Here is a 57,671-nt window from a genome sequence, read left to right as displayed (position 1 = left end):
CAGCGGTTGGCGTCGGCATTCCGCTCGGGCTGTTCATGGGGCAGATCCGAATTGTCGAGCGCAGCCTCGATCCGATCCTGCAACTGTTTCGGCAGACATCCGCACTCGCGCTCTATCCGGTCTTCATATTGTTGCTCGGCCTTGGCGAGGCCTCGAAAATCTTCGTGATCTTCTGGGCAACGCTGTTTCCGACACTTCTTGCCACCATCGGAGGTGTCAAACAGGTGGACCCGAAGCTGGTGGAAATGGCGCGTGTCTACGGTGCCAAGCCGCTTACCGTGTTTCGCCGCGTCGTCCTGCCGGCTGCCCTGCCGCAGATCTTCGTTGGGTTGCGGCTGAGTGCCACCACCGCACTTCTGCTTCTCATCGCTGCGGAAATGATCGGCGCCAATTCCGGTGTCGGATTTCAGGTGATGAATGCGCAGTACAATTTCCAGATCCCGCTGATGTTCGCGGCGATTCTGCTGCTCGCCCTCCTGGGACTGTCGGCCAACTTCATCCTCGAGGCATTACAGGCCCGGCTCTGCCGCTGGGCCAACCCCAAGGACTGAAGGCCGAAACGCGCCACCATTTTCCATCCCATCCGATCTATGGAGTTCACATGCAGATTTCGCGCCGTTCTTTCGGCATCGCCGCAGTCGCAGCCGGTATCCTTCTGGCAGTCCCGGCAGGCGTTGCCATCGCTGCCGAGACCGATCAGGTCACCATCCGCTACCTCGCAAGCCAGGGCGGTCTTTCTGCCCATGAATTTGCCGATGCGCTCGGCTATTTCAAGGACACCGGCCTGACGCTCAAGGATGTCGGCTATGCCCCGGGTGGTCCGGCCTCTCTCTTCGCGCTGGCGTCGGGCAATGTCGAAGTCGGAGGTGCCGCGACTGCGGCAGTGCTGAACTCGATCGCCGGCGGCAACGATTTCGTCGCCGCCTATCCCTCGAACGGCATCGACAAGGTAACCGAGAGCATCTTTTATTCGCTTGATGGCAGCCCGATCAAATCGATCAAGGATCTGGCCGGCAAGACGATTGCCGTCAACACGCTTGGCGCTCATCTCGACTACACGGTGCGCGAGGCGCTCCATTCCGTCGGCCTGCCGGAAAATGCTGCCAAGCTCGTCGTCGTTCCCGGTCCGCAGCTCGAACAGGTTCTGCGTTCCAAGCAGGTCGATGTCTCCGCCTTCGGCTACTGGCAGAAGACCTATGAGGGCGTTGCGCTGAAAAACGGTGGTCTTCAGAAGATCTTCGGCGACACGGATGTGCTCGGCGAAATCGCCGGCGGCTTTACGGTGCTGCGCCGCGATTGGATCAAACAACACCCGCAAGCGGCCAAGATCTTCGTTGAAAAGTCGCAGGCCGCGCTCGAATACGCGCGTCTTCATCCTCAGGAAACGAAGGCGGTGATCGCCAAGGTTCTCGCCTCGCGCGGCGAGAATGCGGATATTGCGCAATATTTCACCGGTTTTGGCGTGCGTGAAGGTGGCAAGGCAGTGCCCCGCGACCTGCAATTCTGGATCGACATCCTCGCTCGCGGCGGCGTTCTGAAACCGGGACAGCTCAAGGCGGAAGACATTCTCTACGACCCGGCGAATTTCGCCGTCGCAGGCAACTGAGGAGCGGGTCGATGGCTGTCGCTGAACTAAGCTTGCGCGGAGAGGTGGCGATCAAGAACCTCTCCAAATCCTACTCGATCAACGGCCGCCATCTCAATGTGCTACAGGGGGTCAGCAACCACATTCGCGCCGGCGAAAGCCTGGCGATCGTGGGTGCTTCGGGTTCCGGCAAGACGACCCTGCTCAGGGTTCTCGCCGGGCTCGAGAATGCGGACAGGGGCGATGTTTTGATCGACGGTCAGCCCGTCTACGGCGTCGGCGCGGATCGCGCGGTGATCTTCCAGGAGCCGAGGCTTCTGCCCTGGCTCACGGTGCTCGACAACGTCGCCTTCCCGCTCGAAAATCACGGTCTGAAGAAGGCCGAGGCGAGGGCGCGCGCACGCCATTATGTCCAACTCGTGGGCCTCGGCGATTTTAATGACGCCCTTCCGTCGCAGCTTTCGGGCGGCATGGCCCAGCGTGTCGGCATCGCCAGGGCGCTTGCGGTGAAACCGGAAATCCTGCTGCTCGACGAGCCGTTCGGCGCGCTCGACGCCATGACCAAGATCACCATGCAGGAAGAACTCGCTCGCATCTGGCGGGAGGAGAAGGTGACGATGATCCTCGTCACCCATGATCTCGAGGAGGCGGTCTATCTGGCTGACCGGGTCCTCATCCTCTCCAAGGAGAAGGGCGGGCGCACCCGCGAGATCGACATCGACCTTCCGCGGCCGCGCAATCGCAGCGAGGCGCGCTTCGTCAAATTTCGCGAACAATTGTTGAACGCGTTCGGGCTGCACTGAAGTCTGGCCAGGCGTGGCGGCCGAATAGGTGCCCGTTCCGGCTCCATGTGCCATTAAAGGGGTTTGAGTAGATAGCCCGATGCGCCATACCCTTTACCGGGCTTGCATCTGGCGCTCGGTCCCGGCCTTCAGAGACGCCAACACTTGTTCGGGCGTCCGCCCCTTCGACGGGTCTGCCGTCAACTCGGTGGCAGCCGCCACGACTTCCGTGCGCAACCAAGTCTCAAGAGCCTTGTCGCGCGCCTGCAAGGCGCGCAGGCCGTCGCGGATAACCTCGCTCTCGCTGGCATATTCGCCTGACGAAACCTTGCTCTTGACCATCTGCGCCATTTCGGTCGGCAATGTGACGCTGAACTGTTGCGTACTCCGCATGGAGGAATCCCTTCATCAATCGCGCTCAATAGGATTTAACACTATCGCATATAGGTCCGATCCGGAAACCGTTCACCCTCTCCTTCGATAAGTGCGCTTATGGCCCGCTCGATCGTCTCCGCAAGGTTGATCTCGTGCCGATCAGCATAGGCCTAAATCGCTTCGATCGTATCGGCCCGCGGCCTGGTCGCGAACTGCTCCGTACGGCCGTGTTGTACGGATCATCCGTGTCCTGATATTCATCGTTGTTTTTCAATCCCCGGATCCGGATTTCGACGATGCCGCATAAGTTCAATGCTGACCGGCGTCAAAAGAGGCCTGGCAAAGATCCACCGACTACAACCAACGCAGCAGGGTGGAGACGCAGATGGGCCGATGGAAGGCTGTCATAGGGTCGCAACTCAAGGCGAGGAGCTTCGACAATCAGAAGATTGAAGCCAAGATCGGCGTCCGCGTTCTCAACCGGATGATGGAACTCGGCCGCCCTGAATCCAAGCACGTTGCAGAAACATGCCGTGGGTAGGGTGTGGCCTCGGACTGCAACTGAAGGCAAAAGCGGTGCCGGGCACCGCCCGGCACCGCTTCTGGCGTGAGTTTCACTTCGTTCGAATGCTCTAATTGTGCTCTGGGCGTATCAGGCGCCGATCGCGTCCTCGCCAAAACGGTTCGAACCCGTGGTGCCCTTTAAAAGCAGGACCTCCACCAAATACCAGACGCTACCAATCAGGGGGACGAACTGGATTAAGAAGAACCAGCCAGACTTGTTACGGTCATGTAGTCGCTTGACGGCGACGGCAAGACCCGACCAAACGCTGAAGATGACATAGGCAAGGCCAAGCGCGATATAGGGAATGGCTGCGGCCCCTTCAGCGTGGTAAGTGCCATCCTCGCTGATGGAGCCGGGAATCACAGACCAAAGAAGCGCGAAAACAAGGCCAACAACGGCGGCGACGATAATGTGAATAAGTACCGCGAGCCACATCTTCTTGCGGTTGATGCGGCCCTGGAATGAAAAAAGAAGTCTTTTCATGATGTCACTCGATTGCAATGGTTTCAAACTACTGACAGTTGCTCGGCAATTGTCAACAAACTGATAACATCGCTTCTCGAAGCAGAAAACACTTCTGTTTTGAGTTTAGACAAACAAGATTTGTCAAATTTCTTTTAGATAAGCGCAGAATAGAAGACGCCGGCGCTGCTCAAATTTACATCATTTATACCATTATTTAGAATATTATATTGTTCATAAAACACAAAATACTGATAAATCCGCGGGAGGTCGGCCGGGCTGTCGAGTTTCACGACGCTCTAACCCGGATTTTCATTTGAGAGTGATCCGTTCAGTCACAGGGAACCAATTGATGAACCTGCTGTATCGATATCGAAGCAGAGTAACGACGAAATGCAAAGTTGGGGTGAAATCTCAACGCAAATGGACACTGCTGCTTCTCTACGCATTTCCGGCGGCTCTGTTGATGGCATGGATGCCCCCCCGCCGGCATCGCAATGTGCCAAATGTGGGGCGCTGAAGACATCACAGAAAGAGAGAGCATCCATGTCGGAAGTTTCCATCATTGGAATTGACTTGGCAACGCGCGCCTTCCTAGAAACCACCTTTCATGCAGCAATCACCTCACCGTCCGGTGCTCCCCCGATTACCCTATGTTTTCTGCTCATTGCTACTCAAAGCCCTTACACTATTTAAATGACATGCGTCGGTCCGGCGCGGTAAACTCTAGCTCCGGGCAATGCCGGACGAGCACTATGACCTGACTTCCCTCCGCCGGTCCCGGTGGAGGGATTTTTGTCGTTGTGGCGCAAAGCCGGTCGGTCGATGACCACGTCGCTCTCAATGGTGCAGGTCGATCGGCGCCTTGTGGAACACGTCGTCCGAGGGCGGAATAGCTTGGCGCTCGATCATGCGGTGCACATATGGCGGGTCGTTGCCGCCATGGAGCGCCCGCAGGCGATCGGTATTTTCCGCATCCGCCTGGGTGCGCCGCTGGTTGTGGCGGATATATTCCACCCAGGTCGGCGTGTGGTAGGTTTCCGTCCAGATGCCGGGATTTTCCAGATCGCGCAGCAGCGCCCAATTTCTGGCGCCATCGCGGATACGGATTCGCCGCCGCTCGGCCATCAGCGTCAGGAATTCCGGCAGATGCTGGTCGCTGATCTGATAATCGACAAGGATGACGATAGGACCGCTGCGTGGCGTGATGTCCAGGCCGAGGGCAGGTTCGATGAAGCGGTTCAAGGGATCAAGGTTTAACGAGGCAAAGGCCGGCATCGAGAAACGCAGGCCGACAACAATGCCGACGAGCATGACCACAGCCGAGCCGTAGAGCGCATTCGAGACACCGAAGCGATCCGCCGCAACACCCCAGAGCCAACTGCCGCCGGCAATGCCGCCAAAGGTCACGGTCTGATAAAGCGACAAAGCGCGGCCCACGACCCAGCGCGGTGTCGAGAGCTGGACGATCGTATTGAAGAGCGAGAGTGCGAGCACCCAGCAGGCCCCGGAAACGAACAGGCCGGCGCAGGTGAGGGCCATAGAGGGACTCAAGGCGGTCAACACCATGCTGCCCGCAAACCCGGCGAAGGAATAGCGGATGATCGTCTCGCTGCTCAGCGCTTCTCGAAGCATAGCGTTCAGCGCACCACCCGCGATCGCTCCGATGCCGAAGGACCCCAGCATGAAACCGTAGGTCAGCGGTCCCCCCGAAACGAGACTAATCGCGACGATCGGCAGAAGGGCCAGCACCGAGCTGGCTCCGATGCCGAAGATGAAGCCGCGGATGAGCACTTTTTCGAGGTTGGGCGACATTGAGACATAACGAAGCCCGGCAAAAATCGCGCTGCCCAGTTTTTCGCGCGGCAGCGTCGATGTCGAAGGAGCGGGTTTCCAGCGCATCAGCGCATAGATGAGTGCAAAGTAGCTGACGGCATTGACCGTAAAGGCGGCCGCAGCGCCGGCGGCCGCGACGATAATGCCGCCGATCGCCGGGCCGACGCTTCGGGTCATGTTGAAGCCCATGCTATTCAGTGTCACGGCGTCCGGCAGATCCTCTCGGGGCACCATATCTCCGACCGATGCCTGCCAAGAGGGATTGTTGAGCGCCGTTCCGCAACCGATCAGGAAGGTAAAGAGCAGAAGCAGCCAGGGGGTGATCCAGCCAAGCAAAGCACACAAGGTCAGGATTGCCGATACGATCAGCATCAGAAACTGTGCCGTCAGCATCACCCGGCGGCGGTCGAAATTGTCGGCAAGTGCCCCGGAAACCACGGAAAACAGCATGATCGGCAGGGCAGTCGAGGTTTGGACCAGCGCCACCATGTCTTCTGACGACGTGATGGTCGTCATCATCCAGGCGGCACCGACGGCTTGGACCAGCCCGCCGAAATTCGACGCAAGGCTCGCGAGCCAGATCCGGCGATAGGTCTCGTGCTTAAGCGGTGTGAACGTCGACGGTTTTGATGACAAGGTCCCTCCAACATCTCTCTGCTTCCCCTCCGCTCCAGTATAGGACGAAGCTTTGCGGTGGCTAGGAAGGATTGATGGGTGGGTGCGATGACGCCCTCGGTCGCAATCTCGTTTCGCGATCACAGCGAGCAATTCTGATTGTCGACCGAACGGCGGCTGGATCAAATAAAGATCCGCTAGTGGACCTTTCTTTCGACTTCGGTTGCCACGCTGAGCATTTGCAGCAGATATCGTATGAGTGCGACGTCCTCGGTGGACACTTGATTTTCAAAGACCTGCGTGATGATTGCGTTCAAATTATTGGCCTGATCGTGCACCAGTTCTTTAATATAGATTTCGGGTTCGGCAAAAGTTACAGTTTGATTTTGTTTATCGCTTGTCATTTCACACCAGCTTGTCCTGACGCGTCTTTCCGATTTTCACGGCATTCCGCAGCTTTCAATTCTTGATCGAATTGCTCGATCATACGTTGCACCCACGGCTCATAATAAACGTCACCGCCGTCCCGACGGCGATCGCGCTCTTCCGTGGATCTCATCTGCTCGACCAATGCTCGCAGCGTTCGCATTACCCCCTCATTTCCGCTCGTTGCCGGAGCTGGGCCACCTCGCAAATCTCTTTTGAAATCCTTCGGTCGCATCTCAGCAATCGGCGTTTGCAGCCCCTCCCGATCACATAGTGTTGCCTGCTTCAAGCCGGCTCGCGCCCGTGGATCTGGCCATTGTTTTTTCACTTAGCCAAATAGGCGCTTTCATTATTCTTGTGGTTTGAACGAACTCCTGCATGAGCCAGGTAGGGCAAGTGGCTCAAAGTCATCTCCGGCTTCAGCGGGTTATGAAGCTCCGGTTCCAGCAAGAGGGTTGTTCCTTCGATGGAATAGAGTTGATGATGCCGCAATAAGCCGGCCACGGAAGGTTTCGCTTGGATCGGCACGACTATGCCATCCTCAAGCAGCGAAGGTGATCCGAGTTTGGTCACCTGCCAACCTGTCGAAATCAACAAATCCACCAACTTTGGGTGCGTTTCGACGATCAGCGAAGTGATACCCGCAACAAGGCAAAACTCCATTACGCCGGTCATCAGGACATGGGAGGCCGGCACGTCATCGATGAGAATTTCACCTTTCGCGACAACGCATCGGGTCCATTCGAAAATGTCTGGCGAACGTGGCCACGTTTCGCCGTTCATGATCTGAGGATATACGTCCGACAGCAAATGCGGCTCTGTCGTAGGGAGCAGTCGCGAATATCCGACGACCGCATCTTCGTGAAATAGGGCGAGATGCAGGGCGCGCTCGTGATCGAACTGGTCTATTTCCAATCCGTCGCTCCGGCGAATGGCCTCCCAACCGAGCCTTTCGACAAATTGCTCGTGCCGAAAGCGCCAAATTTTCTCCATTGCTTGCGCGTTCGACGCCGAACGACCCACGTAGAGTCTTATCATCCTTGCCCCTGGTTTTAGGGCAAGAATGCATGATAGTCCCTGCAATTTAAATGAGTAAAAATACCCAGCTTTTAGACCTCGACCGAGGCCGTCCCACGAGCTTAGCGTGAGCTTGGTCGGGGGAGCGCCAAGGCGATGCGCGTAATGGGCAAGTTGGCGCAAGAGCATGCTGGCTTACCAGCAGCTCCGCCTCGCAAGACATTTCAGCGAAGTATTCCGAAACGAAAGCTTTCCGCTATCATCTGTGCCGCATTCACGACGTTAAGCTTGCGCTGAACGTTCAGGATCTCGTTCTGAATGGTTCGGTGCGAACGTCCCAGAATTTCGGCGATCTCGATGGCCGTCTTGCCGGCTGCGCACCACTGAATGATTTCCCGCTCGCGCGCCGTGATCCGCAACGGGCTTCGGTCCCGCGCCCTTGCTTCCTTCGCCATAAGACTGCGCAGTGCATTGTGGGCGTAGATCGACAGAATATGTAGCGCCCCTCTGGCGGCGTTGGAGAGGTCCACCTTTTCCGCACCAAACGTAACGATCGCCTGGAAGCCGCTCGCTGAGTGCAATGGCACGCTGTAGCCATCTTTCATTTTGAATTCTTTGGCTTCGTTCATGACGCGGCGTGCGTGACGGCCAAGCTCTTGATCCCGCAGCGCCTCCGACCAAACGAAAGCACCGTCCTGCATTTTAGAGAGCTGGATGACCGGATCGGCGTGGACGTAGTTGTGCGATACATAGTGGTCGAACCACTCCGACGGCCACGCATTCAACATGAAGTAGGAATCGATGCGCTCAGTGGGCAAAGGTATGCCGGAAATTGCAAAACAGCTAAAGCCGAAGTGGCGTGCTGACCTGTCCAGTGATCCGAGTATGTCGTCCTTGCTTTTTGCGGCCGCGGTTTCCGACAAAAGGTCGAACATTACGTTTGCAGTTGCCACGGCTTCACTGTCCACTCGCCCCTCCCCAGGATTTCAGCCAATTTAACGCATATTAGCTCAACGAAGTATTATTTTCATGACCATTTCGGGTGAATGCCGGCATTATATGATGTTTTTATAATAAAACTGGAGCGCGGGCGAGAAGGCAGCTGGCAGAATGGCGATCCCGCATGATCGGGCGGACATGCTGCAGCTCATTTGTCCGACCGAGAATGGACCGAAAGGTAGGCAAAATTGCTTATTTACCGTTGCGTAAGGTAGCTGCTAAATCGCATACCAGGGAAGAAAAATTGCAGCTACAGGGTGCGGGCATACCGGAGGCCTTTGAGCGTCTGGCAAGAAATTCCAAATAGCGACCAGGCAGGATCAACCTGCCGCCTACATGTCTCATGTCGACGAAAGCAGGGACTTTCGTCGACGCCAACAAGAAAATGCCAGCCTTCGGAATCGACCTCGGCATCAGCAGGTCGATGAGTGGTGAAGCTATGGCTTGGCCGCTGCCTGGAGAAACAAGCAACAGGCACACAACATGTGCGACCTGTTTCGGACAGTTTTGATGCGTGACTGATGGAAGCGGCACGTCCTGCCTCATCGATCAGTCTTTAGGCCTGAATGATGCGACGTTGCGCCGAGGCATTCGCACTCTCGTGCCGCAACGCCATGCTTGAATTCCGAAAGTCGAACCCAGGCAAAGCCTTGCGTCACGGCCAGAGACGACCGTGCGAGGCGCAGCGATCACGTTTCCGGCAAGCACAGAGGGGGCCATGAACAACCTTAAGGGATCCTGGAGACTGTTGGCCTGGCGCAGGACGACGAGCAAAGGAGATGTTTCCTATCCGCTTGGCGAGGACGCATCGGGTTTGCTTGTCTATACGTCGACCGGCAGGATGATGGTGCAAATGACGGCCGCACACCGTCCGGCGTTGGAGACGACCGATCCTCTCGGCGGCAGTGCCGAGGAGCGGGCGGCGGCCTACTCAACTTCTCTGGGTTATTTCGGCAGCTACAGGGTTGCCGAAGGCAAGGTCACCCACAGGATCGAAGGCAGCTCTTTCCCCAATTGGTCGGAAACCGAGCAGGTCCGCCCCTACGAGCTTAAGGGCGATGAGCTGATCTTGCGTACGCCCCCCTCTGAGAGCGGTGGAGTAACCACCGTGAACGAAATGTCCTGGATCCGCGACAAGGGACCAGCCGACGCCTGATTCACTTGGGCGCTGTTGCGCCTCTTTCATGCATTCGAGCGGAGGAACAGATGAACATCACCAGCACCATCCATCATGCGACCCGTGCCCGGGCAGGGGTGCCGCTTGCTCTGGGAAGGCAGCACCCGAAAGCAGCCTATCAACAAACCGATCTGGCGGCTCTCGCCAACTATCTCATCCTGTTGATGCTGCGCAACGTCACGAGCGACGGCTATGTCATCGAGGACCCCGCCAATCCCGGGCAATATTCAGCCCCCGGATGCGTTATCGCCGCGCCCTCCTTTCCCGCCAACACGCCCGGCGTCGATCAAGACTATGTCTACAACTGGGTGCGCGATGCGGCGATCACCGCCATCGAGATCGCCGCTGCCGGATTGCCTGTGACCCCAGGCAGTGGCATGCCCAGCCTGATCGACTACGTCAGCTTTGCCAGACTCTGCCAGACGAATGCCCATCCGACGCTGGGGCATGCATGCTTCACCGTCGCCGGGCAACCGCGTCCGTGGACCGAGCAGAATGACGGACCTGCCATTCAGAGCCTCGCTCTGCTGCACGCTTATCCTCAGTTGGACGCAGCGACACAAGCGACTGCCAAGCAGGTCATCGAAACAAATGTCTCCTATCTCCTCGGTGTCTACCAGCAGCCCACCACCAATCTGTGGGAGGAGCACGAAGGTCTGTCCTTCTTTGCGCGCTCGGTTCAGCTACGCTGTCTCCGGGAGATTGCGGCCAATAGCTACGGCATTGGCGTTGCCGGCGATATAACGACGGCGATTGCCTGGCTCGAGAACGCCGTTCGGGATCATTGGAATGGTTCATACTATGTCACCATGCTGAAGCCGGGTGCCGGTCCCGGCGTCTCGGTTGTTCCCGAAGAGCTTGGCTACGATCCGAACATCGACATCGTTTCGGCCTGTGTTTACGGGGCGGTGCCGGCAAGCGACACAAAATTGCTTGCGACCGCAGCCCGCCTGCGCAGCCAGTGGGCAGATCCCAATTCCCGAGCATTCTATCCGATCAATGCCGCCGATGAGGCGCGTGGGATTGGTCCGCTCTTGGGCCGCTATCCCGGCGACACCTATGACGGCGACGTCGCCCATCCCGTGACCGGGGGGCATCCCTGGGCGCTGTGCACATGCAACTTCGCGGAACTTTACTATCGTCTCGCCAACGACATCGATCATGCCGGGACGGTTCCCTTGGATAGTCTGTCCGAGGATTTCTTCGGACAGGTCGGGGTGACGAGAACGACCTCCGCCCTCGATGCCGCGACCGCCCTCAGAAGCGCGGGCGACGCCATGCTGCGCGCGGTCATCTATCACAGTGATCGGTATGAATTGAGCGAACAGTTCGACGGCATGTCCGGTTATGAAAAGAGCGTGCACAATCTGACATGGAGCTATGCATCGTTTCTGTCTGCCGTGCGCGCCAGAACCAGCGGAAGCAAGCTGCCCGGCAAGGCGGCCGGTAAGTCCACGCGGGCGGCCGGGAGCAAAAAATGAGCGAGCGATTGGCAAGCTTCATGGCTCTCTCAAGCGCGCTGACCGGCTTCAACGCGATGCGGCTGCACGCGACCGATCTGGCTGAGACCTACCTCAGTCTGCTGGATCAGATCGTTCCCATCGATATCGTGAACGATCTGCTCGACAGCTTACGAGAATTGCCGGCGGACCGGGACGGTGAGCCACTACCGGCCATTCTCAGGGATCCGCAGCTCGGGCCGATCGCGCGCAACGTGATCATGCTTTGGTACTGCGGCACCTGGCAGCAATTGCCTGCGGGATGGCGCACCGCCTTTGGGGCATCCCCACTCGATAAAACCCATCTGGTCTCCGGCGCGGCCTATCAGGCTGGCCTGCAATGGCTGGCGGCGGGAGCCCATCCGCCGGGAGCCAAGCAGCAAGGTTTCGGTGCATGGGCGCTCGCGCCCGCGGGGGGAAGAGATGGCGAACGAGACATCCTTTGACGTGGTGATCGTTGGCGCGGGTGTTGCCGGTGCCATGATCGCAAAGCGTTTGACCAGGGCGGACATGCGGGTTCTGCTGCTTGAGGCGGGGCCGGGCACGACGCGCAGCTTCGATGAATACACGCAGCATCTGGAGCACTTTTACGCTGCAAACAGCAAAGGCCCGGAATCGCCGTGGCCGCCGGCGGTCGCCGCACCGCAGCCCGACACCGCCGATTTACAGTCGAACAACGGCTACTTCGTCCAACGTGGTCCCAATCTCTATGGCAGCAGCTATACGCGGCTATTGGGCGGTTCGACCCTGCATTGGCTTGGCGTATCGCTGCGCATGTTGCCGGAAGATTTCCGCATGCGATCGCTGCACGGGGTCGGGCGGGACTGGCCCATCGGTTACGACACGATCGCACCCTATTACGAGCAGGCCGAACACGAAATCGGCGTTTCCGCCGATGTCTCCGAACAGCACTATCTTGGGCTCAGCTTTTCCGATGGCTACGACTATCCGATGCAGCGCGTTCCGCCCAGCTTTTCGGATATGGCGCTCGGGGCAGCCGTTGACGGCATGGAGGTGCAGCTTCAGGAGGAGTCGTTTCGGCTCAGGGTTCGAAGCTATCCGGCGGCCCGCAATTCGCTGCCGCGCAAGTCCTACCGGCCCGTCGGCACCGGCTATCTCGGAGAGCGCTGCGAGGGCAATACGTCCTGTACGCCGATCTGTCCGGTGCAGGCGAAATACAATGCCGGCAAAACCCTCGCTCAGGCGGATTTGAACCGGTTGACCGTCCTGACGCAGGCGGTCGCCTCGAAGATCCGTATCGATGCGACAAGCGGCGAAGTGCAGGGGATCGAGTATCAACGCTACGACGATCCGACCTCGACGAATGCAACGACCTTTGTCGCAAAGGCCCGTATCTATGTTTTGGCGGCGCATGCCGTGGAAAATGCCAAGCTCATGTTGGCTTCGGGCATCGACGGTCCGCGCGGCCAGGTCGGCAAGACCCTCATGGATCATCCCACACTCTATGCCTGGGGGCTCGCGCCCCTTTCGATCGGCGCCTACAGAGGCCCGCAGTCGACGGCCGGCATCGAGGACTTGAGGGGCGGCGCATTTCGTTCGAAGCATGCGGCATTCCGCTTCGACATCGGCAATGACGGCTGGCGGGCGAGCACGGGAGCTCCCGACACGGCGGTCTATCAGGCGGTGATGAACGGCGGGCTCTATGGCTCGGCACTGCGTGGGCAACTCGAGGCGACGCTGCCACGCCAGATGCGCTTCTCGCTTGCGGTCGAACAGCTTCCCGACGCTGCCAACAGCGTCAGCATCGATCCCCGCTATCGCGATCCCCTCGGCAATCCGCGTCCCGTGGTCGACTACCGGATCGACGACTATACGCTGGCCGGAATGGCGGCCGCCTCCCGCATTGCCGGAGCCGTGTTTCGTCGAGCCGGCATAAAGGATTGCACGGACCCCGAAAAGGGAAGCTGGTTTCCAACTGCCTACTATGAGGGTCGCGCCTTTCGCTACCACGGGATGGGGCATTTTGCCGGCACGCATGCCATGGGCGCGGACCCCAGCGGCTCCGTCATCGATGCGGACCAGCGCGCCTGGGAACACAAGAACCTTTTCGTCGTCGGTTCCGGCAGCTTTCCAACGCTTGGCACATCCAATCCCACGCTGACCCTATCGGCTTTGGCATTGCGGACGGCGGATCGGTTGATCGCGAGTTTCGCACACTGATCGCATTTGCACATGCCGGCAAAAGCCGGCGGACGAGTTCATCTATCCGGAGCGGTCCTTCGATCGCGCCACGCAAAAAGGGAGCAAGCAGAATGCATCGATCATGTCGGCTGCGCGCCAACCGGAAAGAAGGCCGGGAAAGTAGCCCCCGTTTTTCACCGCATGGGACGGAGGTGCGCCATGCTCTTTGCCATTGACTCTGCGCGAAGGACCGACATTGGAGCCGTCGCGGCGGACGGAAATTATGATGCAGTCATCGTCGGTACCGGCATCTCCGGAGCCATTATCGCCAATGAACTCAGCAAGGCGGGCAAGCGTGTCCTCGTCCTGGAAGCGGCGTCGGGAACGAACCGGAGCCTGGACGGATACAATGCACTGGTGACGAACTTTTATAAGGCCGCCAGCAAGGACAACCAGTCGCCCTATCCGGTCAACCCCAATGTTCCGATGCCGCGTAGCCCCGAGCTGCGCAAGCTTCAACCGGGCGAAACCAACGCTTCGACCTACATGGTGCAGTCCGGTCCCTACGTAACCGACACGACCTATACGCGGATTTTTGGCGGCACGACCATGCACTGGGAAGCCAAAACGCCGCGGCTGCTGCAGGAGGACTTCAAGTCCAACGCTCTCTACGGTCAGGGTCTCGATTGGCCGCTGGACTACCGCGACATCGAGGCAGACTATCAAACCGCGGAGCGCGAGATCGGCGTGTCGGCCGATGTCGAAGATCAGAGCTATCTCGATATCACCTTTCCCCAGGGTTACGTCTATCCCATGCGGGGGCTGCCGCTTTCCTATCTCGACCAGATGGTGGCCAAAGGCATCGACGGAACCTCGGTCGAACTCTACGGACAAAACTATCCCGTCAAGGTGCGGCCCTATCCGCAGGGACGCAACGGCATCCCCAATCCCGCCTATGACGACGGCAAGGGCTATGTGCCGGTCGGCGCGGTCAATACGCATGAGGTCGAGGAGGGGGGACGCTGTCAGGGCAACACGAACTGTGTGCCGATCTGTCCCGTGCAGGCGCGTTACCATTCCGGAAAAACGCTGGCGAAAGCATTCCAAACCGGCCGGGTCGATCTCCTCGCGCAGGCCGTCGCCTCTCGCGTTCTGATCGATTCAGATACGGGTCGGGCCAAGGCGCTTGAGGTCAAAGTCTACAAGGACGCGGCTTCGCCGGAATATGAAACGATCACCGTCAGAGGCAAGATTTTCGTGCTGGCCGCAGGCGCCATCGAAACGCCGCGGCTGATGCTGGCATCCGGCCTGCAGAGCTCAAGCGGCCTGATCGGCCGCAACCTGATGGATCACGCCTATTTGCTGAGCTGGGCGCTAATGCCGGAGGTGTGCGGCACGATGCGCGGCACGAGCTGTACCGGCGGCATCGTGGATTTGCGCGGTGGCGCCTTCAGGCGGCATCAGGCAGCCTTCAGCGTCGATATTCACAATGATGGCTGGGGCTGGGCTGTCGGCTCGCCCTATTCTGACGTCACCGAACTTGTCCACCAGCACAACCGCTTCGGTGGCGATCTGAGGCAGGGCCTGATCGACCGCATTTCACGCCAATTGCTGCTCGCCTTCATGATCGAGGTGATGCCGGTCGAGAGCAATCGCGTCTCGGTCGATCCGCAATATACCGATCGCATCGGCAATATGCGGCCGGTCGTCTCGTTCACGGTTCCCGAGTACACGATGCGCGGTGCCGCCTATGCGCGGGAGTTCGCAAAGACCATGTTTGCTCGGCTCGGTGCCGCCGACCACACCCGCTATGACACCAGTGACTATGGCTACGTGAACTACGAAGGGGAAGGCTACGCCATCCGCGGCGGCAACCACCTGGCCGGAACCCACATCATGGGATCCGACAAGCAGAGGTCGGCTGTCAACACCGATCAGCGCTCTTGGGAACATGACAACCTTTATCTGGTCGGCGGTGGCAGCATGCCCACCATCGGTACGGCCAACGTCACCTTGACCCTCGCAGCACTGTGCTACCGCAGCGCCCGAGCAATGCTGAAACAGTTGCAACGATAAGGCTCGGACCGCTTCCGCGCGCAGAACAATCGGAGAAGCCAGGATGTCTGATACGATTACGACGCTCGATGCTCTCAAGGAGCATCTGTACCTAGCAATGCAATTGGAACACGCAACGATCCCACCCTATTTGACGGCACTTTATTCGATCAAGCCGGGCACCAATGTGGATGCCGTCCAGGTCATTCGGGTGGTCGCGGTCGAGGAAATGCTACATCTGACGATCGCGGCAAACCTTTTGAATGCCATCGGCGGAACGCCTGATCTTACGAGGCCGGGATTCGTGCCTTCCTATCCCGCTCATCTTCCCGATGGTGAAACCGATTTCAAAGTGCATCTGGCGCCGTTCAGCAAGGAAACGCTTGCGATCTTCAAGAAGATCGAGCGTCCTCGCCTCGCCCCCGGATCCCAAAAGCTCGTCAAGCGCCTCTACCGCGGAAGCGTAACGGTGCTTGGGAGGTATCCGGGCGCCGACGACATGCAATATTACAGCATCGGCGATTTCTATGCCGCCATCGAAGACGGAATCGATCGTCTTGAAAGGGAAGCCAAGGCTGCCGGCAGGACCATCTTCATCGGGGATAGCAAACGCCAAGTCACATCGGAATATTACTATTCCGGCGGCGGCGAGCTCTTTCCCGTCATCGATATCGAAAGCGCAAGGGCGGCAATACGCCTGGTGATGGAACAGGGCGAGGGTGCCGGCGGCGGCATCTATGACCATGAGAGAGAACTCGCGCATTACTACCGCTTCGACGAGCTGGACAGAGAGCGCTATTACCAGCCGGAGGACGCGCCCGGCCATCCGACCGGCCCCACCTTCAGCGTCGATTGGAATGCGGTTTATCCGGTCAAGACCGATCTGAAACTCGGGGACATCGACAGCAAGAAAAGTCCGGAACTCTACGAGGCCGCGCTTTCGTTCAACCAGACCTATGCGCAGTTCCTGGAGCAATTGACGCAAGCCTTCAACGGCCAGCCGCAGTTGCTGCTGCAGGCTGTGCCCAGAATGTTCGAATTCAGGAATCTGATGGGAGACCTGATCCGCAATCCCTTGCCCGACAGCGGCGGCCACTATGCGATGGCGACGTTCGAGATCGGCGACAACCAGGTGCTCCGCACCGCAGCGATCGAGGAGGCCGAGGCATGACTATCGAAGATCCGCACCGCTTTCTTGCCTTCTCGACGGAGGTAACGGCCTTTGGCACCTTCGAATTATGGGCCACGGGCCAGGTCGAAGCCTACCTCGCGACCGTCAATGGCGCGATTGGCGACGCGATCCTGAATGAACTGCTTTCCGACTACGAAAAGATCTGTCTGCAGACCGAAGGCCAAGCTGCGTCCGAGCGAAAGGCGCGTCTGCGCCGAGAGATCTTTGGTAGCGAGAAGCTTGGCCCGGTCGCCCGCAATATCATCAAGCTCTGGTACGTCGGCACTTGGTACGGACTGCCGGGCGCTTGGTGCGAGGCGTTCGGTGCGAGGCCGAAGGACGTGACCTTCGTCGTATCGCCCGCCGCCTATACCGAAGGCCTGATGTGGAAGGCAATCGGCGCCCATCCCGCGGGCGCGAAGGCGCCAGGCTACGGTTCATGGGCCTCCCCGCCACGGATTCCGGAATTCGCGGGCGAGGCTGCAATTGCGCAAGTCAAGGAAGTTCAAGTCAACCACAACGAAGGATTGGCAAGATGAGCACCCAAACTCCCCCTCTCTCCCCCGAAAAAGTCTGGCTCGGCATCACGCCGACGCTCTGGTGGAACGACGACTTCATCAACATCGATATCGGCATTCCCTTCGAACAATGCATCAGTGAAATGGCGCTCGCCGGCTATGTCGGCTGCAGCATTGGCCATAAATACCCGACCGATCCCAAGGTCCTGAAGGCGGCACTTGAGTTGCGTGGTTTGCGTGTTTCGGAGCCATGGGTCAGCACCTATTTCACGATTGAAGCCATGAAAGAGCAGACGATCGCGAACGTCCGCCAGCAACTCGCCTTCCTGGAGCAGATGGAACGCGGCAGCACGGACCCCAGGAGAGCCGATCTCGTGGTGGCCGAGTTCGGCCATGCGGTCAATCCGCTGCCATTCGCGCTATTCCCGAACTGCCCGACGCTGACAGACGGACAGTGGGGTCGGTTGGTGGACGGTCTTCATGAGATCGGCAGGATTGCCAGGGAGGAAGGTCGGCGTCTTTGCTATCATCCACATCTCGGGACCGGCGTGATGATCACTTCGGCCGTCGATCGCCTGATGGAAAGGACCGATCCGGATATCATCCATCTGTTGTTGGACACTGCCCATCTTGCCGCCGCCGGCGTCGATCCATTGGCTGTCACCAAGAAATATGCCTCTCGGATCAAGCACATTCATCTGAAGGATATCCGCGCCGACGTCGTGAACCGCGTTCATTCCGAAGGGCTCTCCTTCCAGTCGGCCATCAAGGCCGGCATATTCACCGTTCCCGGCGACGGCTCGATAAAGACCTTCCCGCAAATCCTGACGACGCTCGCCGAAGCGGATTTTGCAGGCTGGCTGGTGATCGAAGCCGAGCAGGATCCGGCGAAGGCCAATCCGCTCCGCTACGCCAAGATGGCGCGTGCCTATCTGCACGAGACGCTTGGGTGGTAGCGACGATGGACAAGGGCGCAAAAAAAGAGATCCTGCTGAGCCTGTTCATGTTTACGGCGGACCTGCGGCCGAATGATCGGGCCTATACCCAAACCCTGATCGATCACATCAAGGCCCTGCTCGCCATGGGCTACGACGGCTTCGACCTGCCGATCGCCGCGCAGCAGATGGACGATCATCAGGCCGAGATCGACAGTTATGCTCGTTTCAGGCAGGCCTTGGACGCGGCCGGCCTGGAAACGGTACGCTTCACGACCAATGTCGGGACGACGCGGACCTTCGATCCCACATCGCCTTTCCGGGAGCAGAGGGAAGGCGCATTGGCCTATTTGAAGTCCCGCGTCGACATCACGTCGATCCTGGGCGGCAAGACCGTCATGGCCGGACCGATCGTCTTTCCATATGGCGTTTTTCCGACGCTCGATTCCGGCACGCCGCTGTGGAGCGATGCGCTGCAGGATTGGCTTGAACCTCGCTACAAGCTGGCGCGGCCGATTATCGAGGAGCTTGCCAGCTATGCGGAGAAGAGGGCCGTCAAGCTCGCGATCGAGCCGGTGGACCATTGGGAAACACCGGCGCCGAACATGGTCTCGGATGTTTTGGGTTTCCTGGAAGGGGTAGCCAGTTCCCAGGCGGGCCTGACCATCGATAGCGCGCATGTGGTGCTTGGAAGCAGCGGGCCTGCGGCTTACCAGGCCGACTTGCGCACCACCGTGGCGCAACGCCGTCTGAATTACATACATATTTCCGCGCCTGACCGGGGTGCGTTGAGGGATAGCTGGATCCCCTGGGAAAGCTTCCTTGCTCCGATCCTGCCGGTCTATGACGGCCCGTTCCTGATCGAGGTCTTCAACGCAATACCAGCTTTCCTCGGCGGCCTGCATCTCACCCGCCGCAAATTCTGGATTCCGGGCGAGGACCAGCCCGTGGCCGGCCGACCCAGCGCCTATGACGTTGCCCGCGACGGTCTGGAAACCGTCCGGGAGGAATTCGCCAAGCTTAAATATCTTTCGGCGCTTTGAAGGACAGGTGACGACGATGAACGACATAGAGCCTTCCGCACTTCACATGAGAGGGGCGACCACGTTGCGGCGCGTCGCGACCTCGCAAAGGGTCACCGCCGATCGGCTTGGCGACCTGGCGGATCTTCCGGGGTTCTGGGAAGGGACGGGTTTCAGCCTAATTGCGCGTCCTGATCATTCCGGTCGCAGCGAAAACGGCATCTTCCTGCAACTCAATCTGTTGCATGAAACGATCGAATTCACCTCAATCGGATCCCCGGTCTTCAATCGCGGCAGCGAGCAAGGCGATATCGCCATTTATGGCGTCACCTATCTGCACCGCGTCACGGACGGCACCAATGGCGGCGCGTTGCATATCGAACCCGGCATGTGGCTGACGATCCCGGCGACCACGGCGCCAAAGGCCGATGCGACCATTGCGAGGTTGGGTACGATTCCCCACGGCAATGCCTTCTGCACAGTCGGTTTCGTACAGCATGCCACGTTCGACAAGGTGCCGGAGATTCCGCCGGCCAATACCATACCCTTCGCTATTGGCGGTGAGCCGCCGGCGTCCGACAGCAAGAATCCATATCCCGAATATGATCTTGCTGTTCCAAGCCAATTCCGCACAAATCCCGTCCCTCCAGGCATCACTCAGGCACTGATCGACGATCCCAATCAGGTGCTGCGGGATACCTTGAACCATCAGGTCTTCGAGCAGGGTCAGACCATCAAACAGATTACACGGTTGATAACCTCCACGGCCGGCGGCATCGCCAACATCCCGTTCATCACCACCAATGCCAATACGCTCGATCTCGATTCCGTCTTTGCCATCGAAACCATCGTCGACAATCTGGGGAACGAGTTCCTGCAATTGCAATACTCGCAGACCGGCTTGCTGAATTTCAAAGGCAAGAGCTTTCCGCATGTGACGGTCGGAACATTGATCAAAGCATTTTAGGCGGGTTTGGTGGGTTGGTGTGGTCCGGTTGGCACCTGTTCCGCGCCACCATTCGTCCCCAGCCAATCCACAATCGGCGCGATAAGCGTCAACATAGTGACACATTTTACGGTTGTTCTTCGTATTCTATCAACGGCCGCCTAGCCACGAAGCATATAGTCCTACGATGCAGACATCTTCGATATCGATTTTTAATTTTTCCACGCTCGCATTTCCGGAAAAGGATCGGTTCCACGCATGGGTGCGGGACAATCATTGCGATTGCAGGTTACGGAACGATAGTCCAGTTGCCTTTAACGCAGAGGCAACCGGGGCCACTCTGGGTCCTCTCATCATATCGGGCAGGAAGTGGCTCAATCAGGGTCGGGCGCCCGCATACGAAATCCGCAGAACCGAAAGACTTGCCCGTACCGACGGCCACGACTTCTTCCGGTTCAGTCTGATGTTGAGAGGTCGATTGATTTGCTGGTCGACAGATCAAAGCCCCACCAAATCCGCTGGCGATCTGTTCGTCGTCGATGCTGCGCAAATCAATGAATGCTTGGTCGAGGCGGACGACACAATTTCCCTTTTGGTGCCGCGGCATCTCCTGCCAGGAAGAACGGAGCTTCTGCACGGGCATACGCTGTCGGGCGGCATGGCAAGTCTTCTGGGAGACCACATGATTTCGCTGTACCGAAATCTTTCCAATCTGAAACAGCAAGACATTCCCTATATCGTTCAATCGACCATGCAGCTTGTGACCGCTGCTGTGTCTTCGGCCCCGGATGTGGCGCCCGAGGCGGGCAATGCCGCGCGCGATCTGCTGCTCGGCCGAATCCGGCGCTACATCGACGGGCATTTGCTGGAAGCGGATCTGACGCCCGATCGAATTTGCCGGGATGTCGGAGTGTCGCGGGCGAAACTCTATCAACTGTTCGAAAATGATGGCGGCGTCATGCGGCAGATACAGCGCCGGAGATTGTGGCGTGCTCACCATACGCTGGCAGACCCCAACCACGCTCGACGCCACATAGCCGAGATTGCCTGGAGCCACGGCTTCTCGAATGAGAAATATTTCTATCGACTGTTCAAGGCCGAATTCGGCCACACGCCGAAGGAAACGCTGGAGAATATGCTGGGTCGCAGCCTACGGCTTGAACAGGGAGTTCCCCATTCCCATCAGCAGGAAACCAACAGTCCGGCAGGTTGGACATTGCCGTTCGGCGTGCCCAGCTAGGTGCGTTTCAGCCTGACGTCGATATCGGGTGGCGTTCGGAAGCGGCCCTCACCGAAGAAAGTGGATATACGGTCGTGAGTGATGAGGCGACGTCTCTACCTGGGCTTCGACGGAAAAAACGTTTCTCAGAAGCTCTTCCGTCAACACGACGTCCGGCGCACCGAACGCGACGATCTTGCCTTGCTGCATGATGATCAGTTGGTCGCAGAACATGGCGGCGTGGTTCAGGTCATGCAAAGCGATGATGCTGGTAACCGGAAGGTCGCTGACAAGCCGCATCAGGCTGATTTGATACTGGATATCGAGATGATTGGTCGGTTCGTCGAGGATCAGTTCCTGCGGGGATTGCGCCAGGGCTCTCGCCAGGTGCGTGCGCTGTTTTTCGCCACCCGATAGGCTCTGCCAGCGATCATTGCGTTTCTCCGTCATCCCGGCGCGTTCGAGCGCACCTTCGACAGCCTTTTCGTCGGCTACGGTCCAGCCCGAAAACATGGACAGGTGCGCAAACCGGCCGAGCTTTACGACATCGATGACCCGCAGATTGGTATTGGTCGTGGCGTGCTGTTCGACAAAGGCGACGCGCCGGGCGATCGTGCGCCGGCCGATCGTGGTGATATCCTTCTGGTCGAGGGTGATGCGGCCGGAATGTGGTCGCTTCAGACCAGCGAGAAGACGGAGAAGCGAGGTCTTGCCGGAGCCATTCGGCCCGAGCAGGCCAAGCATCTTGCCTGGCTGCGCCTCGAATGAGACGCCGTCAAGAATGGTCTTCTTACCAATTCTCCAGACGAGATTATCTGCCTTGATGGTCATGACGCACGCTGGAACCGGTAAAGAATGATCGAGAAGATGGGCACGCCCACGAGCGCTGTGACGACGCCGATCGGCAGGACCTGATGCGGAACGAGGACACGCGACGCTATGTCCGCGAGCACCATGAGGATCGCGCCCGCTACGGCGCAGGTCGGAAGCAGACGAATATGCAGCGGCCCGACGAGAAAGCGCGCCGCATGCGGCACTACGAGGCCGAAGAAACCGATCGAGCCCACGATGCTGACGATCGTCGCCGTCATCATTGCCGTCAGAACGAAAAGTGCGATCCGCGCCCTCGCGACATTGACACCGAGCGAGGATGCCGCCTCGTCGCCGAAGGCAAAGGCATCCAACACGCGGGCATAAAGCAGGCAGGCGACGAGCCCGAAGCCGACGACGATCGACACCAGGATGAATTCCGGCCACCGCACGCCGCCGAAACTGCCGAGCAGCCAGAACATCACATCGCGGGCTTGCTGCGCATTGCCCGATGTCGTCACGATATAGGAGGTCGCAGCATTGAAAAGCTGCGATGCGGCGACACCGGCAAGGATGGTGCGGTCGGCGCCGCCACGTGTGCCGTTCGACAGCAAGGCCACCAGGAGGAAGGCCGCGAAGGCGCCGGCAAAAGCCCCGGCAGATAGGGATACCGCCCCGGCGCCGACGCCGAGGATGACAATCGCAACGGCGCCGGTAGATGCGCCCGCCGAGATGCCGAGAACATAGGGTTCGGCAAGCGGATTGCGCAGCAGCGCCTGCATGATCGCTCCCGAGAGTGCAAGCCCTGCGCCGCAGAAGACAGCCACCAGCGCCCGACTGAGACGATAGTCCCAGATTACCGCCTCATGGATATTGTTGAGTTCTACCGCCGTCCATCCCATTCGATTGGTAACGGCGGAGAAGGTGGTGACGAGCGGGATCGGCAGATCGCCGATCCCGACGCTAATCCCGACGACGAGACCGATGGCAGCGAACGAAGCCAACAGCAGCAAGCCGAAGGCGAAAAACCGCTGAAGAGGGCGACGCGTATCGGTCACTTCAGAAAACCAAGCGCCTTCAGCTGGTCCGCCACCTGTTCGGCACCGTAGACCGTTCGAACCGTCGGGTTCATGGCTTGGCCGTCGATGACCACGATCGCCTTGTTCTTGACAGCCGAGCTTTGGCTGACCGCCGGATCGGTGGTCAAGAACTTAATCTTGGCGTCGGACTTGTCGAGTTCCCAACGGTTGCGGTCGAGATTGGCAACGACGATGACGTCCGGATTGGCGGCAATGATGCTTTCCCATCCGAGCGTCGGCCATTCCGCTTCCGCAGTCACCGCGTTATACCCGCCGAGCAGGTCGGCGATGAAGCCGGAAGCGGCATTCTTGCCGCCGAGATAGGCGTCGGCCGACGGGCCGGGGCTCGAGAACCAGAAGACGTAGGAGAGGTTCTTGCCGTCTTTCGAAACGCTGGAGCGAAGTGCTGCCTCGCGCGCCTTGAAATCGGCAATCAGCGCCTGGCCGCGATCGGCGACGTCGAAGATCTGCGACAGCTCGTCGATTTCCTTGTAGAGAAGGTCCGTGTTCCATAGCTGAGCGCGGCTGCCATATTGGTCCTTGACCTCTTTGGTGCTGAGGCAGGTGCTGGGCGAAAGGTAGGTCGGGATGCCGACCTTGTCGTAGTCCTCGCGCTTGGCAACTTTGCTGCTCGGCCCCATCAAGCTCGGCAAAGCTGCTGCCACGAAATCGGGATTCTCCGCGAGGATGGTTTCGAAGGTCGGGAATTCGACCGTCAGCAGCTTCACCTTGGCATTGGCTTCGGCAAGCTGCGGCAATACCTTGCTCGGCCAGAAGGCTGTGCCGACCATCTTATCCTGAAGGCCCAATAGCAGCAGGATCTCCGCGCTGTTCTGGCCAAGGCCGATCGCCCGGTCGGGCGCCTTCTGGAAGGTCACCTGCACGCCGCAATTTTCAATGGTCAGCGGATACTTCGAAGCGGCGAATGCCGAGGCACCGCTGAAGCTGAGCGCGGCGCAGAGGCCGGAAATGGCGAGAAATGATTTCAATAGGGTCACAAGAAAGGTCCTGATTGTTCTGTAGCCGGAAGGGCCGGGCGTAAATGCCGGCGGTATAGCCCCTGAGCGGCGTCAAAAACAAGAGCGTTTCAGTCATATTTTTTAAGGCTGTCGAAAACTGCCGTCAGCGCGGGTGCGACGGCGAGCGCAATCGCCATGGAAAAATGCTTCCTTCGCCGCGAAACATTTCTGATACAATTGCAGCGCGTATTTGAATGGCAACCATTCTTGGCAATGGGGTGGGACGCATGACCCTGGATTTCGAAGCGATCTTCAAACGGGAGCTGGATGTCGTCAACTTCCGGCGCCAGTCACTTCAGAATGGCGGCGTGGAAGCTGTGCGGGCCGAGCGCCATTCCACAACGGAAGGCGCGGGGAATGCGAGGTTCCACATCCCCCGCCATGCGGCGAAACTTTCGCAGGACCATACCGGCGCGGGCAAACGTGGCACCGTCCGAATTGAGACCGGCAGCAACCTGACCGGGCTTGCGTTTTCCGGCGGCGGCATCCGCTCTGCCGCCTTTTGCCTCGGCGTCTCGCAAGCGCTGGATGCGCTGACGCATGATGGCGAGCCGCGTGTCTTCGACGCCTTCGATTATCTCTCTACGGTGTCCGGTGGCGGCTACATCGGTACATCCATCGTCTCAGGCATGATGCAGGAGCCCTATACCTTCCCCTTTGCCAGCAAGCTCGATTCCCAGGAAACGCCGGAAATCCAGCATCTGCGAAACTATTCGAACTTCCTCGTCCCAAACGGAACGATCGACTATCTGACGAGCTTTGCGCTTTTGATGCGCGGATTATTCGTGAACGCGCTGATCGTCCTGCCCGCCCTGCTTCTGCTTGCCGTGTTTACCGTCGCCTGCAATCCCCGTTCCATCGATCTCGGGCAGCCTGATATTATCGGCTTTCCACTCAGCCGCGGTTGGCTTCCCTTCATCACCGTCAAGGGCTTGGAAGCATTCACATTGACGATCAATGTTACCGTTGTCGTCCTGGCCTTGATGTTCGTCAGCGCGATCGCAACCTCCGTGACGTTTCAGACCAGCCGGCTGATGACGCGCGAGCGGCTTGCATGGATCCTCGGCTGGCTCGTCGCAGCCATTGCCGGCGCCTTTCTCATCGAGCTGCAGCCGCTCATCCTCAGCGGCATGTTTGCTGGGGCAACGACCACTACGCCCGAAATCGCCGGCCTCGAAAACGGCGGCATGAAGAGCGTTCTTCTGGCGATCGCGCATATCGTTCCATCGCTTGCCAGCGTTCTGCTTCCAGCAGCTCTTGTGTTGATAGGTGCGGCGCAGAAGCTCGCGAACATCGCAAGAGCGACCCTCGGAGAGGCAACCTGGACGGCAACGCTAAAAAAATACGCGAGCCGTATCGCCCTCTATCTTTCGGCCTTTGTCGTGCCGCTGCTGCTGTGGGTTTCCTATCTCTATCTCAGTTTTTGGGCGATTACGCCCGTAGCCGAGCTGGCTTCCGCTCCTCCGCCTGATCCCGTTGCTCCGTCTTGGCTTTCTGCTGTGTCTGCCCTTGTCACAAACCATATTCCTGCCATCGGGAGGCTCGGCGAGATCGGCTCGCTCTATCTCTGGGTCGCCTTGCTGCTCGCCTTCATCTGCCTCTTCATCGGGCCCAATTCCAACTCGCTGAACCAGCTCTACCGGGACCGTCTCAGCCGGGCTTTCCTGTTTGAGCGCGTGCGTCTAGGAAGCGGCAAGCCGTCTGTCGATGTCGACCGTTGGAAATTCTCGTCGTTGAAGCAGTTCAATGCCAAGGGAGGCATTTGGAACAAGGGAGCGGCCTATGCGCCTTATCTGCTCGTCAACACGACAATCAATTTGATCGCGTCGAAGGCCCTCAACAAGCGCGGCCGCAACGCCGATAATTTCATCTTTAGCCCGTTGTATATCGGTAGCCAAGCAACGCGCTACGTGGCGACGAAGGAGATGGAGGACGCCGTTCCGTCGCTCAGCCTTGCGACGGCGATGGCCACATCCGGTGCGGCGGCGTCGGCGAATATGGGAAACCATACCGTCCGCATATTGACCTTCAGCCTTTCCTTGCTGAACGTCCGCCTCGGCTATTGGCTTGCCAATCCGGCAAAGCTCGGCGCGTTGCGCCATTGGCCGAACCGATGGTGGTCGAATTTCGGGACTTGGTACTTTGCCAATGAAACCGCCGGTCGCTTGGACGAGAGGAGGCTGAACGTCTATCTGACCGACGGCGGCCATATAGAAAATCTCGGCATATACGAATTGCTACGCCGCCGCTGCAAAGTTATTCTCGCCATCGATGCCGAAGCCGATCCAAGCATGACATTTGAATCCTTCGTGAAACTCCAGGTCATGGCACGTATCGACCTCGGCATACGCATCGAACTCCCCTGGCGGGACATCCAGAAGAGAGGCCTGGACGTGACCAAGGAGATGGCAGCGAAGATAGGTGCGCCGGCGAGATTCAAAGGACCCCACGCCGCCGTTGGCATCATAGAATACGGCGAGGACGAAAAGGGCATATTGCTCTACATCAAGTCATCGCTGACCGGCGACGAGAACGATTACATCATGGACTATAAGAGGCGGAACCCGACCTTTCCGCACGAGACGACACTCGACCAATTTTTCAGCGAGGAGCAGTTCGAGGTCTATCGCGCGCTCGGCTTTCACGCCGCTCAGCACTTTCTGAGTGGGACCGATGAATTCGCGCAGCCATCGACTTTACCAGCCGGCTGGAGTGATGAGCTTGTCGCGGCACTCGCGTTGCTGAATGTTCCGCCGCAGCTGCGCGCCGCCTTCAGCGCGCGGCTTTAGGTAGTGGATATACGATCACAAATTGTTTTAGGAATCTCGTTACCCATTGTTATGACCGAGAAAAAGCAGAAGCCGTTCGGTACTGTTTCCTTGCGGTAATCTGAGGTTGAAGTTTATTTCAAAATGCGCAAAGATGGCCTGGACGATGAGAGGTGGCGCGATTACCCCACCAAATGGCAGTTTCGTTCGACAGCATATTTCAGCTTCGGTTGCTTGGATTTCACGCGCGAAATGCGGCGGGTCTCACCAAGCAGGTTTGGCCATTATATAGATATTTTCTAATATTTTCGGGACTTGAATGCAGGAGCAGTGTCTTTCCGCATTGACAATGTAGTTGAGAATTAGACGCGTCGGTTAGTCTGTGCGTTTGGAGGGCATTCTCGATGAGAGTCTACGAGGCGATCGTGAAGGCGCTTGAGGGAGTAGGGGTCGGCGCCGCTTTCGGCGGAGCAGGCGAAAATGCCGCCGGTCTGATGCTTGCCCTCAAACATTCCTCGATAAAACCCGTCATCACTCGCCACGAACAGGCGGCTTCCTTCATGGCATGCGGATATGCCATGCATTCGGATCGCTTGGGCTTTTGCTTTGCGACCGCGGGGCCGGGCGCCTTCAATCTGTTTTCCGGATTGGCCGTTGCCATGTCGGACTCCTATCCCGTACTGGCCGTTTCCGGATACGCCTCCCTCGATTGGAAGGGGAAGGGCGCCTTGAATGAAACCTCCGGCGTCAGTCGGACTCCGGATTCCCAGGCGATGTTTGCGGCCACCACGAAGAAGTCATTTCTACTGACGGATGCCGCCAAGACCTGTGACGTTGTCGAAGAGGCCGTCAACCTGGCCTTCGACGGCCGCCCCGGCCCGGTGCACATCCATGTTCCGGAAAACCTAACGCATCATGGCGTCTCCGTTGACAACTACCGCGACATCAATCTTGAGCGACGGTCGGTGATGCCAGACGCGAAAAGGGTGAGTGAGGTTGCCGAGCTTCTGGCGGGTGCCGTTGCTAAGGGTAAAAAGATCTTGGCGTTGATCGGCTTCGGTGCCGTTCGCAGCAGTGCCGGACCGGAGTTGACGGAACTGCTGGAGCGCTACCAGATCCCGTTTGCGACGACGCTCGATGGAAAAGGCATCATCTCGGAGCGTCATCCTCTCTCAGTCGGCGTGTTCTGCGACAGCGGCCACAGCGCCGCCTGGAAGGCTTTCCTTGAGGCCGATGTGATCCTTGCGGTGGGGAACTCTTTCGCGCAGCATGCCACTTTCAATTTTCGCGATGATCTTCTGACCGGCAAGACGCTGATCCATATCAACATCGACATCGGCGAAATAGACAAGGTCTACAAATCCGATGCCGCAATCATCGGCGATGCGAAACGCGCGGTCGCGGCGCTCAACAAGGAAATATGGCCGAAGGTCGAGGCCGTGCCGTCGAGACCCGCCGAGGGGCGCGACTATGACGCGGAGCGGATCGTCCATCTCCTGGCCGACATTCATCCTGGCCAACTCGCCCAGGCCGTCTCCAAGCGTCTGCCGCCGAATGCCATTATGCTTGCAGACGCCGGCGCACATCTTGCCTGGCTCGGCTATTATCTGGAGCTTTCACCGGGGCAGTTCTTTCGCAAGCCTGGCGGGTTCGGGCCGATGGCGGGGCATGTCAATGGTGCGCTTGGCGCCAAATGCGCCAATCCTGACCGTCCCGTGATCGTCGGCTGCGGCGACGGATGCTATCTGCTCTCGGGCTTCGAGCTTCTGACCGCCGTTCAATACGACATCCCGGTCATCTGGATCATTTTCAACGACGGCGAATTCAAGCTCATCAAGCTTTATCAACTCGAAGCCTATGCGGAATCGGGTTTGGTCGAATTCGGTAATCCGGATTATGTCGCCTATGCCAGGGCCTGCGGGGCGCTGGGATATAGGGTGGAGACGATCGAGGAGTTCGAAAGCGCCTTCGAAGAGGCGCTCGCACTTCGTAAGCCGGTGATCATCGACGCCCACATCACACGACTTGCGCTACCGCATTACAGCCCGTCTCCGAAAGGGCTTCTGTCCGGTATCGCGGAAATGGTCGAGAATCGGATTCTCCCGGGTCGGGGCACGCAATAGCCACTTTGTTCGTCGGCGCAATGCGCCGAAATCGAAAGCGTTTCCCTGTCGCATCGCGGACGGCGCAGGGAAAACGGGGATCGTCCGCCGCATTTCAATCCTATGCATTCCCATCGATGCGATGGGGCCGAAAGCCATCGTATCGATGCGTTCACGGAGGGCGACAATGGAGTGGAGTGAATCCTACCAAGGTGGCGTGGAGGCTGAGCGCTTGATGTTCGAGCGGCTCGCGCAAGACATGATGCGGGTCCAATACAAGACGCGCAGCTATGCCAAAGCGGCCGATATCCAGCGCGCGTTTCACAGCAAGGCGGTCTTTGCGGCTATCGATGCCGAGTTGACGTTCGTCGATGACCTGCCCGAAGATCTGAGGGTTGGTTTCGCTGCGCCAGGCAAGAGCTATTCCGCCATCCTGCGCCTGTCCAATGCCAGCGGTTACGGTCAACCGGACTATATGCCCGATCTGCGTGGCTTGGCTGTGCGGATCAATGTTTCGGATCAGGAGCAACACGATCTCCTGGCGACGAATTTTCCGGTTTCCCATGCCCGCGATGCCAGGCAGTTCGTTGCCTTTGCCAAGGCGACGGCGGGCGGCGGCTTGAGCCGGCTCTTCGGTGTGATCGGCCTCGCCTTCACTTTCGGACCCTCCGAAACCCTGCGCATGATCCGCAATGTCACGACCGGCCGTAACCGGAAAATCCGCAGCCTGGCGCTTGAGACGTTCTGGAGCCGCGGTGCGATGTGTTGGGGCGACAGGCTGGCGGTGCGCTACCTATTCCGGCCCGCACCAAATGCGCCATATGCTCCCGATCCGTCCAAAACCGATCCCGGCTATCTCTCCGCCGAAATCGCCCGGCGGCTGGAGGTCGGGGATATCCGCTACGAACTCTGTCTCCAGCTTTTCGTCGATCGGAAGCAGACGCCGATCGAGGACACATCCGTCGAATGGACGGAGTCCGCCTCGCCTCCGATCAAGGTAGCAGACCTCAAAGTCAGCAAGCCGAAAACCGGCGACGCCGAAACCATCGCCAATGCGCGCCTTGTCGACGAGCTGGCGTTCAATCCCTGGAACACGACCGACGCCTTCAGGCCACTCGGCAATCTGAACCGGGCGCGCAAAGTGGTTTATGACGCCAGCGCCGCTTATCGCCACAGTTTCCGTTGGACGACACCGGTGCCGCTTCGCAACCGGGTGGCTGGGAGCATTGCGCGCTCTGCTTTTCTGGTCATAAACCGGTTCATCGCCTGGCACCGGCTGCCGCTGCGGCTGAGCCTGCTCAATCTCGATGCTTTCCGTTACGTCTTGCGCGAAAAGAACTTGATCGGGACCGATCCTGTCGAAGCGCCGCCAGTCGCTCGTCCGACACCGCCGCCGGCGATTGCCGAAGGCGAGCGGCAAATGCGGACCTATGACGGTACGTTCAACGATCTATCGGCACCGAAGATGGGCGCCGTGGGCTCGACCTTCGGCCGCAACATCACGCCGGTTTTTGCGCCTGAACTGTTCGACACGCCCAATCCGGTGGTGGTTGCGCAGCAATTGCTGCATCGTGATACGTTCATTCCGGCGCGTTCGCTCAACATCCTCGCCGCCGCCTGGATTCAGTTTCAGGTCCACGATTGGGTCAACCATGCCCGCCATCCCCTGGGACAAAAAGACGTCGTCGTCGGCCTTCCCGCCGGGATGAAATGGACGAGCGAGGTCGGCGGCAAGCCGGAAGACGTGATGCGGATTGCCGGAAATATGGAGATCAGCGGCTATGACGGTAAGCAGCCGATTTATTTCGGCAATGCCGCCTCGCATTGGTGGGACGGATCGGAGGTTTACGGTCCCGACAGCAAGAAGGCCAAGGACCTGCGCGAGGGTCCGAAGATACGCCTGGTCGACGGGCACCTTCCGGTCGATGTCCACGGTTTCGAAGTGACCGGCTTCAACGAGAGCTGGTGGCTTGGCTTGAGCGCCATGCACACGCTGTTTGCGCGCGAACATAATCTGCTCTGCGACGAGCTCCGGCGCCAATACGGCAATTGGGACGACGAACGCATCTACCAGACCGCCAGGTTGATCGTCTCAGCGCTGATTGCCAAGATCCATACGGTCGAATGGACGCCGGCGATCCTTGCCACCAAGGCGATCGAAGTTGGCCTTTCCAGCAACTGGAACGGCCCGCCCACCAATGACTGGCTGACGAAGGCAGGCCTCTGGCTAATCGACGCGCATGCATCCACCGGCATCCCGAAGACGATGCCGGATCATCATGGCACGCCTTATTCGCTGACCGAGGATTTCGTCACCGTCTACCGCATGCATCCGCTGCTGCCCGACGATTACTGCTTCTATAATCACAAGACGGGGGCCAAGATCGCCGAAAAGAGCTTCATGGATATACAAGGCCCGGGCGCCGATGAGATCATGCGGCAATATGGTCTTCGCAACACGCTCTATTCCTTCGGCACGGCCCATCCCGGCGCCATCACCCTGCACAACTTCCCCCGTGCACTTCAGGCGTTCACGCGCGATAAGGAGATCATCGACCTTTCCGTCGTCGATCTCGTCCGTACGCGCCGCCGCGGCGTGCCGCGCTACAATGATTTCAGGGCCGGCCTGCACCGGCCGCGGATCAAGCATTGGGAGGAATTGTCGACCAACCCGGAGGACGTGCGGCTGCTGAAGGAGATCTACGGCGACATCGACCGCATCGACACCGTGGTCGGCCTCTTCGCCGAACCCCCGCCGGAAGGCTTCGGCTTCAGCGACACCGCTTTCCGTATTTTCATTCTCATGGCATCGCGCCGGCTGCAGAGCGATCGCTTCCTGACGGTGGATTTCCGTCCGGAGGTCTATTCGCCCTTCGGCATCGACTGGATCGCCAATAACGGCATGACGAGCCTGATCCTGCGGCATTGCCCGGATCTTGCATCCATGCTGCCGCGCAATGCCAGCGCCTTTGTGCCCTGGCGGCCGGTTCTTCTCGGCGGCGAAAAGCAGGATCTGGAAAAGAGGGCATCATGACCGACCTACCTGGAACAGATGATCGTTCGCCGGCAGGTGCGGCTGCGACTGGAACCTCGACAGGCAATCGCGGCCTTGACGCGCTGTTCCGAAGACCGCTGATCGAGACAATATGGCGCCGACGCACCCATCGCGTCAGCCAAGGGAGCTCGGTGCTGGCCGGCACGATGAGCTACCAGTCGGAGCACCCGCGGGAACCTCTTTCGGAGCTTGAAGAGGCGATGCTGATTGCCATCACGGGTTCGACGGGTCTCACCATGCCCGACCGGCCTTTCGAGGACCCGGCCACGCATCAACCGATCATGGCCAAGCCGAACCTTGTCATGGAGGGCCGCACCGCCGGCAGTCCCGACAATGCCCAGGGCACGCATTTTTTCATGATCAACGACAGCGGCACCTATTTCATCCGCAAATTGCCGCCGCCACCGGATGGCGAGAAAGCGCTGACGGCGGAAAGGCTGATCGCCCGGGCGGCAGAGGCGAAGGTGCGTATTCTCGATCACCGTCTTGATGTTCCGGACGGCAAGCGCGCCTTTCCGGCCTATCTCGATTCCAATCGGTTCCTGTCGAACCTGCCGGGCACGACCATCTTCCTGCCGGTGGTCGACCTCTCGCGGCAATATATCAACGGCATGATGTACCTGCTGACCCAGCCGGACGGCGCCCGGCCGGCAATCGTGGACGACCGCAATTTCTACCGGCTCGCAGGTGTCAAGCGCTGGGTGGACAAGGGCTTTCTGAACAAGGATATCAAGATCCCCCTCGGCGTCATCGGTTCGCTGCGCACTCAGATCGAGGCCGATCTCCTTTTGCAGAATATATTCCTGACCGCCGACGCCATGGGGCTTGGCGCCTGGATCCATGGCTCCATCAGCCCGCCGGTCCTCGTTGGCGACCCGAAATTCCTGAAGACGTACGGCCCCATGCTGGGCTTCGACGTCGTCACGCCGCGCTGGCGCCTGATGGACATTCTGCGCTGGCAGGTCCCTTTGCCGCGTTACGCCAACCTGCGCAGCAACCCGATCGGACTGCGCTTCAAAGGCGAGCATCTGATCAAGGGTATGTCGCCACCCTATTACGACAGCATGGCGGACGCCGTTAAGGCCGTCGTCGAGGACAAGTTCGGCAAGAACGGCCTCTTCAACGATCAGGCCCTCTTTGCCGAGATATACAAGGATGACTACGGCAAACGCTATCTGGCGGAGGCTGCCGTCTACAACGACGACGTCATCGGCTGCGCGCGGGACATCTGCACCTATATCTACGAGACGCATGGCCGTTTCCCGGCGCATTGCGACGCGATCCATGTGCCGGGCGTCTGGCTGCAGGCCCATCACGTCGAGATCGACTATTATGATCGGTTCTTCAGAAACGGGCTCACGGACGTTCACCGCTCCCATAATCAGGACTGGCACTGACAAGAGCCTGAGCGCGTTTCCCAACCGTAGCCAATTCGCGCGAGTACCTTTGAGCGTGGTTTGTGTTTCGTCGTGCAAGGGGAGGTTTTGTATATTATAATTTTCTCACGCAGATTGGGGATGTCGCGATGAACGACTTATGCGTGATCTTGGCAATGACGGCGATTGTCGGCTCCGGTTTGGGCGCAGGGGAGGCGGGTGCCTACGAATTTCCCTCCGGACGTGTCATCTTCGCCGATCCCATCAGGGCTCCGGAGTCTGCCGCCGATCGGGCAACGGGCCCCATCATTCTCTACAGCCAATATGTCCGCAAACCGTTCATGTGGCCCTGGGCGTCGTCGCCGGCTCAAAATAGCCCGACGGGGGAAACACAGCGGAGCGGCCATGGAAATCGAGGTGGCGGTAACGGCGGCGGATCAGGCAGCTCCGGTTCGAGCGGCAGCACGAGTGGCGGCGGCAACATGGGCGGCGGCTCGGGCACGGGGAGCACGAGCGGCGGCAATATGGGTGGTAGCAGTTCGGGCGGTAGTGGCAGCGGCAATATGAAGTGAGTCAGATGGCCGGGAGACGCCGATACGAAAAAACCGGTGGCGGCGCTGCCGGGTGGCTGTCTCGATGGGGAATATGAGGAACTGCTGTTTGCATCGGTCGACATTGGCTATGGGGCGGGCAATGCGGGCATGAGTGAGAATTGGGCGATCTGCATAGGGATAAATCGCTACGATAATTTGAGGCCGCTCGAGTACGCTCAACAAGATGCTCAAGCGATGAGCGACTTTTTCAGCACGACCGCCCATTTCAACCGAGTCTATTTTCTCGCGGAGGACGCGCCGCCGCTGCCTTCGGATTTCGGAAGCCCGCTGCAGTCTCGTCCGACCTTCGGCAATCTGATGCGCTTCTTGAGGGTGCGTTTCGAACAGCGCTTCCTTCGGCCAAGCGACAATCTCTGGTTCTTCTTTGCCGGTCACGGGCGGCGGGATCGGGATCAGGACTACTTGCTGCCGATCGATGCCGATCCCGGCAATGTCGAGGAAACGGCAATTTCGGTGCATCACGTCGCTGAGCGGTTGAAACGCAGCGGCGCAGACAATGTCATCCTGCTTCTCGATGCCTGTCGTAACGAAGGTGCGCGCGACGGTGAAGGCCTCGGTCTCGACAGGCAGCAGGGCGCCGTCACCATCTGCTCCTGCAGCCCCTCGGAATTCTCCTATGAAATCTCCGAACTTCGCCATGGCGCTTTCACCTACGGACTGCTCGAAGGCCTCGGAATGGAAGGCCAGCAGAATTGCGCGACGGTCGAGCGGCTGGACAATTATCTGAAATTCGCTGTCCCGGACCTATGCCGCAAATATGGAAAGCCTCGCCAAACGCCCTCGACCTTTGTCGAGCCGCTGTCCAAGCGCAATTTCATTTTGCTTCCGGCACTCGCGTTGCCCGAGGACTTGGAGCCGCTGAAGCTCGAAGCGCTGGAGGCCGAGGCAAACGGAAATTTTGCCGAGGCCGAGCAATTATGGTGGCGCATCAACGCCGTCGCGCCGGCAGATGCACAGACCAGAGAGGGTATCAGGCGCGTTACCTTAAAGCGCGACTCCGATGGCGGCGATAATCCCGGCGTCGCCGAACCGCGTCCGGAGACCGCAAGCAGAGGAAATGCCGTCGCTCTTCCGAGGATACCGCGACGGGCGCTTCTCTATGGGGCCGGTGCCACGGGAGTTCTTGCCGCGGTCGGGACGGGAGCTTGGCTGCTTCGCAGCCGAGGAACGTTGCGCCCGTCGCCCATACGCGCCGAGACGGTGCCAGTGACGACCGTCGATGACAAGGGCGAGCTGCTCGATACGCGTTGGGAGAGTGTCGAAACCTTCAGCCAGCCCATCGACGTCGACAACGCCGTCGAATTCAGCATCCTGCCGTCCGCTACTTTCAAAATGGGTTCGCCAAATGATGAACTCCTCCGCGTCGGCAAATTTGAGCAGCAGATCGACGTAACCATCGGCCGCATCGCCGTCAGCCGCACGACGATCACCCAAAGGATATGGCGTGCCGTGCTCGCGGCTCATCCCGGGCAGATCGGCATTTCGCTATCGGCAGCGCCGTTCTCCTTTCCTGGCGACGACCGCCCGGTGGAAACTGTCACATGGCAACAGGCGGCCGAATTCTGCGCCAGGCTCTCCGATCTGACGGAACGCGTCATTCGGCTGCCGAGCGAAGCCGAATGGGAGCGTGCCTGCCGGGCGGATACGACGACGGCCTTTCATTTCGGACCGACCTTGACGCCGGCGCTCGCCAATTATTGCGGCACCGGCGGCGCGGTGTGCGGCATGAGTTTTGGTGAGAACGTATCGAGCGCCGGCTATGCCGATGTCGCCTATCCCGATGGCGCCTATGCCACGGGGCCGCAAGGCAGCTTTTATGGGTCGACGAAGCCTGTCCGATCGTATCCGCCGAACCGCTTTGGCCTCTTTGAAATGCACGGGAATGTCTGGGAGCATTGTCTCGACAATTGGAATCCCGATCTTGGATCGATACCGCGCGACGGCAGGCCCTTTGTCGATCCCAAATCCTCCGTCCGCGTGCTTCGAGGCGGTTCCTTCTCGCACAACCCGGCGATTTGCCGTTCGGCCTATCGGGACTGGATGAAGGAAACCCTGACGGGATGGGAGGGGCGGGTCGGTTTCAGAGTGGTCTGCGAAGTTTGAGCGGCATGCCGATGAATTTTCCGATGCACATCCGTTGACGGGACACGACAGGAGCACGCGACATGAACAGGGAAATCACGATCATTACCGATGCAGCGTCCTCGCCTGGTTTCACGACCGGGCCGATCATAGGCGACCAGGGTGCACGCAGCGGCGACGATATTGGTGGCGGTTTCGGTTCCATCCTGGGCTCGCCGCTCAAGGCGGTCAGCATCGGTGCGGATGCGCTGAAGGACCAGATGACCAACCTGCTCGAGGTCGTGCAACATGTCTTCGATCAGCCGCTAAGCAGGCTGGCATTGACGCTCGACGAGGTCGAGCTCTCGGTGGAGATCAGCTCGGAAGGCGAGGTCCGCGTCTTTGGCAGCGGCGGCAAGCTGGGCGGCAACGGTGCGATCAAATTGGTCTTCAAGAGACGAGAGCCGCCTGCCGCATAGCCGCGGCATGTCGTCCAGCGTTTGGGCCGTAGACTGAAACGAAGTTTGCGCCTGCCGTTAGGACTTGGCGGAGATGGCGCTTAACTCCTCGAGATCTAGGTCTCGCTCCAGTTCGCGCAACGTCTCGTCATCAATATCGCCGGCGCGGTGGAGCCGGATGAGTTCGCGACGCCCCGTGGCAACCGCTTCGAGAACCACATCGAAATGGGCCTGGAGCATAGGCGAGTATTGTTCCGTGCGCGCCGCATAATCGACGATCGCCACTGACCTGCGCTGATATCGTTCCAGCAATTGCGGATGAATGAGCTTCCCGTCACTGTCATAGGCGAGGCCCTTGACGGTCGCAAATTGCGCTTGGGCCATGGCAGCTTCGGCTTGGCTCATGGTGAGGCGCGCCTTTTCCGACTCCGGCTCGCTGAGCCTTGCCCAGGCGATCACATGCCCAAGCGTCGTCCCCTGAATAAGCACGGTTCCGACAATGACGGCGAATGAGGTCACCAGGATGAAATCCCTGCCAGGGAAGCCTTCGGGCACGCTCAGCGCCAGGGCCAGCGTGACGACGCCACGAACGCCGGCCCAGCTTATGACAGTGACGCCGCGGGCACCGAGCGGCGTGTATCGATCGAGCCCCAAGACATTGCAAAGTTTGATCACGAGGTCGGATCCGAACACCCAGCCGAAGCGCGCGAGGGTGAGTGCAATCAAGATCACCAGGATCGGCATTCCCATCGTTGCGGTCACTACGCCAAAGCCGCCACCGCGATCGACAACGCCCCGCAGCGACAATCCGATCAAGATGAAAACCGCGGCTTCCATAAGGAAGATGATCACGGTCCAGAACGACGTGCCGCGCATGCGTATCGAGGCCGAAAGCACTGTATGCTGATGCCAGCTCGCAATCAGTCCCGTGGTTACTGTTGCGATGACGCCCGAAACGTGGATTTGCTCGCCGAGCAGATAAGAGGTCCAAGCTAGCACCGTTGTCGCGGCGATCATCAGATATTCGTCGCGCAGCAGCCTCACAAACAGGACCCAGGTTGTTCCAACGACGATGCCGACGAGGGCACCGCCCGCCGCCAACAGCAAAAAGCTCCCCGCCGCATCGACTGTGCTGAAAGCACCGGTAACACCGGCCGCGACGGCGAGGCGGAAGAGCACCAGGCCGCTGGCATCATTGAGCAGGCTTTCGCCTTCGAGCAGGATTTGCAGGCGCCGGGGCAACTTTACTCGTTGCAGGACTGCGCGGGCGGAAATGGCGTCAGGCGGCGAAACGATCGCACCGAGTGCGACGCATGCCGCCCAAGGCAACGATGGAAACAGGAGATGGGTCACCACAGCCAAGACGGCGCATGTGAAGAACACCGCACCAATGGCGAGCGAGGCAATGCCGATCAGGTGACGGCGCAGTGGACGCAGAGGAATGAACCAGGCTCCGTCCATGAGCAGTGGCGGAAGAAAGATGACGAGCACCAGGCCGGGGTCGACGGCAATCGTGGGCAGACCCGGGAGGAAGGCGAGCAACCCGCCACCGGCAAGCAAGGCCACGGACGGCGGTAGCCCGAACCTGTGGGCGGCGTAATGCAGCGCGATGATCGCCACGAACATCCCGATAACGAGTTCGAACAAATGTGTGGGGTCCATGCGCCTGATACAACTTTTGCTATGATGGCTCTATTACAAAGCGCGTTTCGTCGAAACGCAATCGCCCAAACGCCATGGCGCGTGAGTCTTTCTCGCAACACCCGCCGGGCAATTCGCAGCGCGAAGGGTTTCGGCTGGATTCCGGCGATTCAGTCGAGGTATTCCTCAGATCAAGAGGCGATTCGCAAAGGCAGGACAACGGCTGAAGGCGTCCGCCCGATCTCCTTAAAACAGGATAGTTATGAACGCGGACATGATAGCCGCATGGGCGGCGCAGAATGGATTCCATTCGCTCAATGCATCGAATTTTCGTCGGCAAGACGATGCACGCACGATTACGATCGAGATAAAGAAGATGTCCGTCGTGCTGATCGACGAGAGGCCAGGATCGCGCCCGCGCCTCGTCTCGCGGCTGTTCAAGGATATGCGCTCTGCAATCGAGAGTGGCCGGTTCGAGGGACTCCTACCGGCCGGCTATCTGCCATAAGCCTCCGGAACGGAGTTTGAAGGAGGCAACACGGCGATCTGATGCCGTTGCTGCGCTTGCCCCGAAGCGTCGAAATTGACCGGGCGTTATCATTCTTTGTTATCGGTTTCCTCCTAAAATGGTCGCAATACGATCGTGGGGGAACAGATGATCGCTCGGCTTGTGTTTATTGCCATATTCTTTGCAGGCTCGTTTGGCCTGGCAACCGCGGGCGATCAGCTTCGCATCGCCACGGAAGGCGCATATCCGCCCTTCAACTTCAAGGACACGTCGGGGCATCTCGCCGGCTTCGATGTCGACATCGCCAAGGCTCTCTGCGAGCAGATGAAGACCGAATGTTCGCTCGTTGCCGTGCCGTGGACGGAGATCATTCAGGGTTTGGCGGATGACAAATACGACCTCATCGTTGCCAGCATGGCCTTTACCGAAGAGCGAGCTCAGAAAATGGAGTTTTCTGCGCCCTATTATCGCTCTCACTCGGTGTTGATAGGCGACGCGGAAAAATTCCAGGATAGTGCGCCGGCAGCACTCGCTGGCGTTCGCATTGCGGCAGCAACGGGAACCATTCAGGCGGAATATTTGCAGAAGGCCTATGGGGCCAGCAAGACGGTGCTGACGAAAGACCAGCCTGCCGCGCAACGCTTGCTTCTGGATAATCAGGCTGACCTTTTGATCGGCGATGCCATCGAGCTTCTGAGCTTCCTGCAGACGCCGGAAGGTGCGCGCTTTGGTTATGTTGGCGACCCGATATCCACCGACTTTCTTCAAAGCTCGGCGCACATCACTGCGAAAAAGGGCAATGCAGCGCTCATTCAGAAGGTGAACGACGCGCTGAAGCAGATCAAGCTCAATGGCGTCTATGATCGCATCAATGATGCCTATTTCCCCTTCAGTATCTATTGAGCCATCGGTATGGAGGAGATTAAGGGGTTGAGAAGGCGCCAGCTCTCGCTCAGCTTCGTCGGCCGATTTGTTCTGCTTGGTGTTGTCATCTATTCGTTGGTCGCCGGCGGGATTTCGCTCGTCCTGCTGAATAGAATCGAGACACAGGCCAACTTTACCCGTGATACGCAAATTCCGCTCATCATGACGCAGACGCGGAACGCGGTAAAAATCGAACGTCTATCCTCGCTCCTGCGCTCCATCTATCTCGCGAAAGACCGCAGATTGGAGCGGCAGATCCAACTGCAGATTCAGGCCCTGACGCAGGGCTTCTCGTTCGATCAAAATGCCCGGCTCATCGAAGGGTCACGGCAAGTCGCCGACGAAACCAAGACAATTGCAAAACTCCGTCAGGAGGCCCGCGATTTACGCGAGGGCCAGCCGTCGTCATCCGCCACGGAAGCGACGATGGATCCTGATGATGTCGATAAGCTGACGACGCAGGCCTACGATCGAGCCATGCACACCGTCGATACGATGGCTTCACAGCTAAGCGGCGATGCCGCTGTCGTCGCCGACGATCTCGCGCGCGAAATCCAGCGCAGCGCAGGTCATATGCAGATCGGATGGATTTTGATCCTGCTCGTTCCAAGCCTGTTTTCTGCTGCCTTGCTGGTCGCTGCGAGACATCATCTTACTGCGCCTATTGTCGCTGCGATCCATAATCTGGAGCGAATTGGAAAGCACGAGCAGGTCGTTTCTTTGAAGCGCGCTCCGCTCATCGCCGAACTGGCAATGATCGATGAGGCAATCGTTGCCTACGGACAGGTCTCAGATGACTTGCATCGCACCAACGCCATTCTGCATGGCCTGGCGGAACAGGATCCGTTGACGGGACTGGCAAACCGCCGGACCTTCGAGAACTATCTTACCTCGGCCTTGAGCCGGCGAGCCGGCACTCCCGATCTCGCGATTGTCATGATCGACGTCGACCACTTCAAATCCGTCAATGACACGTTCGGCCATCTGGTCGGTGACAAAGCTCTCGCAGCCGTCGCCAATGTGCTGACCAACTTGCCTTGGCACGCAGACAGCCTCGTCGCACGATATGGCGGTGAGGAGTTCGTTGTTGTCCTGGAAGACTGCTCGCAGCAGCAGGCGGTCGAACGTGCGGAAAGCCTGAGGCGTTCCATTCAGGAACTTTCGATCGAGACTCATGCCGGGACATCTCTTCGGCTGACTGCCAGCTTCGGCCTCGCCGTGGCAAACCACGCTCGCAATGCGCCGGCGGAAATTGTCGCGGCGGCCGACGGTGCCCTCTACAGCGCAAAGAGAAACGGCCGCAACAACGTACAGGTCGCGTCGCGGCCCGGCGACATGTCAAAGGCTAGTTAAGTTTGCGGCCTCCATGGCGGGGATCTTCGATCCCGTCGCGGATATCCCAAACACCAGGGCATACGCTATTGCCTCGCCAAAATGGCGCAATCCCCATTTCGAAAGCGTATGAGACAGTGGAATTAGTCACTGCCTGCATCGACTATGGGCAGCTCGACGAAGTTGATGGGTTGGCCGCCTCGTCCTGCTTCAACGTTGTCGTGTTCTTTGATGTCGACATTCCGTTGCAGTCATTCGCCTTTCCGTTATTGCTGGCGCCGCTGCCAATTGTGCCTTTAGTATTGTTGCCATTGGTGGTGTTGGCGCTCGAGCCATTGGTGCTGTTTGTGCCGTTGTCAGATCCGGAGCCTGAGGTTGTCGATGCCCCGGAACCGGTTCCGGAACCAGACGCGCTACCGGTATTGCCGGATTGCTGGGCCAATGCTGATGTTGCGAGGCCGATGGAAAGAGCTGACACTGCCAGGATTTTCAAGAACATGATCTTTCTCCTTGGATGTTCTCTGTTTCCGACCTCGAACAAATGCCGGTCCGGCATGTTCCAAAATTTTCCGGTCAGCGATCCCATGAAACAAGGCATCCTCCATCAGCGCATCGGAGATTAGGCGGCATATGGAAACGTTACCACATTTCTTGACTCGCCATCTCGACCCGCATATGCTTCATATGGAAACGTTACCATACGGGGGAGGAACCGAATGAAATCCGCGCGGCTCAATCGCCTTTTTGGCGTGTCCGGAAATTGCTTTGACGTCGCCATTGATCACGGCATGTTCAATGAGCGAACTTTTCTCGCCGGCATCGAGGATATGAAGACGGCCATCAAAGTGATCGCGGCTGCCGCACCCGATGCCATTCAGCTTCCGCCGGGTACGGCGCCTCTGTTGCAGGCAATTCCCGGTAAGCAGCGGCCCGCATTGGTCCTGCGCACCGATATTGCCAATATCTATGGCAACCCGCTGCCTTCGGCGCTCTTTTCCGAAATGATCGACCGGGGCGTCGAACAGGCGATAGCTCTGGATGCCGCCTGCGTCGTCGTCAATCTCCTGATGCTGCCGGACCAGCCGGAAGTCTATCGCGCCTGCGTGCGCAACGTGAACAGCCTGAAACGCGAATGCGAGATCTACGGCATGCCGCTGATGGTCGAACCGCTGGTCATGCAGGACAATTCCAAGGGCGCCTACATGGTCGATGGCGCGATCGACAAGATCCTGCCGCTGGTGCGTCAGGCAGCCGACCTCGGCGCCGACATCATCAAGGCCGATCCATGCGACAATGTCGATGAATATCACCGAGTGGTTGAAATCGCCCAGGGGCTTCCCGTGCTGGTGCGCGGCGGTGGTCGCGTTTCTGATCAGGAAATCCTGACCCGCACAAAGCAGTTGATGGAGCAGGGAGCACGCGGCATCGTCTATGGCCGCAACGTCATCCAGCACAACAATCCCGGCGGTATGACGCGTGCCTTGATGGCGATCGTGCATGAGCAGGCTTCCGTCGAAGACGCCTCGCGGCATCTCGCCTGACGTATCCTTGGGAGGAGGAGACATGACCAAGATATTCCGCTTCGGCGTCATCGGCTGCGGTCTGATGGGGCGTGAGTTTGCGAGCGCCGCGGCGCGCTGGTTGCATTTGGCCGATATGAAGGCGCGGCCGGAAATCATCGCTGTCTGCGACACCAACACGGTGCTGCTCGACTGGTTCCGGGACAACGTGCCGACTGTCCGGCAATTCACTGCCGACTATCAAGAGCTTCTGGCCAACCCCGAGGTCGATGCGATCTATTGCGCTGTCCCGCATGTGCTGCACCGGCAGTTCCATATCGACGTCCTGAAAGCCGGAAAGCATCTTCTCGGCGAAAAACCGTTCGGCATGGATGCCGCACAGAACCGGGCAATCATGGCTGCGCTCGCCGAGCATCCCGATCTCCTCGTCCGCTGCTCGTCGGAAATGCCTTTCTTCCCTGGTGCACAGAAGGTCATCGCCCTCGCCAAAAGCGGCGAGATGGGGGATATCCTCGAAGTCGAAGCGGGCTTCCTGCATTCCTCGGATATCGACCGGCAGAAGCCGATCAACTGGAAGCGCATGGCGGATATCAACGGCGAATATGGCTGCATGGGCGATCTCGGCATGCATGTGCTACATGTGCCGCTGCGCCTTGGCTGGCGCCCGCAAACGCTGCATGCGCAACTGGTCAAAAAGGTCACCGAACGTCCTGACGGCAAGGGCGGCATGCTGCCCTGCACCACCTGGGACAATGCCACGATCAGCGCTCGCGTGCGCACCGGGGATCAGGATTTCCCGATGGTCCTGAAAACCTGGCGCATTGCGCCCGGCGAATCCAATACCTGGTACATTCGCATTCTCGGCATGAAGAAGAGCGCATTCTTCAGCACGAAGTCGCCGCGCCAATGGCAGTGGATGGACTATGATGGCGGCGCGCAGGCCTGGAGCACCGAGGATCTCGGATATGGTTCGCTGTTTCCGGCGATCACCGGCAAGATCTTCGAATTCGGCTTTGCCGATGCCATACAGCAGATGTGGGCGGCCTTCGTCGATGAGCTTGCCGGAGGAAATGCCAACGGTTTTGCCTGCGCCACGCCGGCGGAGGCGCAGGCGCATCACGCGGTGCTGACGGCCGCTCTGAAATCCGGCCGCGAGGATGCAGTCGTTTCGGTCGAATATGACGGAGCGACAGTCTGATGAAGCGCTCCGAAATCAACGCCGCGCTGCGGCGCGCAAGCGAGACCCTCGAACGCTGGCATTGGTCCCTGCCGGAGTGGGGATATTGGACGGCGGCGGAGTTTGCCGCTCGTCCGCAGGCCGCAAGCTATCTGCGCGCCCATCAGCTCGGTTGGGATGTCACCGATTTCGGCTCCAACCGCTTCGCCGAATGCGGTCTCGTGCTGTTCTGCCTGCGCAACGGCATCGTCGGTGTCGAGGGCGAGCGCACCTATGCCGAAAAGCTGCTCTTCGTCGAGGAGGGTCAGGTGACGCCGACGCACCGTCATGCCGCGAAGATGGAAGACATCATCAACCGCGCCGGCGGCGATCTCGTGATCGAATTCGCCGCCGCCGATACCGACGGCCATGCGCTGAACGATGATGTGACGGTTCCGGTCGATGGATTGCCACACCGGCTTGCCGCATGGGAGCCGTTGGTTCTCGGGCCTGGCCAGAGCGTGACGATCCGCACCGGGCTTTATCATCGCTTTTACGGCAGGAAAGGGGGCGGGCCTGTCCTTGTCGGCGAAGTCAGCCAGGTCAACGACGACAATAGCGACAACTTCTTTCTGGAACCGATCGGCCGCTTTGCCGCGATCGAGGAGGACGAGCCACCGCTCAGATCCCTATGGAACGAGGGAGGCGGCTGATGCGAACCGGGGAGGAGGTTCACAGCCGCGACAGCCAAAAGCCGGGCGGTATCGTCTGCGCGGGAAACTTCATCGTCGATCGCGTCCACACCCTGTCCTATTGGCCGGAGCAGGGTAACCTCGCTTATATCCTGCACCAGGATTTGGGGGTTGGCGGCGGGGCGGCCAATGTCGTCACCGACCTCGCCTCCCTCGGCTTTCCCGGAAAGCTGGCGGCGGCGGGATGCATCGGCGCCGATCCGGACGGAGAGATCGTCAAGGCACGCCTTTTGTCCGCAGGCATCAATATCGGCGGCTTGACGGCTCTTACCGATCGGGTGACGGCTCACACGCATGTCATGAACGTACCTGGCCAGAACCGCACTTTCTTCTACCATGGCGGTGCCAATGATGCGGTCACGGATGCGCTCGTCTCGCCCCAGACCTTCGCCAGAGCCGGTTACCGGCTCTTCTATCTTGGCTATCTGATGCTGTTGCCCGGGCTCGACCAGATCGGCCCGGATGGCCGGTCGGGGGCATCGCGCCTACTGGAAGCCGCGCAGCGCGCGGGGCTCGCGACCTGCGTGGATTTCGTTTCGAGCGAAGACCCGGAATTCGCCGCCAAGGTGGGTGTCGCTCTGCCCTTTTGCGATTTCCTGATCATCAACGAGATAGAGGCGGGCAGGGCAACGAGCGTTACCGTTCGCGACGCGGAGGGGAATCTGAACGAGGCCGGGCTTCTGGACGCGGGCGAACGCCTGCTTGCGGCGGGCGTCACCAAAGGCGCAATCATCCATGCGCCGGAAATCTGTTTCTGGTTTGCGCCCGCCGCTTCACCGATCGTCACGCGTTCGCGGCCTGTCGAGCCGCCTGATATCGTCAGCACCGTCGGCGCCGGAGATGCCTTCTGCGCTGCCGTGCTCTACGGCTTGCATGAGGATTGGCCTGTTGAGGATATCTGCGCCGCCGCCCATGGCGCGGCTGCACATTGCCTTGCGGGCGCGACCGCCACAGATGGCATTCCCAACATGACGGTCCTGTTGGAGGACATGGAGAGTTGACGCGATGAACTCTGAGCAGACATCTCGGCTTTCCGGAAAGGTGGCATTGGTTACGGGAGGCGCGAGTGGTATCGGCAAGGCTGTGTGTGAACGCTTCGCGGCGGAAGGCGCGAAGGTCATCGTCGCGGATCTCGACGGCGAACGATGTGCAGGCGTCGCGCAGGCGATCGGGCCTGATGCCTGGGGCGTGGCGCTCGACGTGACCAGCCAGGAGAGCATCGACGCTGCCGTCCGCTTCTCGATAGAGACCGCCGGGCAGATCGACATCCTGGTGAACGCCGCAGGCATTTACGACGTCCAATCCATTCTGGAGATATCGCGCGAGCGCACGGCCAGGGTCTTCCAGGTCAATATCGAAGGCGTAATTTTCATGACGCAGGCGGTTGCCCGGCACATGGTGGAAAGAGGTGAGGGCGGACGCATCATCAATTTCTCGTCCCAGGCCGGCCGCCGCGGCGAGGGGCCGGCCGTCGCTTATTGCGCCTCCAAAGCCGCCGTCATCAGCATCACCCAAAGCTGTGCTCTGGAATTGATCCGTTATGGCATCAACGTGAACGCCATCGCTCCCGGCGTGGTCGATACGCCAATGTGGGACGTCGTCGATGCGAAACTTGGGAGCCGCGAAGGTTTGCAGCCTGGCGAGGTGAAACGTCGCGTGGCCGCCGCCGTTCCGGCCGGGCGATTTGGTAGGCCCGAGGAGCAGGCTGCCATGGCTGCCTTTCTGGCCGGGCCGGATGCGGCATACATCGTGGCACAGTGCTACAATGTCGATGGCGGCAACGTCATGGGCTAATCGTTTAGGCGGAACCTTCCCAGGCCTGCGATATGAAAGCATCAGCGAGGAGGAGAGGAATGAAAGCTGTCCGCTTGGAGTCGATCGCGTCCATGACCATGCGCAGTGTCGAGAAGCCGGCTGCGCGGTCGGGCGAATTGCTTGTCCGTGTCCTTGCCGCCGGCATCTGCGGCTCCGATCGCCACATGTATAAAGGCGAGTATCCGACGGCGATTCCGGTCACGACGGGCCATGAATTCTGCGGCATCGTGGAAGTGGTCGGCGAGCAGGTCACAGGCTTTACCGGCGGCGAGCTGGTGACCGTAGACCCCAATATCGCCTGTGGTCGCTGCCATGCTTGTGCGCGCGGGCGGGTGAATTTGTGCGAGGGTTTGACCGCGATCGGCGTGACCCGGGATGGCGGTTTTGCCGAATATGTGGCGTTGCCGTACCGCCAGGCATTCACGCTGCCTGCCGATCTCGATCCCGTGCATGGCGCTTTCTGCGAGCCGCTTGCCTGCTGTCTTCATGCCATCGACAAGGCGGAGATCCGTCCGGGCGAGAGCGTCGCAATCCTCGGAGGGGGGGTGATCGGTCTGCTCATGGTGCAATTGGCCCGCCTTGCTGGTGCAAGCCAGGTGATTTTGATCACGCGGCAGCTCTCGAGACGCCAAACTGCGCTGCGCCTGGGTGCGACGCATGCCTTCGACCCGACGGCTTCGGACGCGGTCGCGGCTGTTCGAGACGTCACCCATGGTGGCGCGGATGTCGTCATCGAGTGCGCAGGCGTTCCCGAGACCTTGCAGACCGGCCTGCAAATGACACGGCGCGGCGGCAACTTCGTGCTTTTCGGAGTAACGCCCAGAGGTGTCGAGGTGCCTGTCCTGCCGTTCGATCTACTCGTCAACGAAGTCGACATAAGACCGGCCTATCTCAATCCGTTCACCCATTCGCGGGCTGCGGCATTGGTTGCGCGTGGGGCATTGGAGCTGGATATGTTGGTGACCAAGACCATAGGTCTCGAAGAGGTCGCGGAGGTCGTGGGGAGCGCGCCATTGCCAGGCGAGATCAAGGTCATCGTTCGCCCCTAGCGAATGGTCACGCCACGGGCTCAGTACGCCTCAGCCGCGGACGGATCCGGTCGAATCCCGCTGGATCAGGGTAACCGGTACTTTCACGACGGCGCCCGGTCGCAGTTCGTGCCCCGCTTGGTGTTCCGCGATCAGCGTTTCCAGCCGCTGTGCCGCCCGCTGCCCGACATCGCGGATCGGCTGCGCGACCGTCGTTAGCCGGGGAAAGACATAGGCGGCCTCGGGCAGGTCATCGAAACCGATCACCGAATAATCGCCCGGAACGGAAAAACCGCGATCCTGAACCGCATGGATTGCCGCAATCGCCGAAATATCGGTCGTGCCGATGATCGCCGTGATCTCCGGGAGCGCCGCCAACAGATCCCGTGCCAACGGGTAGGTTGCCGCGAAGCTGTGCTCCTCGGCCATTGTCACGACGGCCGGCGTGATCCCGTGTTTCGCCATTTCCGCCGAAATACCCCGGAGGCGAAGCTGAACGGGCTGGCTATGGGCCGGCGCGCCGACGACGGCAATCGACCGGTGGCCGAGGCCGATCAGGTGACGCGCCATCAGGTGTCCACCTTCCTCGTGATCGGCCATGACCGCGTCGTCGGCAATGCCGCTCAGTTCACGGTCGATCGCGACGATCGGGATATGGGCATCCCGCAGGACCTCGAAGTGCTCGATGCTGCCAAAGGCACTGGCCACGATGACGCCATCGACGCGCTGGGCAAGCAACATAGACATGTAGCGCGCCTCGTGGTCCATGTTCTCCGCCGTGCTGCAGATCAACGTCTGATAGCCGCGCTGGAACAACTCCTGTTCAATCGTATGGGCCAGAATCCCGAAGAACGGCACGTCGATCGATGGCAGCATCAGCCCGATCATCCGGCTTGGCGCACCGCGCAGCATGCGCGCCCCTTTGCTCGGCGTATAGTTCAGCGCGCGAATGGCCGCTTCCACACGGTCCCTGAGTTCGGGCGAGGCATAACCACTATTGTTAAGCACGCGTGATACCGACGAGACCGATGTTCCGGCGAGTTTGGCGATATGTCTGATGCTGGTCGTCACGTGCTCGTATTTCTTTCCCGGGTCTTCGAACAGTCATGAGACGAGTTGCCGAAATTCACCCACGTCGTCATTGACTTAATCACAGCAGGAGACTGCATCAAGCGCAAGACGAGCCAATCAAAGACCTTTCTGCCGCCGACCCGGTTATATCCTCGAGCTATTCGGACTTGTCATCCGGAGTCCATTTGAAGTGGTCGCCTTCTGCCGCGACATATCCCACGCCAGGGAACGGAAAGTGGGGCGCGAAAATCCTCTCATGGCTCTTTGCGAGCGTGTTCAGCGTTTTCACACGGTTCTGCTCGGCTTCCGGCTTATCGCCGTCGAACGATAGCGCCCAATCCGGCTTGGCAAGCGAAATGATGGAGCTGTGAACAGTGTCGCCGACATCGAACAGCGTCTCTTTTCCCGAGGTGATCTGGTAGCCGACATGGCCGGGAGTGTGACCGCTCATGGCAACCGATGTGATCCCGGGAACAACCTGACCGCCAGGCGTGAATGTCTTGACACGGTCCTTGATGACCTTGACGACATCAGCCAGCTTTTCATTTGCCTTGGCATAGGACCACTCCGTTTCCGACATGCGGATCGTGGCATTTGGAAAAGCGAGCTTTCCATTCGAAACCAGTCCGCCAACGTGATCCGGATGAGAATGGGTGATCAGGATTTCATCGACCGCATCCGCGTGGTAGCCGGCTTTTGCCAGGCTGTCCTGCAGCGCGCCGCCGACACCGGTGTCGATCAGGACGAGGTGCCGGTCCGATTTGACCAGCAGGGCGTCGACGCTAAGGGTGACCGTATCGGTCGGCGCGCCCGCCGCCTTCAGCAAATCCGCGACCTCGGCTGGGCTATGGTCAAGACCAAATATCTTGCCGTCATTAGGCTGGACAAACTGCGCGTCGTGCAGGGCGGCAATGTCGAGCTTGCCCAGTTTGAAGGCCTTCGCATCCGGCTGTTGCGGCGGCATCTGTGCGAAAGCAAGTCCTTGGTTCGCGAGCGTCAAAATTGCTACCGCAAGCAATTTTGCTGGAATCTTATGACCCGTCATGCCAGTTCCCTCTTGAGCGAGAATGCCAGCGCATCCTACGCGAATCTCCGCAGTTCGGACATGGCATAAATCAGTGTCCGGCAAGATCGGAAAGCGGGACCCAGCATTCGCCTCCTATCCCTGCGTAAGGTTATCCTCTTGACGTAGAGGCGCTGGTCTTTTCACTGCGCGTTGCCGCTCCAGATATCACTGATAGTTCGCTCGGATTGTCTTGGTCCGCGATGCGAGCCCGTACCCTTGATCAAGGAGACGTTCCATGACCGCGCCGCACCCGTCAAAAACCCGTGTCGGAAACCAGATCCTGCATCCGGAAACCCAGATGCTCAACTACGGCTATGATCCCGAACTTTCCGAGGGGGCCGTGAAGCCGCCTGTCTTCCTAACATCGACCTTTGTCTTCAAATCCGCCGAGGACGGCCGCGACTTCTTTGACTACGTCTCAGGTCGGAAGGTGCCACCGGAGGGAAGAGGCGCGGGCCTCGTCTACTCGCGTTTCAATCATCCGAATAGCGAGATCGTCGAGGATCGTCTCGCGGTTTATGAAGGCACGGAGAGCGGCGCAGTATTCTCTTCCGGCATGTCGGCCATCTCCACCGCCCTGCTTGCATTCGTCCGCCCCGGTGACGCCATTCTCCATTCGCAGCCGCTCTATGGCGGCACGGAAACTTTGCTCGCCAAGACATTCCTCAATCTCGGCGTCTCAGCGGTGGGCTTCGCTGACGGCGTCGAGGAAGCTTCCGTCCGGGCCGCGGCGGAGGAAGCAATGGCGAAGGGACGCGTCTCCGTCATTCTCATCGAGACGCCCGCCAACCCGACCAACACTCTCGTCGACATCGCGATGATCCGACGCATAACGGATGCGATCGGTGAGAAGCAGGGGCATCGGCCGATCTTCGTGTGCGACAACACGCTTCTTGGCCCGGTCTTCCAGCGGCCCATCGACCACGGTGCGGACATCTCGCTTTACTCGCTGACGAAATATATCGGCGGCCATTCCGACCTGATCGCGGGCGCCGTGCTCGGTAAAAAAGCGATCGTTGCTCAGGTAAAGGCGCTCAGAGGCTCGATCGGCACCCAGCTCGATCCTCATTCTTGCTGGATGCTGGGGCGGTCTCTGGAGACGCTGCAGATCCGCATGGAACGCGCAAACAGCAATGCAATGGCTGTGGCGGACTTCCTGCACAATCATGAGAAGGTCGAACAGATTCACTACTTGTCCTACGCCGATGCGAATTCAGCGACAGGCCGTACATTCGAAGCCCAGTGCACCGGTGCCGGCTCGACCTTCTCCTTCGATATCAAGGGCGGCCAACCTGCTTCGTTCAGGTTTTTGAACGCATTGCAGGTCTTCAAACTCGCCGTCAGCCTCGGCGGGACGGAATCGCTCGCCTCCCATCCCGCGACGATGACGCATTCGGGCGTGCCGGCCGAGGTGCGCCAGCGCATCGGAGTGCTGGAATCGACCATCCGTCTTTCGATCGGCATCGAGCATCCTGACGATCTCATCGCCGATCTGGGTCAGGCGCTCGACGAAGCGTAACGCGAAGATGCGCGCGTGGGTCGACACGGAAGCTTGACAAACAGGTCGTGATCAAGTCGGCTGATTTGAAGCAATCAAGCCGATGCCGTTTCCATTAAGGACTGGGCCGGTCGATGAACCGACCCAGCGAAGCTGCCCTTAATAGTAGCGCCAACCGCCGTGATACCGCTCACGATTCACCCAGTAACGGCGGCCATCCCAATAGCCTCGTCCATGATAATAAACGCCGACCCTTGGCCCCCCTGGCGGCACGACAACGACCGTGCCGCCGGTGGCGACGTTCGGACGGCAATGGCCGTAGGGACCGCGGTGATATCCGGCACCGCATCCTTGTGCTGCGTTGGCTGTGGAAGCGATTGCGATTAATGCCCCTACGGATGTGAGGGCTATGATAAGCAGCTTTTTCATCATGTCTTCCTCTGACCATCCGAATGCACCCTGCATCCGGAATACACACCCTAACGCTCAAACCGGCCATTTTTATCGCGCGCGCCAAAAATATTTTGGAATGCCGCTGCGGCCGGGTTGCTGCTGGCCAGGCGCTGACGCTCTGACAAAAATCTCATCCGCTGATGCCTCAGCCGCGTCGTGCCGCTTCGATCGCCGCGACATCGATCTTCTTCATGGTCATCATCGCATCGAAGGCACGCTTTGCTTGATCACCGCCGGCTGCGACCGCTTCCATCAATACGCGCGGTGTGATCTGCCACGACACGCCCCATTTGTCTTTGCACCAGCCACAGGCGCTTTCCTGGCCGCCGTTGCCGACAATGGCGTTCCAGTAGCGGTCGGTTTCTTCCTGATTGTCCGTTGAGATCTGAAATGAGAAGGCTTCGTTGTGTGTGATCCCGGAACCGCCATTCAGACCGATGCAAGGGATACCCGCAACGGTGAATTCAACAACCAGGACGTCCCCCTGCTGGCCCGCCGGATAGTTTCCAGGTGCACGAATGATGGCACCGACCGCGCTGTCGGGAAAAGTCTCGGCATAAAAGCGGGCGGCGGCTTCAGCGTCTTTGTCGTACCATACGCAGATCGTGTTCTTTGCCATTGCGTGGTCCTTTCGCTGTTCGTTTCCCATTCCCTGGTGAAGTAAGGGGCAAACCGTCTTTCTCCAGCCCTTACAGCCATTTTTCGCGTCTAAATGGTCGAGCTATCCGGCTCTGCCAAAGTAGCGGCGGCGTCAGCCCGTCAGTTGGGTCAGAAGCAATCCCGGCAAAGGCTAGCTGATTTCGTCCGGAATAAAGCCGCCGGTCTGGCGTTTCCATAGCCGGGTAAAGAGCCCACCCTGTTCGACCAGTTTATCCGGCCTGCCTTCTTCCACGATGCCCCCTTGATCGAGCACGACAATTCGGTCCATCCGGGCAATGGTCGACAGGCGGTGTGCGATGGCAATCACCGTCTTTCCGTCCATCACCAGGTTGAGCTTTTCCTGGATGGCGGCCTCGGATTCGCTGTCAAGGGTGGAGGTCGCCTCGTCTAGCACTAGGATAGGTGCGTCCTTCAACAGAACACGCGCGATGGCGACACGCTGGCGCTGGCCGCCGGAAAGCTTGATACCGCGGTCGCCGACGAAGGCATCGTAGCCCTCGCGGCCGTCGCCATCGGCAAGTTCGGCAATAAAGACATCGGCATTTGCCATCGTCGCTACCCGTTCGATCTCGTCCTGCGTCGCCTCCGGCCGGCCGTAACGGATATTGTCGCCGACCGAACGATGCAGCAGCGCGACGTCCTGCGCGATGACCCCGATATTGCGGCGAAGGCTTGCCTGCGTGACCGTGCGGATGTCCTGCCCGTCGATCAAGATCGCGCCGTCCCCTATGTCGTAGAAGCGCAATAGTAGGCTGACCAGGGTGGTCTTGCCGGCTCCTGAAAGGCCGACCAGGCCAACCTTTTCGCCGGGCCGAACCGTCAGCGACAGCTCGTTGATCACCTGCCTGCCGGACTTGTAGGCGAAGCGAACATCTTCGAAACGGATTTCTCCGCGGCTAACCTGCAGGTCGGTCGCGTCTGGCCGGTCGATTATGCTGGGCGGCGTCGTCATCACCGGCATGGCGTCCTTGATTGTGCCTATCGCCTGGAAGATCTGCTGGCCCATCTGCAAAAAGGTGAAGGTTTGCCCGGACAGCCGTTGGAGGATGTAGACCGCGGCGACAAACTGCCCGACTGTCAGAAAGCCATTGACGAGGCCCGAAAACCCGATCGAAATCATCCCCAGCCAGAGCGCCATATTGAGCACCACGACTGTTAGTTCGGCCGTTCGGTAGATGCGCTGTTCCTTGTGTTGCGTCCCGACGGCCTTTTGAATGATGCGGCGAATGGCGCCCGCTTCGCTGTCTTCGGCCGCGAACTGTTTGATCATCTGCATGTTGCTGTAGAGATCGGTAATGGCGCCGGAGACGAGGCTGCGCCGCTTGGCGGAGCGACGCGAGCGTTCCACGAAAGTCGGCACCAATCTGACGGAAAGCGCAACATTGAGCATGATCCATACGAGGACGGGCAATGCGAGTTGCCAGGACAGGACACTCAGCAGGATCATCGAGCCGACCATCTGAAAAAGGAAGCGCGGCACCCATTGGAAGGCGGTAATGATCTGCTGCTGGACCGCGGAGGCCACCTGCGACAGGCGCGAGGCGACTTGTCCAGCAAAAAGATCATGAAAAAAGGCGAGATCCTGCCGCTCCACCGCCTTGTGACCCTGCCATTGGATTGCAGCAGGCATGGCGATTGTGAGCGTATGCGAGGTGAGCGTGTTCAAAAGGAACGAGGCAACGGGCATGCCTGGAAAGATGAGTAGACCGAGGACGACAAGCAGTGGCCATTCGCCATGCAGGAACGCGACGGCACCCTTTTGCGTTACGCCATCCACGATGACCGAAAGCCCCCAGACGATCGTCAGATTGATGGCCTCAACCGCGACGGAGGAAAGCGCCAATGCGATCAGAACGCCGCGGAACATCGAGATGAAGTGCAAAAGCACGGCCACAGGGCCGCTTGAAGGCAGTGGCTGGTAGGGGATATCGAGCGGCCGGATGAGCTTTTCGAAGGGACTGTAGATCGCATCTGAAATCGACATGGGCCGCTCGGTCAAAAATCGGGAGGAAGGCGAGGGCAGTCAGCTACGCGGGCCGCATAGGACCATCTTCAGTCTGCAATCTCAATTGGAAGTTTTGATGGGTGTAAGTAACGGGTGTCGCGAGTCTGGGTCTAAGGTCGGCGACAAGATCGAAAGGCAGGCAGCCAGACGAGGTCGCAACTAAAGCCTCGGTAATGCGCTTTCGTGCACTCTGATCCGCCCCGGCTCAGGTCCTGCATATACATTCTGGGACCGCGAACGGTCTCTACACGCGACCCGTTCGGTATCGGTCGACGAGATTTCGACATGCACGGATCGTTAGTGCCATGACGGTGAGCGTCGTGCCGGCGATGCCGCTGCCGGGGAAGGCGCTGGCGTCCGTGACGATGACATTGGGTGCGTCCCAGAGTTGGTTGTAGGGGTTGAGCACCGAATTCTGTCGGTCATTTCCCATGCGGGCGCCGCCCGTTTCGTGGATCGCCGCGCCCATGCACATCGTTTTGCGGAACCATTTTCGGAACATGAAGCGGCTGAATGGATCGGCATCGGGGAAGGCGCCGTGTCCCATTTCCCTAAGACCGGTGGGGGATCCGATGAACTCGAGATCGCCGTCGACGCTGTGCACCATGTCGATGAGCACCTCTTCCTGCTGGCCGAGAAGCGCATGCTCTTCTTCGCCCATGACACAGCGGATATGGGGAACGGGGATGCCCCAGGCATCCTTGCGCCGGGCATTGAGCGTGATGCGATTGTCGGCGTAGGGCAACATTCGGCCGAAACCGAAGAATGCTAACCGCGCTGAGCCGTCGTGCGGCGTCGGTGCGCGGCCGATGCTGCCCTGATAATCGAAATCGCCGCGGCCGGCATCGTCGGGTCCAAAACGCGGCACAAAGATGCCACCGGATGGATTGTAGAATGGGTCCGTTGGAGCCGAGTCGTCGGCCGCCCAGCCCTTTGCCTTCGAAAAGGAGCCAAAGGCCAGGCACGGCAGCTGGTCCATGAAATAACGCCCGAGCGCACCAGAGCTGTTGCCCAATCCTTCTGGATGCCTGGCGGATGCCGAATTCAAAAGCAGCCGCACGCTTTCGATCGGCGAGGCAGAGAGCACCAGGAGACCAGCATGCGCGGTCTCGACCTTGCCGGTGATGCGATCGACGAACTCGGCGCCGGTTGCCCGGGTACCTTGCTCATCCGTCGCAATGCGGCGGACGATGGCATCGTGGCGAATGGTCAGCCGTCCGGTCGCGAGCGCCTCGCGCAACGGCTTCGGCGTACGCTCTGCGTCCGGCGCGATATAGCGCCAAGACACAACGTGCCGGTGCGGCCAGCGACCTTCCACTTCGCTCTTGAAGATTTGTTCGGCCGGCGTGAGTTTTGCCGGACGCGCATAGACGCCGTCCGGCAGTGTCTCGACGCCGTCAGGATTGCCATAGAGCCCAAGGCTGGATTCAACCTCCTCGTAATAGGGCACGAGATCGTCATAGCTGACCGGCCAGTCCACACCTTTGCCTGTGCGCGACTGGATCTTGAAGTCGTCATCCGTCCAGCGCAGCAGCACGCGACCGAAGCTGTGCAGGCGACCACCGCCCTGCCGGCCACGAATCCACAGGAACGGCGCATCCCTCGGGGTTGTGTAGGGGTTTTTCCGGTCGTTGACGAAGAAATGGCTGAAACGCTCGGTGAAGAAGGCGGCGCGCGCCTGGATGGGCTGGCCCTTTATCGTGGCGCGTGCGCGCTCCCATATGTTGATGCTGCTGGCCGGCAGCTTCTTGCGAGCCGGATCGAAATCCTTCCGGCTCACTGCGGGACCAGCTTCGAGCAAAAGCACTGAGAGCCCCTGAGCGGTCAATTCCTTGGCGGCGAAGGAGCCGGCAGCGCCCGAACCGATCACCAACGCGTCGTAGACAGTCTGAGACATGGGTAGCTTCCGTATGGGGTGAAAGTGGCTTTAGAGGCGGGCGCCGTCAGCGTCGAAGAGGGAGGCTTTGGCGACATCGAGCCCTGGCTTGATCGCCGTGCCCGGCTGGAGTGCGGCGTCCCCCATGATGCGGTAGGAAAGACTTTGTCCCGCCCAGTCGAACCACAACACGGTGTCTGCTCCCATTGGCTCGACGACCGAGACGATGCCGGGAATGGAAGGCCAATCGCTCGCGGCGCCATCCGGCGCGATGTGTTCCGGCCGGATGCCGAGCGTAGCAGGACCTGGCGCGACGGGTGCCAGAAAAGGATAGTCGGTCAGGTCGATGGTCAGGTCGTTGCTTTCAAAGACCGGGGCCTGCGCCTTGATTGCGATCTCGCCCTTGATGAAGTTCATCGCCGGCGCGCCGATGAAACCGGCGACGAAAAGGTTGGCGGGGCGATGGTAGATCTCGGAGGGGCTGGCAAGCTGCTGGATTACGCCGTCCTTCATGATGGCAATGCGGTCGGCAAGGGTCAGCGCTTCGACCTGATCGTGGGTCACGTAGATCATCGTGTTGCCGAGGCTCTGATGCAGCTTTTTGATCTCGACGCGCAATTCGTTGCGTAGCTTGGCATCGAGATTGGAAAGCGGCTCGTCGAACAGGAAGACGTTGACCTCGCGCACCAGCGCGCGGCCGATTGCGACACGCTGGCGCTGACCGCCAGACAATTCAGAAGGCCGGCGGTCGAGCAGTGTGTCGAGATGGAGAAGCGAAGCGGTTCGGGCAATGCGCGCCTCGATCTCGGCCTTTGGAAGCCCCGCAACGCGCAGGCCGAAGGATAGATTCTTGCGCACCGACATGCGTGGATAAAGCGCATAGGATTGGAAGACCATGCCGATGCCGCGATCCTTCGGCTCGGCCCAGGTGACGTTCTTGTCGGATATCCAGATCTCGCCGTCGCTGATATCCTGAAGACCCGCGATCGTATTGAGCAGGGTCGACTTTCCGCAGCCGGATGGTCCGAGCAGCACTAGGAATTCGCGTGGTGCGATATCGATCGACATCTTCTCGATGACGGTGTGATCGCCATAGGCAATCTTGAGGTCCTTTACGGATACGGCAGGCTGCATTGCGTTATCCTTTGACGGCGCCGGCGGCGACACCACGCAGGAACCAGCGGCCGGAGAAGAAATAGATAGTGAGTGGAACAATGGCGGTCAGGATGGTGGCGGCCATGTTCACATTGTAGGCGCGCTCGCCCATGGTGGTATTGACGATGTTGTTGAGTTGCACCGTCATTGGCAGATTGTCCCGTCCGGCAAAGACCAGGCCGATCAGGAAGTCGTTCCAAATGCCGGTGAACTGGAAGATGGAAGCGACGACGACCATCGGTACCGACATGGGCAGCATGATCTCGACGAAGATCCGCCAGAAGCCGGCGCCATCGACGCGGGCGGCCTTGCAGAGTTCTTCGGGTATGGCGACGAAATAATTGCGGAACAGCAGCGTCACCAGCGGCAGGCCGAAGATCACGTGAACGAGGACCACGCCGGCCACCGAATTATAGAGGCTCATATTAGCGAGCAGCCGCACCAGCGGATAAAGGAAGATCTGATAGGGGATGAGGCCGCCGGCCATCAGCAGTCCGAAGAGCAGGCCCGAGCCTCTCGGCCG

The 57,671-nt window shown here is 59.4% G+C and carries 51 protein-coding genes (2 of these 51 cut by a window edge); 32 read left to right on the top strand and 19 right to left on the bottom strand.

Annotation, left to right across the window (positions count from 1 at the left end; all coding sequences use genetic code 11):
* The 3 genes in view from QD357_RS15110 to QD357_RS15100 are tightly spaced (at most 50 nt apart) and all read left to right on the top strand, a layout consistent with a single transcriptional unit that may run on beyond the window.
* On the top strand, positions 1–551 hold the 3' portion of the coding sequence (locus tag QD357_RS15110; RefSeq protein ID WP_183938443.1) for an ABC transporter permease. The gene continues 295 nt to the left of window position 1, outside the view; 551 of the gene's 846 nt are visible here — the last part of the coding sequence; the start codon falls outside the window, past its left edge; the stop codon is at positions 549–551.
* Positions 552–601: 50 nt separating this feature from the next.
* The gene (locus tag QD357_RS15105; RefSeq protein ID WP_183938444.1) at positions 602–1,606 is read left to right on the top strand and encodes an ABC transporter substrate-binding protein; all 1,005 of its coding nucleotides are present in this window, start codon (positions 602–604) and stop codon (positions 1,604–1,606) included.
* A gap of 11 nt (positions 1,607–1,617) precedes the next feature.
* Positions 1,618–2,388 carry an ABC transporter ATP-binding protein gene (locus QD357_RS15100; RefSeq protein WP_183938445.1) on the top strand — a complete coding sequence of 257 codons (771 nt, stop codon included), beginning with the start codon at positions 1,618–1,620 and terminating at the stop codon, positions 2,386–2,388.
* A 93-nt stretch (positions 2,389–2,481) separates the two neighbouring features.
* Here QD357_RS15100 and QD357_RS15095 read toward each other — a convergent pair whose 3' ends face one another.
* The 7 genes from QD357_RS15095 to QD357_RS15065 form a co-directional block, all read right to left on the bottom strand.
* Positions 2,482–2,760: a type II toxin-antitoxin system ParD family antitoxin gene (locus QD357_RS15095; RefSeq protein WP_183938446.1), complete on the bottom strand. Its 279-nt coding sequence runs from the start codon at positions 2,758–2,760 to the stop codon at positions 2,482–2,484.
* A gap of 634 nt (positions 2,761–3,394) precedes the next feature.
* Positions 3,395–3,790 (bottom strand): DUF805 domain-containing protein, encoded by a 396-nt coding sequence (locus QD357_RS15090; protein WP_183938447.1) that lies wholly within the window; start codon positions 3,788–3,790, stop codon positions 3,395–3,397.
* Between the two features lie 819 nt (positions 3,791–4,609).
* Positions 4,610–6,241 carry an MFS transporter gene (locus tag QD357_RS15085; RefSeq protein WP_414124535.1) on the bottom strand — a complete coding sequence of 544 codons (1,632 nt, stop codon included), beginning with the start codon at positions 6,239–6,241 and terminating at the stop codon, positions 4,610–4,612.
* A 176-nt stretch (positions 6,242–6,417) separates the two neighbouring features.
* The gene (locus QD357_RS15080) at positions 6,418–6,624 is read right to left on the bottom strand and encodes a hypothetical protein (RefSeq protein ID WP_183938449.1); all 207 of its coding nucleotides are present in this window, start codon (positions 6,622–6,624) and stop codon (positions 6,418–6,420) included.
* Entirely contained in the window at positions 6,621–6,935 is a 315-nt protein-coding gene (locus QD357_RS15075) for a hypothetical protein (protein WP_414124534.1), read from the bottom strand. Before QD357_RS15075 ends, QD357_RS15080 begins: the two co-directional genes overlap by 4 nt.
* A gap of 35 nt (positions 6,936–6,970) precedes the next feature.
* Positions 6,971–7,684 carry an acyl-homoserine-lactone synthase gene (locus QD357_RS15070; protein WP_246451245.1) on the bottom strand — a complete coding sequence of 238 codons (714 nt, stop codon included), beginning with the start codon at positions 7,682–7,684 and terminating at the stop codon, positions 6,971–6,973.
* 203 nt (positions 7,685–7,887) lie between these two features.
* Entirely contained in the window at positions 7,888–8,631 is a 744-nt protein-coding gene (locus QD357_RS15065) for an autoinducer binding domain-containing protein (protein WP_183938450.1), read from the bottom strand.
* Positions 8,632–9,380: 749 nt separating this feature from the next.
* On the opposite strand from QD357_RS15065, the gene QD357_RS15060 reads away from it, so the two are divergent.
* From QD357_RS15060 to QD357_RS15010, 11 genes are all read left to right on the top strand, one after another.
* Positions 9,381–9,818 carry a lipocalin-like domain-containing protein gene (locus tag QD357_RS15060; RefSeq protein WP_414124533.1) on the top strand — a complete coding sequence of 146 codons (438 nt, stop codon included), beginning with the start codon at positions 9,381–9,383 and terminating at the stop codon, positions 9,816–9,818.
* Positions 9,819–9,868: 50 nt separating this feature from the next.
* A complete protein-coding gene (locus QD357_RS15055; protein WP_414124532.1) occupies positions 9,869–11,320 on the top strand; it encodes a glycoside hydrolase family 15 protein in 1,452 nt (483 codons plus the stop codon).
* Positions 11,317–11,784, top strand: coding sequence for a hypothetical protein (locus tag QD357_RS15050; protein WP_414124531.1), 468 nt, complete (start codon positions 11,317–11,319; stop codon positions 11,782–11,784). The genes QD357_RS15055 and QD357_RS15050 overlap by 4 nt, the downstream gene beginning before the upstream one ends.
* Complete coding sequence (locus QD357_RS15045; RefSeq protein WP_183938454.1) at positions 11,762–13,519, top strand: GMC family oxidoreductase; 1,758 nt, start codon at positions 11,762–11,764, stop codon at positions 13,517–13,519. The genes QD357_RS15050 and QD357_RS15045 overlap by 23 nt, the downstream gene beginning before the upstream one ends.
* Before the next feature lie 180 nt (positions 13,520–13,699).
* Complete coding sequence (locus tag QD357_RS15040; RefSeq protein WP_414124530.1) at positions 13,700–15,556, top strand: GMC oxidoreductase; 1,857 nt, start codon at positions 13,700–13,702, stop codon at positions 15,554–15,556.
* Positions 15,557–15,599: 43 nt separating this feature from the next.
* Positions 15,600–16,706 carry a ferritin-like domain-containing protein gene (locus QD357_RS15035; RefSeq protein WP_183938456.1) on the top strand — a complete coding sequence of 369 codons (1,107 nt, stop codon included), beginning with the start codon at positions 15,600–15,602 and terminating at the stop codon, positions 16,704–16,706.
* Positions 16,703–17,245, top strand: a complete 543-nt coding sequence (locus QD357_RS15030; protein ID WP_414124529.1) for a hypothetical protein — start codon at positions 16,703–16,705, stop codon at positions 17,243–17,245. The genes QD357_RS15035 and QD357_RS15030 overlap by 4 nt, the downstream gene beginning before the upstream one ends.
* Positions 17,242–18,180, top strand: a complete 939-nt coding sequence (iolE, locus tag QD357_RS15025; RefSeq protein ID WP_183938458.1) for a myo-inosose-2 dehydratase — start codon at positions 17,242–17,244, stop codon at positions 18,178–18,180. The genes QD357_RS15030 and iolE overlap by 4 nt, the downstream gene beginning before the upstream one ends.
* 5 nt (positions 18,181–18,185) lie before the next feature.
* A complete protein-coding gene (locus QD357_RS15020) occupies positions 18,186–19,202 on the top strand; it encodes a sugar phosphate isomerase/epimerase family protein (protein ID WP_183938637.1) in 1,017 nt (338 codons plus the stop codon).
* Positions 19,203–19,218: 16 nt separating this feature from the next.
* Complete coding sequence (locus QD357_RS15015) at positions 19,219–20,148, top strand: heme-binding protein (protein WP_183938459.1); 930 nt, start codon at positions 19,219–19,221, stop codon at positions 20,146–20,148.
* 112 nt (positions 20,149–20,260) lie between these two features.
* Complete coding sequence (locus QD357_RS15010; RefSeq protein WP_414124528.1) at positions 20,261–21,367, top strand: helix-turn-helix domain-containing protein; 1,107 nt, start codon at positions 20,261–20,263, stop codon at positions 21,365–21,367.
* A gap of 48 nt (positions 21,368–21,415) precedes the next feature.
* Here QD357_RS15010 and QD357_RS15005 read toward each other — a convergent pair whose 3' ends face one another.
* From QD357_RS15005 to QD357_RS14995, 3 genes are read right to left on the bottom strand one after another with little or no spacing between them, the layout of a single operon-like run.
* A complete protein-coding gene (locus QD357_RS15005) occupies positions 21,416–22,177 on the bottom strand; it encodes an ABC transporter ATP-binding protein (protein ID WP_414124527.1) in 762 nt (253 codons plus the stop codon).
* A complete protein-coding gene (locus tag QD357_RS15000; RefSeq protein ID WP_414124526.1) occupies positions 22,174–23,214 on the bottom strand; it encodes a FecCD family ABC transporter permease in 1,041 nt (346 codons plus the stop codon). The genes QD357_RS15005 and QD357_RS15000 overlap by 4 nt, the downstream gene beginning before the upstream one ends.
* Positions 23,211–24,233 (bottom strand): ABC transporter substrate-binding protein, encoded by a 1,023-nt coding sequence (locus tag QD357_RS14995; RefSeq protein WP_414124525.1) that lies wholly within the window; start codon positions 24,231–24,233, stop codon positions 23,211–23,213. The genes QD357_RS15000 and QD357_RS14995 overlap by 4 nt, the downstream gene beginning before the upstream one ends.
* A 248-nt stretch (positions 24,234–24,481) precedes the next feature.
* On the opposite strand from QD357_RS14995, the gene QD357_RS14990 reads away from it, so the two are divergent.
* The 7 genes from QD357_RS14990 to QD357_RS14960 all read left to right on the top strand — a co-directional run bounded on the left by QD357_RS14990 (position 24,482) and on the right by QD357_RS14960 (position 36,709).
* Positions 24,482–27,043: a patatin-like phospholipase family protein gene (locus tag QD357_RS14990; RefSeq protein WP_414124524.1), complete on the top strand. Its 2,562-nt coding sequence runs from the start codon at positions 24,482–24,484 to the stop codon at positions 27,041–27,043.
* 383 nt (positions 27,044–27,426) lie between these two features.
* Positions 27,427–29,145, top strand: a complete 1,719-nt coding sequence (locus QD357_RS14985) for a thiamine pyrophosphate-binding protein (RefSeq protein WP_414124523.1) — start codon at positions 27,427–27,429, stop codon at positions 29,143–29,145.
* A gap of 166 nt (positions 29,146–29,311) precedes the next feature.
* Positions 29,312–32,158: a peroxidase family protein gene (locus QD357_RS14980; RefSeq protein ID WP_414124522.1), complete on the top strand. Its 2,847-nt coding sequence runs from the start codon at positions 29,312–29,314 to the stop codon at positions 32,156–32,158.
* Positions 32,155–33,576, top strand: a complete 1,422-nt coding sequence (locus QD357_RS14975; protein WP_414124521.1) for a hypothetical protein — start codon at positions 32,155–32,157, stop codon at positions 33,574–33,576. Before QD357_RS14980 ends, QD357_RS14975 begins: the two co-directional genes overlap by 4 nt.
* Before the next feature lie 128 nt (positions 33,577–33,704).
* Positions 33,705–34,127, top strand: a complete 423-nt coding sequence (locus tag QD357_RS14970) for a hypothetical protein (RefSeq protein ID WP_414124520.1) — start codon at positions 33,705–33,707, stop codon at positions 34,125–34,127.
* 129 nt (positions 34,128–34,256) lie between these two features.
* Positions 34,257–36,272 carry an SUMF1/EgtB/PvdO family nonheme iron enzyme gene (locus tag QD357_RS14965; RefSeq protein ID WP_183938640.1) on the top strand — a complete coding sequence of 672 codons (2,016 nt, stop codon included), beginning with the start codon at positions 34,257–34,259 and terminating at the stop codon, positions 36,270–36,272.
* Positions 36,273–36,334: 62 nt separating this feature from the next.
* Positions 36,335–36,709: a hypothetical protein gene (locus tag QD357_RS14960; RefSeq protein ID WP_414124519.1), complete on the top strand. Its 375-nt coding sequence runs from the start codon at positions 36,335–36,337 to the stop codon at positions 36,707–36,709.
* Positions 36,710–36,766: 57 nt separating this feature from the next.
* On the opposite strand, the gene QD357_RS14955 is transcribed toward QD357_RS14960, so the two are convergent.
* Positions 36,767–38,350, bottom strand: a complete 1,584-nt coding sequence (locus QD357_RS14955) for a Na+/H+ antiporter (protein WP_183938467.1) — start codon at positions 38,348–38,350, stop codon at positions 36,767–36,769.
* Positions 38,351–38,591: 241 nt separating this feature from the next.
* Between QD357_RS14955 and QD357_RS14950 the strand changes: the two genes are divergently transcribed.
* From QD357_RS14950 to QD357_RS14905, 10 genes are all read left to right on the top strand, one after another.
* Complete coding sequence (locus tag QD357_RS14950; protein ID WP_183938468.1) at positions 38,592–38,837, top strand: hypothetical protein; 246 nt, start codon at positions 38,592–38,594, stop codon at positions 38,835–38,837.
* Positions 38,838–38,984: 147 nt separating this feature from the next.
* Positions 38,985–39,740, top strand: a complete 756-nt coding sequence (locus tag QD357_RS14945; protein WP_414124518.1) for a transporter substrate-binding domain-containing protein — start codon at positions 38,985–38,987, stop codon at positions 39,738–39,740.
* 27 nt (positions 39,741–39,767) lie between these two features.
* Entirely contained in the window at positions 39,768–41,114 is a 1,347-nt protein-coding gene (locus QD357_RS14940; protein WP_414124517.1) for a GGDEF domain-containing protein, read from the top strand.
* Positions 41,115–41,230: 116 nt separating this feature from the next.
* Positions 41,231–41,716 (top strand): hypothetical protein, encoded by a 486-nt coding sequence (locus QD357_RS14935; protein ID WP_414124516.1) that lies wholly within the window; start codon positions 41,231–41,233, stop codon positions 41,714–41,716.
* 93 nt (positions 41,717–41,809) lie between these two features.
* Complete coding sequence (locus QD357_RS14930; RefSeq protein ID WP_183938472.1) at positions 41,810–42,634, top strand: class I fructose-bisphosphate aldolase; 825 nt, start codon at positions 41,810–41,812, stop codon at positions 42,632–42,634.
* Positions 42,635–42,656: 22 nt separating this feature from the next.
* Positions 42,657–43,811, top strand: coding sequence for a Gfo/Idh/MocA family protein (locus QD357_RS14925; RefSeq protein WP_414124515.1), 1,155 nt, complete (start codon positions 42,657–42,659; stop codon positions 43,809–43,811).
* Entirely contained in the window at positions 43,811–44,482 is a 672-nt protein-coding gene (locus QD357_RS14920; RefSeq protein WP_414124514.1) for a D-lyxose/D-mannose family sugar isomerase, read from the top strand. The genes QD357_RS14925 and QD357_RS14920 overlap by 1 nt, the downstream gene beginning before the upstream one ends.
* Positions 44,482–45,522, top strand: a complete 1,041-nt coding sequence (locus QD357_RS14915; protein WP_414124513.1) for a carbohydrate kinase family protein — start codon at positions 44,482–44,484, stop codon at positions 45,520–45,522. The genes QD357_RS14920 and QD357_RS14915 overlap by 1 nt, the downstream gene beginning before the upstream one ends.
* Before the next feature lie 4 nt (positions 45,523–45,526).
* Complete coding sequence (locus tag QD357_RS14910) at positions 45,527–46,315, top strand: L-iditol 2-dehydrogenase (RefSeq protein ID WP_183938476.1); 789 nt, start codon at positions 45,527–45,529, stop codon at positions 46,313–46,315.
* 59 nt (positions 46,316–46,374) lie between these two features.
* Entirely contained in the window at positions 46,375–47,385 is a 1,011-nt protein-coding gene (locus QD357_RS14905; protein WP_414124512.1) for a zinc-dependent alcohol dehydrogenase family protein, read from the top strand.
* A gap of 30 nt (positions 47,386–47,415) precedes the next feature.
* Here the strand turns inward: QD357_RS14905 and QD357_RS14900 are convergent, their stop codons facing one another.
* Both QD357_RS14900 and QD357_RS14895 read right to left on the bottom strand, forming a co-directional pair.
* Positions 47,416–48,435 (bottom strand): LacI family DNA-binding transcriptional regulator, encoded by a 1,020-nt coding sequence (locus QD357_RS14900; protein ID WP_414124511.1) that lies wholly within the window; start codon positions 48,433–48,435, stop codon positions 47,416–47,418.
* A 157-nt stretch (positions 48,436–48,592) separates the two neighbouring features.
* On the bottom strand, positions 48,593–49,480 hold the full coding sequence (locus QD357_RS14895; protein ID WP_183938479.1) for an MBL fold metallo-hydrolase: 888 nt from the start codon (positions 49,478–49,480) through the stop codon (positions 48,593–48,595).
* 256 nt (positions 49,481–49,736) lie between these two features.
* Between QD357_RS14895 and QD357_RS14890 the strand changes: the two genes are divergently transcribed.
* Complete coding sequence (locus QD357_RS14890) at positions 49,737–51,020, top strand: cystathionine gamma-synthase family protein (protein ID WP_183938480.1); 1,284 nt, start codon at positions 49,737–49,739, stop codon at positions 51,018–51,020.
* Positions 51,021–51,158: 138 nt separating this feature from the next.
* Here QD357_RS14890 and QD357_RS14885 read toward each other — a convergent pair whose 3' ends face one another.
* From QD357_RS14885 to QD357_RS14860, 6 genes are all read right to left on the bottom strand, one after another.
* Positions 51,159–51,428, bottom strand: a complete 270-nt coding sequence (locus tag QD357_RS14885; RefSeq protein WP_183938481.1) for a GCG_CRPN prefix-to-repeats domain-containing protein — start codon at positions 51,426–51,428, stop codon at positions 51,159–51,161.
* Positions 51,429–51,597: 169 nt separating this feature from the next.
* A complete protein-coding gene (locus tag QD357_RS14880; protein WP_414124510.1) occupies positions 51,598–52,071 on the bottom strand; it encodes a VOC family protein in 474 nt (157 codons plus the stop codon).
* Between the two features lie 171 nt (positions 52,072–52,242).
* Positions 52,243–54,096, bottom strand: coding sequence for an ABC transporter ATP-binding protein (locus QD357_RS14875; protein WP_414124508.1), 1,854 nt, complete (start codon positions 54,094–54,096; stop codon positions 52,243–52,245).
* 265 nt (positions 54,097–54,361) lie between these two features.
* The gene (locus tag QD357_RS14870; protein WP_414124507.1) at positions 54,362–56,014 is read right to left on the bottom strand and encodes a GMC oxidoreductase; all 1,653 of its coding nucleotides are present in this window, start codon (positions 56,012–56,014) and stop codon (positions 54,362–54,364) included.
* A 30-nt stretch (positions 56,015–56,044) separates the two neighbouring features.
* Positions 56,045–57,127 carry an ABC transporter ATP-binding protein gene (locus QD357_RS14865; RefSeq protein ID WP_183938485.1) on the bottom strand — a complete coding sequence of 361 codons (1,083 nt, stop codon included), beginning with the start codon at positions 57,125–57,127 and terminating at the stop codon, positions 56,045–56,047.
* A gap of 4 nt (positions 57,128–57,131) precedes the next feature.
* Positions 57,132–57,671, bottom strand: partial view of a carbohydrate ABC transporter permease gene (locus tag QD357_RS14860; protein ID WP_183938486.1) — the 3' portion only. 348 nt of this gene lie beyond the right edge of the window; only the last 540 of its 888 coding nucleotides appear in the window; its start codon lies off the right edge, out of view — the gene reads right to left on this strand; the stop codon is at positions 57,132–57,134.

Origin of the sequence: Rhizobium sp. BR 317, assembly GCF_047445835.1 — a bacterium.
Lineage (GTDB): Bacteria > Pseudomonadota > Alphaproteobacteria > Rhizobiales > Rhizobiaceae > Rhizobium > Rhizobium paranaense.
This window is presented reverse-complemented; position numbering and strand designations above follow the sequence as displayed.

Coding starts and splice junctions, on each gene's coding strand:
- QD357_RS15105 (WP_183938444.1), top strand. CDS start 602: ATGCAGATTTCGCGCCGTTCTTTCGGCATCGCCGCAGTCGCAGCCGGT.
- QD357_RS15100 (WP_183938445.1), top strand. CDS start 1,618: ATGGCTGTCGCTGAACTAAGCTTGCGCGGAGAGGTGGCGATCAAGAAC.
- QD357_RS15095 (WP_183938446.1), bottom strand. CDS start 2,760: ATGCGGAGTACGCAACAGTTCAGCGTCACATTGCCGACCGAAATGGCG.
- QD357_RS15090 (WP_183938447.1), bottom strand. CDS start 3,790: ATGAAAAGACTTCTTTTTTCATTCCAGGGCCGCATCAACCGCAAGAAG.
- QD357_RS15080 (WP_183938449.1), bottom strand. CDS start 6,624: ATGACAAGCGATAAACAAAATCAAACTGTAACTTTTGCCGAACCCGAA.
- QD357_RS15070 (WP_246451245.1), bottom strand. CDS start 7,684: ATGATAAGACTCTACGTGGGTCGTTCGGCGTCGAACGCGCAAGCAATG.
- QD357_RS15060 (WP_414124533.1), top strand. CDS start 9,381: ATGAACAACCTTAAGGGATCCTGGAGACTGTTGGCCTGGCGCAGGACG.
- QD357_RS15055 (WP_414124532.1), top strand. CDS start 9,869: ATGAACATCACCAGCACCATCCATCATGCGACCCGTGCCCGGGCAGGG.
- QD357_RS15050 (WP_414124531.1), top strand. CDS start 11,317: ATGAGCGAGCGATTGGCAAGCTTCATGGCTCTCTCAAGCGCGCTGACC.
- QD357_RS15045 (WP_183938454.1), top strand. CDS start 11,762: ATGGCGAACGAGACATCCTTTGACGTGGTGATCGTTGGCGCGGGTGTT.
- QD357_RS15040 (WP_414124530.1), top strand. CDS start 13,700: ATGCTCTTTGCCATTGACTCTGCGCGAAGGACCGACATTGGAGCCGTC.
- QD357_RS15035 (WP_183938456.1), top strand. CDS start 15,600: ATGTCTGATACGATTACGACGCTCGATGCTCTCAAGGAGCATCTGTAC.
- QD357_RS15030 (WP_414124529.1), top strand. CDS start 16,703: ATGACTATCGAAGATCCGCACCGCTTTCTTGCCTTCTCGACGGAGGTA.
- iolE (WP_183938458.1), top strand. CDS start 17,242: ATGAGCACCCAAACTCCCCCTCTCTCCCCCGAAAAAGTCTGGCTCGGC.
- QD357_RS15020 (WP_183938637.1), top strand. CDS start 18,186: ATGGACAAGGGCGCAAAAAAAGAGATCCTGCTGAGCCTGTTCATGTTT.
- QD357_RS15015 (WP_183938459.1), top strand. CDS start 19,219: ATGAACGACATAGAGCCTTCCGCACTTCACATGAGAGGGGCGACCACG.
- QD357_RS15005 (WP_414124527.1), bottom strand. CDS start 22,177: ATGACCATCAAGGCAGATAATCTCGTCTGGAGAATTGGTAAGAAGACC.
- QD357_RS14990 (WP_414124524.1), top strand. CDS start 24,482: ATGACCCTGGATTTCGAAGCGATCTTCAAACGGGAGCTGGATGTCGTC.
- QD357_RS14985 (WP_414124523.1), top strand. CDS start 27,427: ATGAGAGTCTACGAGGCGATCGTGAAGGCGCTTGAGGGAGTAGGGGTC.
- QD357_RS14980 (WP_414124522.1), top strand. CDS start 29,312: ATGGAGTGGAGTGAATCCTACCAAGGTGGCGTGGAGGCTGAGCGCTTG.
- QD357_RS14975 (WP_414124521.1), top strand. CDS start 32,155: ATGACCGACCTACCTGGAACAGATGATCGTTCGCCGGCAGGTGCGGCT.
- QD357_RS14970 (WP_414124520.1), top strand. CDS start 33,705: ATGAACGACTTATGCGTGATCTTGGCAATGACGGCGATTGTCGGCTCC.
- QD357_RS14965 (WP_183938640.1), top strand. CDS start 34,257: ATGAGTGAGAATTGGGCGATCTGCATAGGGATAAATCGCTACGATAAT.
- QD357_RS14960 (WP_414124519.1), top strand. CDS start 36,335: ATGAACAGGGAAATCACGATCATTACCGATGCAGCGTCCTCGCCTGGT.
- QD357_RS14955 (WP_183938467.1), bottom strand. CDS start 38,350: ATGGACCCCACACATTTGTTCGAACTCGTTATCGGGATGTTCGTGGCG.
- QD357_RS14950 (WP_183938468.1), top strand. CDS start 38,592: ATGAACGCGGACATGATAGCCGCATGGGCGGCGCAGAATGGATTCCAT.
- QD357_RS14945 (WP_414124518.1), top strand. CDS start 38,985: ATGATCGCTCGGCTTGTGTTTATTGCCATATTCTTTGCAGGCTCGTTT.
- QD357_RS14930 (WP_183938472.1), top strand. CDS start 41,810: ATGAAATCCGCGCGGCTCAATCGCCTTTTTGGCGTGTCCGGAAATTGC.
- QD357_RS14925 (WP_414124515.1), top strand. CDS start 42,657: ATGACCAAGATATTCCGCTTCGGCGTCATCGGCTGCGGTCTGATGGGG.
- QD357_RS14920 (WP_414124514.1), top strand. CDS start 43,811: ATGAAGCGCTCCGAAATCAACGCCGCGCTGCGGCGCGCAAGCGAGACC.
- QD357_RS14915 (WP_414124513.1), top strand. CDS start 44,482: ATGCGAACCGGGGAGGAGGTTCACAGCCGCGACAGCCAAAAGCCGGGC.
- QD357_RS14910 (WP_183938476.1), top strand. CDS start 45,527: ATGAACTCTGAGCAGACATCTCGGCTTTCCGGAAAGGTGGCATTGGTT.
- QD357_RS14905 (WP_414124512.1), top strand. CDS start 46,375: ATGAAAGCTGTCCGCTTGGAGTCGATCGCGTCCATGACCATGCGCAGT.
- QD357_RS14895 (WP_183938479.1), bottom strand. CDS start 49,480: ATGACGGGTCATAAGATTCCAGCAAAATTGCTTGCGGTAGCAATTTTG.
- QD357_RS14890 (WP_183938480.1), top strand. CDS start 49,737: ATGACCGCGCCGCACCCGTCAAAAACCCGTGTCGGAAACCAGATCCTG.
- QD357_RS14885 (WP_183938481.1), bottom strand. CDS start 51,428: ATGAAAAAGCTGCTTATCATAGCCCTCACATCCGTAGGGGCATTAATC.
- QD357_RS14880 (WP_414124510.1), bottom strand. CDS start 52,071: ATGGCAAAGAACACGATCTGCGTATGGTACGACAAAGACGCTGAAGCC.
- QD357_RS14875 (WP_414124508.1), bottom strand. CDS start 54,096: ATGTCGATTTCAGATGCGATCTACAGTCCCTTCGAAAAGCTCATCCGG.
- QD357_RS14870 (WP_414124507.1), bottom strand. CDS start 56,014: ATGTCTCAGACTGTCTACGACGCGTTGGTGATCGGTTCGGGCGCTGCC.
- QD357_RS14865 (WP_183938485.1), bottom strand. CDS start 57,127: ATGCAGCCTGCCGTATCCGTAAAGGACCTCAAGATTGCCTATGGCGAT.